At 73.8% G+C, this 56516-nt stretch carries 50 protein-coding genes and 1 riboswitch (1 of these 51 only partly in view); of the genes, 30 read left to right on the top strand and 20 right to left on the bottom strand.

The window, feature by feature from the left end; all coding sequences use genetic code 11:
- Positions 1 to 98, bottom strand: partial view of a hypothetical protein gene (locus tag ACIQUR_RS05060; RefSeq protein WP_403658453.1) — the start only. It extends 703 nt beyond the left edge of the window; the window shows 98 of its 801 coding nt (coding positions 1-98); its start codon is at positions 96 to 98; the stop codon falls past the left edge of the window.
- Positions 99 to 297: 199 nt separating this feature from the next.
- On the opposite strand from ACIQUR_RS05060, the gene ACIQUR_RS05055 reads away from it, so the two are divergent.
- The 4 genes from ACIQUR_RS05055 to ACIQUR_RS05040 all read left to right on the top strand — a co-directional run bounded on the left by ACIQUR_RS05055 (position 298) and on the right by ACIQUR_RS05040 (position 5184).
- Entirely contained in the window at positions 298 to 2850 is a 2553-nt protein-coding gene (locus ACIQUR_RS05055; protein WP_403658451.1) for a hypothetical protein, read from the top strand.
- Between the two features lie 93 nt (positions 2851 to 2943).
- Positions 2944 to 3549, top strand: a complete 606-nt coding sequence (locus ACIQUR_RS05050; protein ID WP_403658449.1) for a hypothetical protein — start codon at positions 2944 to 2946, stop codon at positions 3547 to 3549.
- 23 nt (positions 3550 to 3572) lie between these two features.
- Positions 3573 to 4331 carry a GntR family transcriptional regulator gene (locus tag ACIQUR_RS05045; RefSeq protein ID WP_403658446.1) on the top strand — a complete coding sequence of 253 codons (759 nt, stop codon included), beginning with the start codon at positions 3573 to 3575 and terminating at the stop codon, positions 4329 to 4331.
- 70 nt (positions 4332 to 4401) lie between these two features.
- Positions 4402 to 5184: a hypothetical protein gene (locus ACIQUR_RS05040; RefSeq protein WP_403658443.1), complete on the top strand. Its 783-nt coding sequence runs from the start codon at positions 4402 to 4404 to the stop codon at positions 5182 to 5184.
- A gap of 1 nt (position 5185) precedes the next feature.
- Here the strand turns inward: ACIQUR_RS05040 and ACIQUR_RS05035 are convergent, their stop codons facing one another.
- Complete coding sequence (locus ACIQUR_RS05035) at positions 5186 to 8386, bottom strand: sacsin N-terminal ATP-binding-like domain-containing protein (RefSeq protein ID WP_403658440.1); 3201 nt, start codon at positions 8384 to 8386, stop codon at positions 5186 to 5188.
- A gap of 249 nt (positions 8387 to 8635) precedes the next feature.
- Positions 8636 to 9544, bottom strand: a complete 909-nt coding sequence (locus ACIQUR_RS05030) for a DUF3027 domain-containing protein (RefSeq protein WP_403658437.1) — start codon at positions 9542 to 9544, stop codon at positions 8636 to 8638.
- Positions 9545 to 9900: 356 nt separating this feature from the next.
- On the opposite strand from ACIQUR_RS05030, the gene ACIQUR_RS05025 reads away from it, so the two are divergent.
- The 4 genes from ACIQUR_RS05025 to ACIQUR_RS05010 all read left to right on the top strand — a co-directional run bounded on the left by ACIQUR_RS05025 (position 9901) and on the right by ACIQUR_RS05010 (position 13702).
- Complete coding sequence (locus tag ACIQUR_RS05025; protein ID WP_403658434.1) at positions 9901 to 11256, top strand: MFS transporter; 1356 nt, start codon at positions 9901 to 9903, stop codon at positions 11254 to 11256.
- Positions 11257 to 11555: 299 nt separating this feature from the next.
- Complete coding sequence (locus ACIQUR_RS05020) at positions 11556 to 12053, top strand: DUF2771 domain-containing protein (RefSeq protein ID WP_403658431.1); 498 nt, start codon at positions 11556 to 11558, stop codon at positions 12051 to 12053.
- A 16-nt stretch (positions 12054 to 12069) separates the two neighbouring features.
- Positions 12070 to 12807, top strand: a complete 738-nt coding sequence (locus ACIQUR_RS05015; RefSeq protein WP_403658428.1) for a futalosine hydrolase — start codon at positions 12070 to 12072, stop codon at positions 12805 to 12807.
- Positions 12791 to 13702 carry a 1,4-dihydroxy-6-naphthoate synthase gene (locus ACIQUR_RS05010; RefSeq protein ID WP_403658425.1) on the top strand — a complete coding sequence of 304 codons (912 nt, stop codon included), beginning with the start codon at positions 12791 to 12793 and terminating at the stop codon, positions 13700 to 13702. Before ACIQUR_RS05015 ends, ACIQUR_RS05010 begins: the two co-directional genes overlap by 17 nt.
- A gap of 71 nt (positions 13703 to 13773) precedes the next feature.
- Here ACIQUR_RS05010 and ACIQUR_RS05005 read toward each other — a convergent pair whose 3' ends face one another.
- Positions 13774 to 14157, bottom strand: a complete 384-nt coding sequence (locus ACIQUR_RS05005; RefSeq protein ID WP_399939265.1) for a cold-shock protein — start codon at positions 14155 to 14157, stop codon at positions 13774 to 13776.
- Positions 14158 to 14416: 259 nt separating this feature from the next.
- Here ACIQUR_RS05005 and ACIQUR_RS05000 point away from each other — a divergent pair, with 259 nt between their 5' ends.
- Entirely contained in the window at positions 14417 to 14623 is a 207-nt protein-coding gene (locus ACIQUR_RS05000; protein WP_403659806.1) for a hypothetical protein, read from the top strand.
- A 287-nt stretch (positions 14624 to 14910) separates the two neighbouring features.
- On the opposite strand, the gene ACIQUR_RS04995 is transcribed toward ACIQUR_RS05000, so the two are convergent.
- Together ACIQUR_RS04995 and ACIQUR_RS04990 are read right to left on the bottom strand one after the other, a co-directional pair.
- Positions 14911 to 15564 carry an HAD family hydrolase gene (locus tag ACIQUR_RS04995; RefSeq protein WP_403658421.1) on the bottom strand — a complete coding sequence of 218 codons (654 nt, stop codon included), beginning with the start codon at positions 15562 to 15564 and terminating at the stop codon, positions 14911 to 14913.
- 225 nt (positions 15565 to 15789) lie between these two features.
- Entirely contained in the window at positions 15790 to 16854 is a 1065-nt protein-coding gene (locus tag ACIQUR_RS04990; protein ID WP_403658418.1) for a hypothetical protein, read from the bottom strand.
- 92 nt (positions 16855 to 16946) lie between these two features.
- Between ACIQUR_RS04990 and ACIQUR_RS04985 the strand changes: the two genes are divergently transcribed.
- The 4 genes from ACIQUR_RS04985 (at position 16947) to ACIQUR_RS04970 (ending at position 22691) form a co-directional block, all read left to right on the top strand.
- On the top strand, positions 16947 to 19826 hold the full coding sequence (locus ACIQUR_RS04985; RefSeq protein WP_403658415.1) for a helicase-associated domain-containing protein: 2880 nt from the start codon (positions 16947 to 16949) through the stop codon (positions 19824 to 19826).
- Between the two features lie 84 nt (positions 19827 to 19910).
- The gene (locus ACIQUR_RS04980) at positions 19911 to 20507 is read left to right on the top strand and encodes a DUF4291 domain-containing protein (RefSeq protein WP_403658412.1); all 597 of its coding nucleotides are present in this window, start codon (positions 19911 to 19913) and stop codon (positions 20505 to 20507) included.
- A gap of 9 nt (positions 20508 to 20516) precedes the next feature.
- On the top strand, positions 20517 to 20924 hold the full coding sequence (locus ACIQUR_RS04975) for a DUF3592 domain-containing protein (RefSeq protein WP_403658409.1): 408 nt from the start codon (positions 20517 to 20519) through the stop codon (positions 20922 to 20924).
- 117 nt (positions 20925 to 21041) lie between these two features.
- Positions 21042 to 22691, top strand: a complete 1650-nt coding sequence (locus ACIQUR_RS04970; RefSeq protein ID WP_403658406.1) for a DNA repair helicase XPB — start codon at positions 21042 to 21044, stop codon at positions 22689 to 22691.
- 82 nt (positions 22692 to 22773) lie between these two features.
- Here the strand turns inward: ACIQUR_RS04970 and ACIQUR_RS04965 are convergent, their stop codons facing one another.
- Positions 22774 to 22962, bottom strand: coding sequence for a hypothetical protein (locus tag ACIQUR_RS04965; protein WP_403658403.1), 189 nt, complete (start codon positions 22960 to 22962; stop codon positions 22774 to 22776).
- Positions 22963 to 23807: 845 nt separating this feature from the next.
- On the opposite strand from ACIQUR_RS04965, the gene ACIQUR_RS04960 reads away from it, so the two are divergent.
- Positions 23808 to 25787, top strand: coding sequence for a HelD family protein (locus tag ACIQUR_RS04960; protein WP_403659804.1), 1980 nt, complete (start codon positions 23808 to 23810; stop codon positions 25785 to 25787).
- Positions 25788 to 26199: 412 nt separating this feature from the next.
- Here ACIQUR_RS04960 and ACIQUR_RS04955 read toward each other — a convergent pair whose 3' ends face one another.
- Positions 26200 to 26886, bottom strand: coding sequence for a copper homeostasis protein CutC (locus ACIQUR_RS04955; RefSeq protein WP_403658400.1), 687 nt, complete (start codon positions 26884 to 26886; stop codon positions 26200 to 26202).
- A 143-nt stretch (positions 26887 to 27029) separates the two neighbouring features.
- Between ACIQUR_RS04955 and ACIQUR_RS04950 the strand changes: the two genes are divergently transcribed.
- Complete coding sequence (locus ACIQUR_RS04950; protein WP_403658397.1) at positions 27030 to 27695, top strand: hypothetical protein; 666 nt, start codon at positions 27030 to 27032, stop codon at positions 27693 to 27695.
- A 233-nt stretch (positions 27696 to 27928) separates the two neighbouring features.
- A complete protein-coding gene (locus ACIQUR_RS04945; RefSeq protein ID WP_403659801.1) occupies positions 27929 to 29137 on the top strand; it encodes a Cmx/CmrA family chloramphenicol efflux MFS transporter in 1209 nt (402 codons plus the stop codon).
- A 55-nt stretch (positions 29138 to 29192) separates the two neighbouring features.
- On the opposite strand, the gene ACIQUR_RS04940 is transcribed toward ACIQUR_RS04945, so the two are convergent.
- Both ACIQUR_RS04940 and ACIQUR_RS04935 read right to left on the bottom strand, forming a co-directional pair.
- Entirely contained in the window at positions 29193 to 29462 is a 270-nt protein-coding gene (locus ACIQUR_RS04940) for a DUF4031 domain-containing protein (RefSeq protein WP_399939238.1), read from the bottom strand.
- Positions 29459 to 29830: a hypothetical protein gene (locus ACIQUR_RS04935; protein WP_403658393.1), complete on the bottom strand. Its 372-nt coding sequence runs from the start codon at positions 29828 to 29830 to the stop codon at positions 29459 to 29461. The genes ACIQUR_RS04940 and ACIQUR_RS04935 overlap by 4 nt, the downstream gene beginning before the upstream one ends.
- 123 nt (positions 29831 to 29953) lie before the next feature.
- On the opposite strand from ACIQUR_RS04935, the gene ACIQUR_RS04930 reads away from it, so the two are divergent.
- The 3 genes from ACIQUR_RS04930 to ACIQUR_RS04920 all read left to right on the top strand — a co-directional run bounded on the left by ACIQUR_RS04930 (position 29954) and on the right by ACIQUR_RS04920 (position 33589).
- Complete coding sequence (locus ACIQUR_RS04930) at positions 29954 to 30982, top strand: MurR/RpiR family transcriptional regulator (RefSeq protein WP_403658391.1); 1029 nt, start codon at positions 29954 to 29956, stop codon at positions 30980 to 30982.
- A 52-nt stretch (positions 30983 to 31034) separates the two neighbouring features.
- Complete coding sequence (gene murQ / locus ACIQUR_RS04925) at positions 31035 to 31958, top strand: N-acetylmuramic acid 6-phosphate etherase (protein WP_403658388.1); 924 nt, start codon at positions 31035 to 31037, stop codon at positions 31956 to 31958.
- 113 nt (positions 31959 to 32071) lie between these two features.
- Positions 32072 to 33589, top strand: a complete 1518-nt coding sequence (locus ACIQUR_RS04920) for a PTS transporter subunit EIIC (protein ID WP_403658385.1) — start codon at positions 32072 to 32074, stop codon at positions 33587 to 33589.
- A gap of 20 nt (positions 33590 to 33609) precedes the next feature.
- Here ACIQUR_RS04920 and ACIQUR_RS04915 read toward each other — a convergent pair whose 3' ends face one another.
- Both ACIQUR_RS04915 and ACIQUR_RS04910 read right to left on the bottom strand, forming a co-directional pair.
- Entirely contained in the window at positions 33610 to 34212 is a 603-nt protein-coding gene (locus tag ACIQUR_RS04915) for a Uma2 family endonuclease (RefSeq protein WP_403658382.1), read from the bottom strand.
- Positions 34213 to 34332: 120 nt separating this feature from the next.
- Positions 34333 to 34725, bottom strand: a complete 393-nt coding sequence (locus ACIQUR_RS04910; RefSeq protein WP_403658378.1) for a thioredoxin family protein — start codon at positions 34723 to 34725, stop codon at positions 34333 to 34335.
- A gap of 163 nt (positions 34726 to 34888) precedes the next feature.
- Here ACIQUR_RS04910 and ACIQUR_RS04905 point away from each other — a divergent pair, with 163 nt between their 5' ends.
- Positions 34889 to 38671 carry a protein kinase gene (locus tag ACIQUR_RS04905; protein WP_403658375.1) on the top strand — a complete coding sequence of 1261 codons (3783 nt, stop codon included), beginning with the start codon at positions 34889 to 34891 and terminating at the stop codon, positions 38669 to 38671.
- On the opposite strand, the gene ACIQUR_RS04900 is transcribed toward ACIQUR_RS04905, so the two are convergent.
- The gene (locus ACIQUR_RS04900; RefSeq protein ID WP_403658372.1) at positions 38653 to 38901 is read right to left on the bottom strand and encodes a hypothetical protein; all 249 of its coding nucleotides are present in this window, start codon (positions 38899 to 38901) and stop codon (positions 38653 to 38655) included. The genes ACIQUR_RS04905 and ACIQUR_RS04900 overlap by 19 nt on opposite strands.
- A 129-nt stretch (positions 38902 to 39030) precedes the next feature.
- Between ACIQUR_RS04900 and ACIQUR_RS04895 the strand changes: the two genes are divergently transcribed.
- From ACIQUR_RS04895 to ACIQUR_RS04875, 5 genes are all read left to right on the top strand, one after another.
- Positions 39031 to 39867, top strand: coding sequence for a helix-turn-helix domain-containing protein (locus tag ACIQUR_RS04895; protein WP_403658369.1), 837 nt, complete (start codon positions 39031 to 39033; stop codon positions 39865 to 39867).
- The gene (locus ACIQUR_RS04890; RefSeq protein WP_403658366.1) at positions 39854 to 40126 is read left to right on the top strand and encodes a DUF397 domain-containing protein; all 273 of its coding nucleotides are present in this window, start codon (positions 39854 to 39856) and stop codon (positions 40124 to 40126) included. Before ACIQUR_RS04895 ends, ACIQUR_RS04890 begins: the two co-directional genes overlap by 14 nt.
- Positions 40127 to 40377: 251 nt before the next feature.
- On the top strand, positions 40378 to 41226 hold the full coding sequence (locus ACIQUR_RS04885) for a hypothetical protein (RefSeq protein WP_403658363.1): 849 nt from the start codon (positions 40378 to 40380) through the stop codon (positions 41224 to 41226).
- Between the two features lie 59 nt (positions 41227 to 41285).
- Entirely contained in the window at positions 41286 to 41864 is a 579-nt protein-coding gene (locus ACIQUR_RS04880) for a Uma2 family endonuclease (RefSeq protein ID WP_403658360.1), read from the top strand.
- A gap of 264 nt (positions 41865 to 42128) precedes the next feature.
- On the top strand, positions 42129 to 43682 hold the full coding sequence (locus ACIQUR_RS04875; RefSeq protein WP_403658357.1) for an FG-GAP-like repeat-containing protein: 1554 nt from the start codon (positions 42129 to 42131) through the stop codon (positions 43680 to 43682).
- A gap of 43 nt (positions 43683 to 43725) precedes the next feature.
- Here the strand turns inward: ACIQUR_RS04875 and ACIQUR_RS04870 are convergent, their stop codons facing one another.
- A complete protein-coding gene (locus ACIQUR_RS04870) occupies positions 43726 to 44325 on the bottom strand; it encodes a phosphoribosylanthranilate isomerase (RefSeq protein ID WP_403658354.1) in 600 nt (199 codons plus the stop codon).
- Positions 44326 to 44459: 134 nt separating this feature from the next.
- Between ACIQUR_RS04870 and ACIQUR_RS04865 the strand changes: the two genes are divergently transcribed.
- Positions 44460 to 46142 carry an FG-GAP repeat domain-containing protein gene (locus ACIQUR_RS04865; RefSeq protein ID WP_403658350.1) on the top strand — a complete coding sequence of 561 codons (1683 nt, stop codon included), beginning with the start codon at positions 44460 to 44462 and terminating at the stop codon, positions 46140 to 46142.
- Positions 46143 to 46254: 112 nt separating this feature from the next.
- On the opposite strand, the gene groL is transcribed toward ACIQUR_RS04865, so the two are convergent.
- The 4 genes from groL to thrC form a co-directional block, all read right to left on the bottom strand.
- Positions 46255 to 47874, bottom strand: coding sequence for a chaperonin GroEL (gene groL, locus ACIQUR_RS04860; RefSeq protein ID WP_399939193.1), 1620 nt, complete (start codon positions 47872 to 47874; stop codon positions 46255 to 46257).
- Positions 47875 to 48241: 367 nt separating this feature from the next.
- A complete protein-coding gene (locus tag ACIQUR_RS04855; RefSeq protein WP_399939190.1) occupies positions 48242 to 48448 on the bottom strand; it encodes a cold-shock protein in 207 nt (68 codons plus the stop codon).
- Positions 48449 to 48858: 410 nt separating this feature from the next.
- Entirely contained in the window at positions 48859 to 49137 is a 279-nt protein-coding gene (locus tag ACIQUR_RS04850) for a MoaD/ThiS family protein (protein WP_403658346.1), read from the bottom strand.
- 34 nt (positions 49138 to 49171) lie between these two features.
- Complete coding sequence (gene thrC / locus ACIQUR_RS04845) at positions 49172 to 50473, bottom strand: threonine synthase (RefSeq protein ID WP_403658343.1); 1302 nt, start codon at positions 50471 to 50473, stop codon at positions 49172 to 49174.
- Positions 50467 to 50616: riboswitch (SAM riboswitch) on the bottom strand. (Overlaps the previous gene by 7 nt.)
- A gap of 151 nt (positions 50617 to 50767) precedes the next feature.
- Here thrC and ACIQUR_RS04840 point away from each other — a divergent pair.
- Both ACIQUR_RS04840 and ACIQUR_RS04835 read left to right on the top strand, forming a co-directional pair.
- Positions 50768 to 51763 carry a glucosyl-3-phosphoglycerate synthase gene (locus ACIQUR_RS04840; protein ID WP_403658340.1) on the top strand — a complete coding sequence of 332 codons (996 nt, stop codon included), beginning with the start codon at positions 50768 to 50770 and terminating at the stop codon, positions 51761 to 51763.
- A 9-nt stretch (positions 51764 to 51772) separates the two neighbouring features.
- Positions 51773 to 53176 (top strand): trehalose-6-phosphate synthase, encoded by a 1404-nt coding sequence (locus ACIQUR_RS04835; RefSeq protein ID WP_403658337.1) that lies wholly within the window; start codon positions 51773 to 51775, stop codon positions 53174 to 53176.
- Between the two features lie 121 nt (positions 53177 to 53297).
- On the opposite strand, the gene otsB is transcribed toward ACIQUR_RS04835, so the two are convergent.
- Positions 53298 to 54143 carry a trehalose-phosphatase gene (gene otsB, locus ACIQUR_RS04830; RefSeq protein WP_403658334.1) on the bottom strand — a complete coding sequence of 282 codons (846 nt, stop codon included), beginning with the start codon at positions 54141 to 54143 and terminating at the stop codon, positions 53298 to 53300.
- Between the two features lie 142 nt (positions 54144 to 54285).
- On the opposite strand from otsB, the gene ACIQUR_RS04825 reads away from it, so the two are divergent.
- Together ACIQUR_RS04825 and ACIQUR_RS04820 are read left to right on the top strand one after the other, a co-directional pair.
- Positions 54286 to 54801 (top strand): MarR family winged helix-turn-helix transcriptional regulator, encoded by a 516-nt coding sequence (locus ACIQUR_RS04825; RefSeq protein WP_399939175.1) that lies wholly within the window; start codon positions 54286 to 54288, stop codon positions 54799 to 54801.
- Between the two features lie 9 nt (positions 54802 to 54810).
- Entirely contained in the window at positions 54811 to 55062 is a 252-nt protein-coding gene (locus tag ACIQUR_RS04820) for a DUF3263 domain-containing protein (RefSeq protein WP_399939173.1), read from the top strand.
- 69 nt (positions 55063 to 55131) lie between these two features.
- Here the strand turns inward: ACIQUR_RS04820 and ACIQUR_RS04815 are convergent, their stop codons facing one another.
- A complete protein-coding gene (locus tag ACIQUR_RS04815) occupies positions 55132 to 56349 on the bottom strand; it encodes an ABC transporter substrate-binding protein (RefSeq protein WP_403658329.1) in 1218 nt (405 codons plus the stop codon).
- Between the last annotated feature and the right edge of the window lie 167 nt (positions 56350 to 56516).

The following is a 56516-nucleotide window of genomic DNA, read 5'->3' as shown; positions in this document are numbered from 1 at the left end:
GCGGCAGCCGCGGCACCGGCGGCATCCGCGGCGGGCACGCAGAGGGCGGACAGGGCCAGGGCGGCCGTGGTGGCGACGGCTGCGGCGCGGAAACGCATGATCGGAACTCCCCCGAACGGAACATGACTGACCGGACGGGAGGTACGACCGTGCAAGATCGCGAATGGTTGTGCACGGAGAGGAAAATTCCGGCCACTTCCCTGCCCAACCGGCATGCACCGGTCAGCGAGTGGGGGCCCCGGCGGGGCCCTCGGCGGCCGGATCTACGCTGACCTCCATTCATCCCGAGGGGGGTCCATGCACTTCAAGAACCCGCTGGTCGGCGGGGCCGCCGACCGGCGGCGCGCCGCGACCGGCGTCCTGTCCGCCGCCCTGCTGGCGGCCGGCCTGCTGGTGCCGTCGGCCGGCGCCGTACCGAATCCGGCCACCGCGACCGCGCCGGGCGCCGGAACCGCGGCCGCCGGGGGCGCCACCCTGGCCAACGGCGACCGCGTCGAGCGGGTCCCGGGCCGCGCCGGAGCCTTCCGCGTCACCGGCCGGAACGGCGAGCGGCCCGGCAGCTACGGCTACCTGTCCACGCCCGGCCGCGTGGAGATCCGTCCGGTCGGCGGGAAGGCCCCCCTGGCCACCACGACCCTCGCGACGGACACCACCGCGGTCACCGCACCGGCCTCGTCGGCCCCGGCCCGTGCCGCGTACGCCGCCACCGCAGCCCAGAAGGTCAAGATCGACCTGGTCAACGCGGACCACTGGGGCCCGTCGATCCACGTCTGGAACCGCAGCACCTGGACGTACTACGACGTGGCCGAGGAGCAGTGGGACGACTGGGGGACGGTGTCGCTCCCGCCGGGCGACTACGTGACCGTCGGCCTGTACTCCAACTGGGGCCTGCCGAGCCACTTCCTGGCGAAGACCTTCACGGTCGGCTCCACCGCCCAGACGGTCCTCCTGGACGCCAAGACGTCCAAGGAGACCCGGATCGCGGTGGACGACACCACCGCGGCCCGGTCCAGCGCCGAGATCTCGTACACCCTGCCCAACGGCAGCTCGACCGGCTTCGTCGGCGGCTGGGGCGAGAAGGTGTACGTCAACCCCATCGCCCTCCCCGGCCTGAAGCTCAACCTCCACGAGGTCCTGGAGAAGGCCGGATCGACGGGCAACCTGCCCAGCCCGTACCGCTACGACCTGGTGCACCGGTTCACGGGCGGCGTCCCCGCCACCCCGGTCGCCCAGGTCCTCAAGGCGAACCTGGCCACCACCCAGACCTCCCTGCGCGCGCAAGACGGCAACTCCGTCGGCTGGCTGGACAGTTACGCCGACATGGGCCTGAACATCGGCGGCATGTTCATCGGCAGCCCCGTGGGCGTCCCGTCGAAGATCACCGAGTACGTCACGCCGGGCATCGCCTTCCAGCGCGCCCTGACGTACGGCAGCACCCACCGCCTGGACCTGAAGCCCCGCACCCTGGCCCAGGGCACGCACCCCGTCGAGATCGTCGGCGCCGCGCCCTTCACGCCCCGGGTGCGCTACAACTCCACCTACCAGGGCGGCACGTTCAGGTTCAGCGAGAGCGCACTGCACTCCGACGCCGCCGGGAACCTCGGCAAGGACGACGCCGCGAGCCTCCAGTTCCGGATCCGCACGGGCGGCACCACGCTGGCCACCTCGCCGGTCCAGGACTCCGGCACCTGGCAGGCGGACGTCCCGACCGGCCACCCGACGTACACGGTCCGGGTGTCGGCCACCCGGCACGGCGCCCAGAGCCGGCTCTCCAGCCGCGTCTGGACCGACTGGACGATGACCGGGGCCGCCCTGAACGCCCAGTCCGGCCTGCCGGTCACCGACCCCGCGTACAAGGTCACCGGACTGGACTGGCGCAACCAGGCCGGCACGGACCCGGTGACCGTCAGCGCCACCCTGAAGCCCCGGCGGGCCGGCACCACGGCCACCCTCACGTCCCTGGAGTTCTCCACGGACAACGGCGTGACCTGGACCGCCCCGGCCCTGACCGCCTCCGGCGCCACCGGCAGCGCGAGCTTCACCGTCCCGGCCGACGCCTCCTTCGTCAGCCTGCGGACCACCGGCACCGACAGCTCCGGCGGCACCGTCTCGCAGACCGTGATCCGCGCCTTCGCCGGCCCGGCCGCCGCCACCGGGGAGCGCGTCGGCGACACCCGGATCAGCGACGTGGTGGTCAACGACGGCCACCCGTACGCGCCCGACCTCTCCCCCGACGCCACCGTCAAGGTCCGCTTCACGGTCACCGACCCGGCCGGCGTCGCCGCCGCCGGCGCGTACTTCCACCACGGCACCTACGACCGTCCCGACGGCGTGGTCCCGCAGTACTGGAACGCCGCCTGCACCCCCGCGACGGCCACCACCGCCACCTGCACGGCGCAGGTCGCGGTCCGCCCCGTCGACGAACTCGGCCGCAACAGCCTCGCCGGCCTCTGGTCGGTCACCGCCTGGGCCCACTCGAAGGACGGCTCCGGCCGCGTCCTGGTCACCAAGGCCGGCACGGCCGACCTCCGGCGCACGACCACCATCAGCCCGGACTGGCCGCCGATGAGCCTGCCCAAGGGCAGCACGTACACCCTCAAGCCGCAGCTGCGCGTCCTCAGCTGGATCAGCGGCAAGAACCTGGTGCTGCCGGACGCCACCGTGCGCCTGGAGTGGAAGAAGGCCGGCAGCAGCACCTGGACCACCGTGGCCACCGCCAAGACCGGCACCGACGGCAGGGTGAGCTTCCCCCGCACCGCCACCGAGGACGGCCAGCTGCGGCTGCGCTACGACGGCGCCGCGGGCCTCGCCCTCGCGGACACGGGCGCGTACACCATCGACGTGTACTGATCCCGTACCAGCCCCTTCCCAGGGCCTCGGCCCCACCCGGGCCGAGGCCCTACGCTGTGCCGCGCCGCAACGAGACACAGGGGGCGCGAGACCATGGCGGACAGCAGCAGAAGTCACAGACGGACCAGGGCGGCGGCAGTGCTGGGCGGCGCCGCCCTGCTGCTCGGCGGGGTGGGTGTGCCGCAGGCCGGCGCCGCCCCCACCGCCGGGTACCCGGTGAAGATCCAGCTCACGCACGTGGACCACGTCGCGCCCGAGATACGCGTCTGGGACCGGGCGACCTGGAAGGCGTACGAGGTCACGGTCCCCGAGGGCGAGGACTTCGGCACCGCCGAACTCCCCACCGGCAACTACCTCACCATCGGCAACTACGCCGGATACGACGCCTCCGGCCCGCAGGCCCGCTTCCTGCCCAAGACCTTCAGCGTCGGCACCGCCGCCACCACCGTCACCCTCGACGCGGACCTCGCCCATCCCGCCGCCGTGAACGTGGACGAGCCCACCGCGGCCCGTGTCACCGCCGACGCCTGGTACACGCTGCCCAACGGCGAGGCGGTCTTCTTCGCCAACGGCTCGGGCGCCACGCTCCACGCGGCGCCCGTGACGCTGCCCGGCCTGACCCTCAACCTGCACGACGTGCGCCAGAAGCGGGGCAGCGGCCCCAACCGGCCCAGCCCCACCGACGCCTCGGGCGTCTAGAGAAGCGGAGGAGTGATCAACGCATGGCCAACCAGGGCAACGGCAGCCGGCCGAAGTACCAGCGGATCGCAGATGCGCTGAAGGCGGCGATCCAGGCAGGCGAGTACGGCCCCGGTGACCGGCTTCCGGGAGAGAACGACCTCATGGCCACCTACGAGGTCGCACGGATGACGGCCCGCCAGGCCCTGAGCGTGCTCCAGAACGAGGGGCTCGCCGAGGCCCGCAAAGGAGCCGGCGTGTTCGTCCGAGCGTTCCGGCCGCTGCGACGGCGCGGCCTGCAGCGACTCGCGCAGGACCAGTGGGGCTCCGGCAAGTCGATCTGGTCGGCCGACATCGAGGACCGGACCCTGGTCGTGGACCAGATCGAGGTCGGCGAGGAGTCCGCAGACGACCGGATCGCGGGAGCCCTCGGCCTGGCCTCCGGGTCTGCGGTGTGGGTACGGAGCCGGAGGTTCGTCCTCGACGGCAAGCCGGTCCTGATCGCGACCTCGTACCTGCCGTCCGACATCGTCGCGGGATCGGCGATCACCCAAGAGGAGACGGGCCCGGGCGGCACGTACGCCCGCCTCGCGGACCTGGGCTTCAAGCCGGTCCATTTCCGCGAGGAAATCCGATGCCGGATGCCGTCCGCCGACGAGGCCGATCGCCTCTCGCTCTCCATGGGTACGCCGGTGGTCCTCATCGTGCGCACCGCCTTCGCGGAGGGCGGCCGGGTCGTCGAGATCAACCAGATGGCTCTCGACTCGGCGTCGTACGTCCTCGAGTACGACTTCGACGCCTAGCCGGTCGCGCCCGGCCACTCGTGATCTACGATCCGGATCCTGCACAGGGTGGGGATCACGAGGGGGACCGGTGGCGAAGAGGTACTGGCGGATCTGGGTGCCGGTGGCCGTGCTGGGCATGACGGCGGCCGGGGTGGTTTTCGTGCCGGAGGCCGTGGACGAGGCGCGGGTGGAGCGGCTGCTGGAGGCCCACGCGGGGGACCCTGCGCAGGTGCTGAAGGAAGCGGCGGAACGCGCGCTGGCCGCCGGCGCGGCCGAGGTCGTGGTCAGCGCCGAAAGTCCCTTCTACGGGGACGTCCGCCGAACCGAAACCGGCCGGATGTCGTGGAAGAGCCCGCACGAAGCCCTGGCCCTGCCGAGCATGTCGCGCTGGCGCATCGACAACGACGTGTACTACCACCCCTACGTACCCCCCGGGTTCAACGGCAGCCTCGAGTCCGAGTGGGAGAACGGGGCGGCCTCCCTGGTGTCCGCGCCCGCGCTGCTCAGCGCCCTGCTGGTGAGCGGTGACCCGAAGCGGGTGGGGCCCGAGAGCGTGGGCGGGCGGCCCGCCATGCGCTACTCGGTGGTCGTCGAACCCGAGCCCTTCGGCGCTCTGCTGCGGAAGACCTTCCCCTGTCTGACCTCTCCGAGGCCGGCCCCCGAGCCTCCCAAGGTCCCCGGCAGCCCTGACCGGCGGATCCACCTCGACGCCTGGCTGGACGCCCACGGGCAACTGGTCCGCGTACACCAGCGCCGCCCACGGGAAACCATCGAGTTCCGGGCCTTCGGCGGACCCGCCGTCACCCTTCCGGAAGGAGCGCAACTCGTGGACGAGGGCCCCAACGGACGGAAGGGCTGCAGCACCCGGTAGGTCAGTCGAACCAGCGGTCGCGGGCCAGTTCCTCCGTGCGGGACGGGTCCTCCAGGAGGGCCGCGACCTCGAAGCGGCGGGGCCACTGGCCGGCCGCCCAGGCCAGGCCCGCCGCCACGCCCTCCAGGGTGGCCGCGTGCAGGACGCCGTCCGGGGTGCGCCGCCAGTCCAGCTCGGTGCCGCCCGCGACCAGCTCCTCGTGCTCGACGTACGACTCCGGGGTCGCCGGCCCCAGCAGCACCCGCACCGACTCCGGCACCCGGCGCTCCTCGCCGTCGGTCGCCACCAGCGCGGGCAGGATCTCCGACAGGCGCCGCACCTGGAGCAGGTCGGCCAGGTCGGCGGCGGCCGACGGGGACACCGGCAGCAGCGGGAGGTCACCGGCCAGCGGCAGCAGGTCCGGCGCGTCCGCGACCACCGCGTCGGCGGCGTCCACCACCCGCACCTCGCCGTCGACCACGGCCCGCAGCTCGTCCGGCAGCGTCACCTGTTCGGGGTCCAGGTCGGCCAGCGCCCCGTACAGGGCATGGAGCTGACGGGCCGTCACCGTACGGTTCGGGTCGGCCAGCCGGCCCAGCAGCTCGGCGGCACCGCCGGGCTCGTCGAGCAGGGCGGCCACGGAGGTGCGTACCCCCAGGGCGCGCAGCACCTGCTCGTCCTCGAAGCCGGTGGCGTCGGCGGAGGTGTAGAGCCCCTCCAGCAGCGGGTCGCCCCCGGCGGCCCGCAGACCGGCCGGGCGGCGGCCGTCGAGCACCGGGTGGTCCCGCAGCCACCAGGCGGTGTACGGGCGCACGGTCTGCGTGGTGCCGTCGGGCAGCAGCACCCGCACCGGCTGGGTCAGCGCGTCGCGCAGCGGCGGCTGCGCGAGCAGGGCCAGCGCCTGCGGCCAGGCGTCGTCGTCGACCAGGTCCAGGTCGCGCACCGCCACGATCTCCGTGGCCACCGGCGGCACCGGCGTGTCCGGCAGCTGGTCGAGCAGGTCCTCGCACCACACGTCGACGGCGTCCAGCAGCCCGGCGTCGTCCGGCTCGGGGAAGTCACCCTCGCGGGGCTCCAGTTCGTCCGGGTCCAGCACCACGTCGGTGGCCCGCACCAGCTGGAAGTTGGCCAGCACCCCGCAGGCCGTGAGGGGCTGCTCGCCCCACCGCTCGGCCAGCTCCGCGTCGACCAGCGCGAGCTCGCCCTCCCGCATCACGCGGGCGAACGGCGAGCCGGGCAGCACCAGTTCCGCGGCCGGGGCCGGCTCGCCGTCCTCGTCCGGCAGCGCGAGGGCGCCCAGCCACGGCTCGTCGCCCGGTTCGAGCCCGGCGTCGCGGACCAGCCCGAGCACCACCTCGGCCAGCTCCTCCGCGTCCAGCGCGTCCTCGTCCCAGATCTCGTCCGCGTCCAGGGAGGCGGCCACCGCGGCCCGCACCTGCGGGGTGGTCAGCACCGCGCGGGGCGTGGCGGGCAGCGCGCCCAGCTTCTCCAGCAGCGGGTGGGCGGCCTCGGGGTGGGCCACCTTCAGGCCCAGCCGCGTCAGGTTCGCGGGGGTGTCCGGGCCGGGCAGCAGCACGTGCCGGGGGCCGATGGTGGTGCGGACGCCGGGCGCGCCGTCGGGCAGCTCCGCGCCCAGACCGTCGACGCCCGGGTCGCCCGTGGCCACGGCGAGCTCGCCGAGGCCGTCCAGCGGGTCCTGCCGCGCCTCGTCGGGACCGGTGGCCAGCGGTACGGGCAGGCCGGAGAGCCGGTCCGGGTCCACGCCGGCCAGCGTGTCGTACAGCCGGTACCACCAGGACGGCGCGCGCTCCACGCCCGCGATGCGCTCGATGGCGTCACCGAGCGGCAGCCGGCCCACGCCGAGCGTACGCAGCTCCGTACGGCGTTCCAGGCCGGCGGGCAGCAGCGTCGGCAGCACCTCGGCGAGCACGCGCACGGTGTCGGCGCCCGCGCCCTCGACCACCTCGGCCTCGAAGGGCCGCAGCGCGGTCAGCTCCTCGGAGGGCACGGCGGGGGCCAGGAACGCGGTGCGGGGCAGCCGCCGGATCACCGCGGCGCGCAGGGCTCCGTCCAGCTCGCCCTTGCCGAGCGGGCCGGGCACCAGGTCGACGAGGCCGGTGCTCACCGGGTGCCAGGCTGCCAGGAGTTCGGCGTACGCGTCGGCCGCGCGCTCGACGAGGAAGTCGGTCAGCGGACCGGGCGCGGGGTGGCGGCGGGCGGTGTCGAGCGGGAGGGAGGCGATGAGCAGCGCGGGGATGCCGAGCGGCTCGTCGGTGGGGGTGGGGGCGTGCACGACGGGCGCGGTGGAGGGGCGCACGGGCGCGCCCTCGGCGTCCACGGGCACGGCCCAGGAGACGGTCCAGTGGGGCCGCAGCCGCTCCTCGACGGGCCGGTCGGCGAGCAGCGCCGGCTCGACGGGGCCGGAGTGGCGGACGGTGCGCCAGCGGGTGGAGCCGCCCTCGCTGTCGTCGATGACGGTGTACTCGCCCACCTCTCGGCGGCGCAGGGTGCGGGTGCCCGCGGGGGTCTCGACGACCACGTCCTGGAGGCCGGGCAGGGTGAGCAGCAGCGCGTCGTCGATGCCGGCCAGCAGGCGGTCCACGAGGTCCTCGGCGACGCCGTCGCGCAACGGGAGGACCACGACCGTGTCGTAGCCCTCGGGGGCGGTGCCCTCGGCGGGCAGCGGGAGGCGCAGCAGCGGTACGTGGCCGTCGCGGCGGCGGAGTTCGTCGCCGAGGCCGGGGCTGCCCTGGGCGGCCTGGTGGGCGAGTTCGCGGGCCTCGGCCAGGGACCAGCGGACGCCGCCGTGCCGGCCGAGGACGGCCGGCTCGTCGCTGACGGCGAGGACGGCGGCGAAGCCGACGCCGAAGCGTCCGACGCTGTCGCCGGTGCCGCGCTTGGCGGAGGCGCGCAGGGTGCTGAGGGATTCGACGCCGGTGGCGTCGAGGGGCGCGCCGGTGTTGGCGACGGCGAGCACGCCGGAGCGCAGGGTGAGCCGGAGCCGGCCGGGTACGCCGGCCCGCGCGGCGGCGTCGGCGGCGTTCTGGGCGAGTTCGACGACCAGCCGGTCGCGGTAGCCGCCGAGTGCGAGGTCCTCCTCGGCGTTGGCGTCCTCCCGGAACCGGGCGGGGCTCGCACCCCAGGCGTCGAGTACCCCGCGCCGCAGCCGCGCGGTCCCGAAGGGGTCCACGCCGCCCTGAGCCGCCGTCGCTCGTCCGCTCACGCCGCTGCCTCCTGCTTCCCGCCCGTTGCCGTTCCAGGGCCAGAAGGTACCGCGCCGCGCACCGGCCGCGTCCCGGCGCCCTGGGGGAACCCCGCAGGTTCAGGCTGCTGGTCCCCGTACGGGGCACCGCGGCCCGCAGGTTCGGGCCGCTGGGTCCGCGTACGGGGCACCGCGCGCCCGCGGGCACCCCGGGCCGGGGGTGGCCGGCGGCGTCCGATGGGCGGTGCCGGCACGGCCGGTGAGGGTCCGTTACGAGTGGCCCAGGTCCTGTTCCGGCAGCTCGGCGACCGGCACGGAGCCGCTCCCGGCGTCCGGGCGCAGCGGGAACTCGTCCACCGCCATCGAGTCGAGGACCGGCGGCGCGGGCCGCGGCGGCTTCGGCATGACGGCGGCCTCGGAGTGCCCGCCGCAGCCGTACGAGAGGGAGACCAGGCGGCCGTCGGCGGGCCCGAACTCGTTGGCGCACACGCCGAAGGCCTGGCCCAGCGAGCCGCCGATCTTCATCAGGAACCCGCAGGACACGCAGGAGGCGGGGGCCGCCTGCGCCATCGGGGTCTTGGCGCCGAAGGCCTCGTCCCAGCGGTCGGCCGCGGTGTGCAGCCCGTACCGCGAGAGCACGCGGGCCCGGCGCATGCCCAGCTCCTCGGCGACCGAGGTGATCGAGCCGCGCTCCGGCACCGTCACGCGGTCGGTGAAGGCCACGTCCTCGGCGTCGGCGAGGTCCCTGACCTCCTCGGAGACCACGGAGTTCGGCGGGGGCGCGTCCTCGCCGGAGTAGCCGGGCTCCAGGCGCAGGTCGTCCGCCTCGGTGGGCAGCAGGTCGCCGGGGCCCATGTCGCCCGGGCGCAGCCGCTCGCTCCACGGCACCCACTCGGGCGCGAGCAGCGCGTCGGGGCCGGGGAGGAGCACCGTTTCGTCGAGGGTGACGACCTTGGCACGGGACGCGCGGGCCACCGTCACGGCCCAGCGCCAGCCGCGGTAGCCCGCGTCCGTGCACGCGAAGAAGTGCGTGACGACGCGGTCGCCCTCCGCGACCACCGAGACGTGCTCACCCACCGAGCCGGGGGCGGCGGCTTCCTCCGCCGCCGCTCGGGCGAGTTCTACCGCCTCGGCGCACAGGCGGTCGGGGGTACGGCTTCGCGTCGTCGCAGCACTCACTGTCTCGTTCTCTCCTACGCCGTCTCACGAGTGCGCCGTTCGTCCGTGACAACCGCCGGTCCTGATCCGTACGGGGCGCGGGCGGAGCGGACCAGAGGGCCGCGTCGACGTCCGCGCCCGATCGGCCTCGGGCGCACCTACTGCGAACCATTCTGCGGGATCGCGGAGAGGCGCGCGGCCAAGAGCGACCGCCGGTGGCGCGCTACGCACGCTACCTCCTTCCCAGCCCTGGGCCCACCTGCACGTCCGATTCGCGGACAGCGAAGCGAACCCGTGACGCCGCCGGAACACCGCCGGAACGCGCCGGGGACTCCGTCACCGGGCTTCACGGAGGTGCCGTGGGGCACTATGGCCGGGTGGCAGCCGCACGGTCCTCCGACGACGGCTCGGGCCGGGCCCGCAGGGCCGGACGGGCGGTCGGGCGTGCCCTCCACCTGCCCGCGCGGGGCATCCGGCGGGCCACGCACGCGCACGGCGCGGGCGAATCGGGCCTGGGCAAGCTGATCGAACTGCACGCCGTGAACGGCGCCGGGGACATGATGATCACGGTGGCGCTGGCGTCCACCGTGTTCTTCTCGGTCCCCACGGACGAGGCACGCGGCCGCGTGGCCCTGTACCTGCTGATCACCATGGCGCCCTTCACCCTGCTGGCGCCGGTGATCGGGCCCCTGCTGGACCGGCTGCCGCACGGCCGCCGGGCGGCCATGGCGGGCGCGATGTTCGCCCGCGCCGTGCTGGCGGTGATCATGTCGGGGGCCGTGGTGACCGGCGGCCTGCGGCTCTATCCGGCGGCGCTGGGCGTGCTGGTGGCGTCCAAGGCGTACGGCGTGGTGCGCAGCGCGGTGGTGCCGCGGCTGCTGCCCAAGGGGTTCTCGCTGGTCAAGGCGAACTCCCGGGTGACGCTGGCCGGGCTGCTGGCCACCGGCGCGGCGGCGCCCGTCGGCGCGCTGCTGCACCTGGTGGGGCCCGAGTGGCCGCTGTACGGGGCGTGCGCGGTCTTCCTCGGCGGCACGTTCTTCGCCTTCCGGCTGCCGCACCAGGTGGACTCGGCCAAGGGTGAGCGCCGGGCCCGGCTCTCGACGCACGAGGCCCGCCGGGAGCGGACCAGGCGGCCGGGGCTGCGGACGGTGAGCAGGCCGGTGCTGTGCGGGCTGTGGGCCAACGCGGCGATGCGTGCGCTGTCCGGGTTCCTGATCTTCTTCCTGGCCTTCCTGCTGCGGGAGCACCCGCTGTCGGGGCAGAGCGCGGCGGTGTCGCTGGGCATCGTGGGCGTGTCGGCCGGGGTGGGCAACGCGTGCGGCACGGCGGCGGGGGCGTGGCTGCGGGCCCGTGCGCCGGAGGCGATCGTGGCCGCGGTGCTGACCCTGACGCTGGCCGCGGCGATCGTGGCCGCGCTGTTCTTCTCCGGGCTGCTGATGGCCGTACTGGGCGCCACGGCCGGCTTCTGCCAGGCGCTCGCCAAGCTGTCGCTGGACGCGATGATCCAGCGGGACGTGCCGGAGGAGGTGCGCACCTCGGCCTTCGCCCGCTCGGAAACGCTGCTCCAGATGGCCTGGGTGGTCGGCGGCGCCATCGGCATCTCCCTCCCGCTGAACGGCGTCCTGGGCATGTCCGTCGCCGCCACGCTGGTCGCCGCGGGCACGGTCATGGCGTACCGGGGCGCCCTCTCGACGCCGCGCCACGGCGCCCCACCCCGGTCACGGGTGGCGTGAGGCGGGCGGGGGCAGCGGCTGGGCCGGCGTCGAGGAGGTCCACGACCAGGCCCGCCCGCCAACCCCACGAGACGCCGCGCCCCCGACCCGGCGACCACACCCGGCACCGCGCCGCGGCGGCAGGCCGGCACCACCGCGGCCAGCGGCCCGGAACCGCAGCCGCACCCGGCCATCGCGCCGCACGGCAACCCGTATCGCGCCGCACGGCACCCGGGACCGGCGCGGCAGTCGTGCGACGCGTGGGCGGGTTGGCCACCCCCGCCACCAAGGGAAACGGCGTGAGCGATAGCCTTCGGCTCATGACCGCACCGCTTATCTCGGGTAAGGGCCGCCGCAGCGTCGCGGCTCTCGCAGCCGTGTCCGCCGGACTCCTCGTCCTCTCCGCCTGCGACAAGCCGACGCCGCTCGCGACCGTGACGGTCGGCAGCTCGTCCGTCTCGTCCGAGGCCAAGTGCACCAAGGCCAAGGACGCGCAGGAGCTCACCACGGAGAAGGTGCAGGAGTGCCTCTCCAGCATCAAGTCCGGCAAGACCATCGAGTACGGCCGCGGCGACACGCTGCGCCTGGGCGTCGAGCCCGAGGTCGTCGAGGGCGGCAAGCAGTGGCAGGCGGTGCTGGACGGCCAGCCGATCACCGAGCCGTCCGACAACACCTACCGTTCCTTCCCCGGCGCCGACGTCTTCGCGACCGGCGGCCAGGGCGAGGCCCCCGAGTCCAAGAAGCTCGCCTTCATCCAGCTCAGCAAGGACCAGAAGCCCCTCGCCGTCTGGTCCTTCACCCTCAAGCTGAAGAAGTAACCCCGGCAGCGACAGGGTGCGCGCGCTCATCGTGACCGCGGTGGCGGCGGAGGCCGACTCCGTCGCCGCCGGTCTGACCCCTCATCCGGACCCGGCGGACCACGACGCGCGCAGCCGCTCCCTGCCCGGGGGCCGCTCGGTCACCCGTTACGACGTACCCGGCCTCGCCTTCGACGTGCTGGCCGGGGGCGTCGGTCCGGCCGCCGTGGCGGCGGCCACCGGCGCGGCCCTGGCCGCGGCGGAGCACCCGTACTCCCTCGTCGTCTCGGCCGGCATCGGCGGCGGCTTCCAGCCCGCCGCGCCCGTCGGCTCCCTCGTCGTCGCCGACGCGATCGTCGCCGCCGACCTCGGCGCCCAGACCCCGGACGGCTTCCTGACCGTCGAGGAGCTGGGCTTCGGCCGTGCCGCCCACCTGCCGCCGGCCGACCTCACCGCCCGGGTCGCGGAGGCCACCGGGGCACTCCTCGCGCCCGTCCTCACCGTCTCCACCGTCACCGGTACGGCCGCCCGCGCCGCCGAACTGGCCGCCCGCCACCCGCTGGCCGGGGCCGAGGCCATGGAGGGCTTCGGCGTCGCCGAGGCCGCCGCGGCGCACGGCGTCCCGGTCCTGGAGATCCGTGCCGTGTCCAACCCGGTGGGCCCGCGTGACCGGGCCGCCTGGCGGATCGGCGACGCGCTCGCGGCCCTCACGGAGGGCGTCCACCGTCTCGTACCCGTACTCCAGACCTGGAGGCACGATGCCCGGAACGACTGAACCGGCAACGGAACCGGCGACGGCGAAGCCCTCCGTGGCCGGACCGGCGGCGGGACCGCTGCGGATCGCGTACTCGCCCTGCCCGAACGACACCTTCGTCTTCGACGCCTGGGCGCACGGCCGGATCCCCGGCGCCCCCGGCCTCGACGTCACCTTCGCCGACATCGACCTGACCAACGGGATGGCCGAGCGCGGGGAGTTCGACGTGCTCAAGGTCTCGTACGCGGTGCTGCCCTGGGTGCTGGACGAGTACGCGCTGCTGCCCTGCGGGGGCGCGCTCGGCCGGGGCTGCGGGCCGCTGGTGCTGACGCGGGAGCCGGGCCTGGACCTCGGCGGGCGGACCATCGCGGTGCCGAGCGAGCGGTCGACGGCGTACCTGCTCTTCCGGCTGTGGGCGGCGGACGTGCTGCCGGAGCCGGTGGGGCGGGTGGTGGTGATGCCGTTCCACGAGATCATGCCGGCCGTGCGCGACGGCCGGGTGGACGCGGGACTGGTGATCCACGAGGCGCGGTTCACGTACCAGGAGTACGGGCTGCACTGCCTCGCGGACATGGGCGAGCACTGGGAGTCGACGACCGGGCTGCCGATCCCGCTGGGCGCGATCGTCGCGCGGCGGTCGCTGGGCGAGGAGACGCTGCGGGCGCTGGCCGAGGCGGCCCGTACGTCCGTGCGGATGGCCTGGGACGACCCGGAGGCCTCGCGGCCGTACGTACGGGCGCACGCGCAGGAGCTCGCGCCGGGGGTGGCGGACCAGCACATCGGCCTGTACGTCAACGAGTTCACCGCAAACCTGGGCGAATCGGGCTATGCGGCCGTGCGGGGGCTGCTGACGCGGGCGGCCGCCGAGGGGCTCGTACCGGCGCTGCGGCCGGACGCGCTGGCGTTCCCGGCCTGACGAACGTCTGTGCCCCGCCACCCCTTCGGGTGGCGGGGCACAGACGTTTGACCGTGTCCGCGGACCGTGCGTCAGACGTCCAGCTGGTCGGCGACGGCCCGCAGCAGGCCGGCGATCTTCGTGCCGTGCACCTTGTCGGGGTAGCGGCCCCGCTCCAGCATCGGCGTGATGTTCTCCAGCAGCGTCGTCAGGTCCTGCACGATCGAGGCGAGCTCGTCGGGCTTGCGGCGCTGGGCGGCCGCGACGGAGGGCGCCGGCTCCAGAACCGTCACCGAAAGTGCCTGGTCACCGCGCTGACCGGCGACGACGCCGAACTCGACGCGCTGGCCGGGCTTGAGTGAGTCGACCCCGGCAGGGAGCACGGACGAGTGGACGAAGACGTCTCCGCCGTCGTCCCGGGAGAGAAAGCCGAAGCCCTTCTCGCTGTTGAACCACTTGACCTTGCCGGTAGGCACGTCTGTCCTCTTGTCCTTGTGCTCGTCGGGTCCTGTGAGCCGCGAAAAACGGCTCTGGATAGCAGTACAGCGGGTCGTCGCGACCCGCCATCCACCAGGCTAATGGTCCCGGGGCGGCTGACAAGACGTCCCCCGGTGCTTCCTTCGGCCTGGGAACTACCCTGGTCGGGTGACTGGTACTCCTCTTCCCGGCCATTCCGCCGAAGCTCACGCCGCCGGCCCGCGGGACCCCCGCGACGAGTCCCGGCCCGGCGACGGGCTGGTGCGCGCGGGCGGCATCGTCTTCATCGTCGGCGCGGTGGCCACGCTCGTGACGATGGCGCCGCTGTTCCTCGGCACCGACCCCTTCCCGCCGGTCGCGTACGCGGTCTGCATGCTGATGGGCGTCGGCTTCGCGGTGGCGGGAGCGGGCGTCCTCCGCTCGGCCGCCGCACAACGCCGCGAAGCGACGCGCAACACACCCTGAGGGCCGGTGGCCGGCCCGTCACTCCGCCCGGCCGCCGCCGCACCACGCCGCCGGGCGGCACGCAGCACGCCCTGAGGGCCCCTGGGCCCCGGGTCCGAACCGGCCGGCCGGCCGGTCGCACGGCTGCACCCCCGACACCGCCCGCCCGGCGCGGCCGCACTCCGCGCACCCGTCAACAGCCGCGCGCAACCACCCGGCGCGTGCCCGGCACCAGACCCGGGCACCAGGCCCCCGCCGTCAGCGCCCCGACAGCAGGGCCCCGACAGCAGGGCCCCGGCCACCACGGCTCACGGCACCAGCGGGGCGAACTCGGCGGCAGCCGCGTACTCCGCCAGCCAGGCCGGCAGCTCCGTGAGGTCGGACAGGATGACGTCGGCGCCGGCGGCCCGCAGTTCGTCGGCACCGCAGGGCCCGGTGGGCACGCACACCGACAGCGCGCCGGCCTCGCGCGCACCGCGCACGTCACCGACGTGGTCCCCGACGTACACGGTGGCGCCGTACTCGCGCAGCGCCTCCGCCTTGGCCTCGGCCCACAGCCAGCCGATCACCGCGTCCATCTCGATGCCGACGTGGTCGAGGTGCATGCGGGCGTTGGGCTGGTACTTGCCCGTCACGACGATCGCCCGGCCGCCGAGCTCGCGGACGGCGGCGACGGCCGCGAGCGCGCCCGGCATGGCGGGGGTGGCTGCGATGGCGTGGGTCGGGTAGATCGCGCGGTACCGGTCGGCCGCGGCCTCCAGGCGGTCCGCCGGGAACCAGTTGGCCAGCTCCTCCTCCAGCGGCGGTCCCAGCCGCGTGACCGCGGCGTCGGCGTCGATGTAGGTGCCCGTCTCGCTGGACAGCGCCAGGTAGGTGGCGTGGATGCCGGGGCGCGAGTCGATGAGCGTCATGTCGAGGTCGAAGCCGACGGTGAACGGGCGGGCGGGACCGGTCTGGTTCATGCGGCCATTCTGCCGACCCCGCCGCCCGAACGGGGTAACACGACCTGATCCCGCCCCGACCACGAGGTGAACCCCCACAGACCCCGGCCCACCAGGCCCCCGGACCAGCACCCGAGCCCCGCGAATCCCCGGCTGCCCCGCACCCGCAACGCAACCGGCAGGCCGGAACGCCGGGGGCCGCGGGCCGGCACGGCGTCCGGCAGGAGATCTGCGCCCCCACGGAGGTCAGGGGCGGCGCGACCGCCAGACCAGATACGCCGCCGAAGCGACGGCGGCGGCCCGGACGACCCACCAGCGGAGGTCGGTGAAGGCCTCGGTCACCCCGTCGGGCCCCAGCGGCGCACCCCACCGCTCCGTGCTGCGGCCCCAGATCCAGACCACCGCGGTCGCCAGCACCAGCCCCGGCAGCCCCAGCACCACCCACTTCCGCTCCGTGAGCGTCATGGTCCGCGACCCGTACGCCAGCAGCCAGCCCACCGCGAGCACCATCCAGTACCCGCTCACCGCCCCCGCCACCAGCACGGCCGCGGCCAGCAGCAGGAAGGCGTGCGGCTTGACCCGGGCCGGAGCGGCGGCCGCGGCCGGCACCGGTTCCGGCGCCGCCTCCGGCTGCGCACCGGCGGCGGCCGCCTTCGCCTCGCGCCGCTCGCGGAGGGCGCGTACGACCGTCCGCACCCGCCCCACCGGCTTCCGCGGCACCGCCGGGCCGGCCTCCGGTTCGGCGGCCGGCTCCGCGTCCTCGTCCGTCACCGGCCGCTTCAGCAGCTCCGGGATCTCGATGCCCCCGGAGAAGCCCTCGACCTGGGTGCCCGGCCCGAAGGGCGCCGGCTCGACCCGCCACCAGTCGGGCTCGCCGTCGGAGTCGCCGAGCTCGTCGAGGCCGGCCAGGTGCGGCGGGGCCGGAGCGGTGGCGGAACGGGGCGGCGGCACGTCGGCCTCCCGGGCCGCTTCCCTGGCCGCCCTGCCGAACCGCAGCGTCCCCCGCGGCGCCCGAGGCTCCCGCTGGGCCGGCACCGCGGGCGCCGGGTCCGGCTCCGGCGGCGCGGGCGGCACCGCCGGGCCGCCGTCCGCGACCGAGTCCAGGACCTCCTCCGGGCTCCCCAGCCGGTCGAGGATCCGCCGCACCGAGGCCGGGGTCTCCGGTTCGTACCGGGCGCGCTGGCGGTCGATCTCGTTCCGCAGCGTCGAGACCAGGCGCATCCGGTCGCCGGACGGCAGCTGCCGGCGCTGGGCCAGGTCGCCGACCCGGCTCAGGTAGTCGTAGACCAGCTGGTCGCTCTCGATCCCCACGCGCGTCCCCTCCCGCCCCTCTCGCCTGAAGCGAAGGTAGCGCGTGGGCCGGACACTCGGCGGGATCTCGCGCAGGGGCTAACGTTGGCCGGATGGACCAGGAGGCGAACGTGTCCGACACCCCGCACAGCCCGCAGCCCACCGCCGGCCCGGCGGCCGGCGCCGAGCCCGGCTCCGCGACCGGACCCTCCACCGCGTCGCAGACGGCCCCGGACACCGCCCCCGAACCCGCCCCGGCCGACGCCTCCGGCCACGACGCCACCGCCTCCGCGTCCGGTACCGGTGGCCCTGCGGGCGCCGACAGCGGCACGGGAAACGCCCCCGCCACCCCCGACGCCGCGGGCCCCGACCCCACGGGCCCCGCCGAGGCCACCGGCCTCACCGTCACCGCCCCCACCCCCGCCGCCCCTCGTTCCCTCGCCGAAGCCCTCCGGGCCCAGGACGACGCGGCGCTCGGTGCGCTGTTGCGGGCCCGGCCCGACCTGCTGAGCCCCGTGCCGAACGACCTCACGCAGCTCGCCACCCGCGCCGGCACCCGCGCCTCCGTCGTACGGGCCCTGGAACGCCTCGACCGCTTCGCCCTCCAGACCGCCGAGGCCCTCGCGGTGGCGCCGGACCCGTGCCCGTACGAGGTGCTGGAGCGCCTGATGACAGGCGACGGCGCGGAGCCGTACGAGCCCTCCGGCGCGGACGCCCCCGCCGTCACCCCCGCCGACGTACGGGCAGCCCTGCCCCACGCCGTGGCCCGGCTGCGCGCGCAGGCCCTCCTCTGGGGCGACGACACCCGGCTCCGCCTGGTCCGCACCGCCCGCGAGCTCCTCGCCCCCGCCGCCTCCCGTCCCTCCCCCACCGGCCTCGGCCCGACCGTCGCCGAGGCCACCGCCGGCATGTCGCCGGGCCGGGTCCAGGAGATCGTGGCCGCCGCCGGGCTGCCGGCCACCCACGACCCGGTGTCCGCGGTGACCGCCCTCACCGGCCTGTTCACCGACCGGCGGCGGATGGCCGCCCTGCTCGACGGCGCCCCCGCCGAGGCGCACCAGGTGCTGGCCCGGCTGGTCTGGGGACCGCCCTACGGCGAGGTCACCCCCAACCCGGCCCCGCCCGTGCGCTGGCTGCGCGACCGCGGGCTGCTGCTGCCGACCTCGGCGCGGACCGTCGTGCTGCCCCGCGAGGTGGCGCTGCACCTGCGTGACGGCCGGGCGCACCGGACGCCCGACCCGGTGGCGCCGCCCGTGGAGGCGGCGAAGACGCACCGTCCACAGCTTGTGGACGGAAACGCGGCCGGCCAGGCACTGGCCGCCGTCGCCACCGTCGAGGAGCTGCTCACCTCCTGGGAGCACGGCGGCCCGCTGGTGCTGCGCGCCGGCGGTCTGGCCGTACGCGACCTGAAGCGCACCGCGGCCACCCTCGACGTGCCCGAGACCACGGCCGCCTTCTGGATCGAACTCGCCTACGCGGCCGGGCTGCTGGCCAGCGACGGCGAGGCCGACGAGCGGTACGCGCCCACGCCCGCGTACGACGAGTGGCTGGACCTCCCGGCCCACGACCGGTGGGCGGCCCTGGCGGTGGCGTGGCTGCCCGCCACCCGCGTGCCGGGCCTGGTCGGGGAACAGGACGGCAAGGGGCGGACCCTGTCCGCGATGGGCCCGGAGCTGGACCGTTCCGCCGCGCCCGAGGTGCGCCGCCGGGTGCTCGAACTCCTCGGCGCGCTCCCCGAGGGCGGCGCCCCGGATCCGGAGACGCTGCTGGCCCGGCTGGACTGGGAGCGGCCGGTGCGCGGCGGTACGAGCGACCTGCGGGCCCGGCTGGCCCGGTGGGCGCTGGCCGAGGCGGAGCTGCTGGGCGTCACGGGCCGGGGCGCCCTGGCGACGCAGGCGCGCCCACTGCTCGCGGCGCCGCCCGCGCACGGCTTCGGACACGGCCACGGTCACCCGCACGGGCCCGCGGGCCAGGACACGGGCACGCGTACGGGCGCGGGCACGGCAGCGCAGCCGGGCACCGACTCCGCCCTGGAGGGGAAGGCGCTCCGGCAGGCCGTCGGCGCACTGCTCGCCCCGCTGCTGCCGGCGCCCGTGGACCACGTACTGCTCCAGGCCGACCTGACCGCGGTGGCCCCCGGGCCGCTGGAACGTCACCTCGCCGACACGCTGTCCGTACTGGCGGACGTCGAGTCGAAGGGCGGCGCGACGGTCTACCGCTTCACGCCCGCCTCCGTGCGCCGCGCGCTGGACGCCGGGCGGGCCGCCTCCGACCTGCACGCCTTCCTCGCCGAGCACAGCCGCACGCCGGTGCCGCAGCCGCTGGCCTACCTGATCGACGACGTGGCGCGCCGCCACGGACACCTGCGGGTGGGCGCGGCCTCCTCGTACGTCCGCTGCGACGACGACGCGATGCTGGGCGAGATCCTGGCGGACAAGCGCTCCCAGGGACTCGGGCTGCGGCGGCTGGCGCCGACCGTGCTGGCCTCGCAGGCCGACCCGACCACCCTGCTGGAGGGACTGCGCGCGATGGGTTTCGCGCCGGCCGCCGAATCCGCCACCGGCGACGTGCTGGTGGCCCGGGCCGACGCCCACCGCACCCCGCCGCGCACCGCCCCGGTACCGGTGCCGGAGGGCCCGCCGGTGCCGGACGCGACGCTCCTGGGCGCGGCGGTACGGGCCATCCGCGCCGGCGACCTGGCGGCGACGGCGGTCCGCAAGGAACCGGCACCGGCCGCCGCGGCGGCCCCGGGCGAACTCCCCCGCACCAGCGCCGCGGAGACCCTGGCCACCGTCCAGGCCGCCGCGCTCACCGGCACCGCGGTCTGGATCGGCTACGTCAACGCCGACGGCGCCGCCTCGCAGCGCGTGATCGCCCCCGTCCGCGTCGAGGGCGGCTTCGTCACCGGCTACGACCACACCGCCGACGAGGTCCGCACGTACCCCCTCCACCGCATCACGGGCGTGGCCGAACTGGCGGAAGACCACATCTGACCGGCCGCACCACCCGGCGCCCCGGCGGTGCCGCCCGCGGAAAACCGGTGGCCGGGGGGAGGCCGGTCGGCGCAGGGTGGCTCCATGCAGCGACAGCAGGACCGGCAGATCCGCGCCCTCTACGGCGAGCGGACCGTGACGGTGTATCAGGCGTACGGGCCGCACATCGGGAAGCCCGCGGTGCGGAACGGGCGGCTTCCCGGCGCCTGGAAGCGCGACCGGATGACGTGGATCAAGCCCAGCTTCCTGTGGATGATGTACCGCTGCGGCTGGGGCACCAAGGCCGACCAGGAGATAGTGCTGGCCGTCGAGATCGCCCGCGAGGGCTTCGACCGGGCGCTGCGCGGTGCCTGCCTCTCGCACCACGAGCCCGCCGTGCACCCCGACCGCGAGGCGTGGCGGCGGCAGTTGCGGGAGACCGAGGCGCGGGTGCAGTGGGACCCCGAGCGGGACCTGCGGCTGAATCCTCTCCCCCACCGCTCCCTCCAGCTGGGCCTCTCGGGCAGCCTGTCCCGCGCGTACGCCGACGAGTGGACGGTCTCCATCCGCGACGTCACCCCGCTGGCCCGGCAGGTCCACGCCCTCGTGCGCGCCGGCGACGACACCGCGGCCCGGGCCCTCCTCCCCGAGGAACGCCCCTACCCCGCCCCTGAAGGCGGCCTGTCCCACATCAACGGTTAGGGGACCGGCATGGCGGGCGCGATCTGGCTGCTCCTGGTGTTCACCCCCTTCCTCGGCGGCGTCGCCTGGCTGGGGCTCGCGAAGGCGTGGAGCGCGTGGCGCCTGGAGAGCGGAGGCAGGCCCGCGGAGGCGGAGGTGCTCTCCGTGACGACGCGGAAGGACGGCGCCGGGGACGTGCGCCACCACCCGGTCGTCGCCTTCACCGCCGAGGACGGCCGCAGGGTGGAGCGGGAGGCCGCGTACGGCACGCTCCAGCCGCGCTTCGCCGACGGCGACTTCACGGTGGTCGTGCACGATCCGCGCAGGCCGGAGCGCTTCCGGCTCGAAGGCGACCCCGACCCGTCCGGCGCCGGCTGGTCCCTGCTGAGCCTCCTCTGCCTCGCCACGATCGCCTTCCTCTGGACCGAACTCCTCTGACGCCCCCTGCGGCCCCGGTTCCCGTCGCGCCGCCGCTTGGTGGTGCCGTACGGCACACTGGAGGTTTGGCCCCGCGCTGCCGCTGCCGGGCCGCCACTCCACCGTGAAGGGAACAGCGTGAACGGGCCCCTCATCGTCCAGAGCGACAAGACGCTCCTCCTCGAGGTCGACCACGAGCTCGCCGACGCGTGCCGCCGCGCCATCGCGCCGTTCGCCGAGCTGGAGCGCGCTCCGGAGCACATCCACACCTACCGGGTGACGCCGCTGGGGCTGTGGAACGCCCGCGCCGCCGGGCACGACGCCGAGCAGGTGGTGGACGCGCTCGTCGAGTTCTCCCGCTACCCGGTGCCGCACGCACTGCTCGTCGACGTCGCCGAGACCATGGCCCGGTACGGCCGGCTGACCCTGTCCAAGCACCCGACGCACGGACTGGTGCTGACCAGCACGGACCGGCCGGTGCTGGAGGAGATCCTGCGGTCCAAGCGGATCACTCCGCTGGTGGGCCAGCGGATCGACCCCGACACCGTCGCCGTCCACCCCTCCGAGCGCGGGCAGATCAAGCAGACCCTGCTGAAGCTGGGCTGGCCGGCCGAGGACCTGGCCGGTTACGTCGACGGCGAGGCGCACCCCATCGACCTCCGCGAGGACGGCTGGTCGCTCCGCCCGTACCAGCGGCAGGCCGTGGACGGCTTCTGGCACGGCGGTTCCGGGGTCGTGGTGCTGCCCTGCGGCGCCGGCAAGACCCTGGTCGGCGCGGGCGCCATGGCCGAGGCCAAGGCCACCACGCTGATCCTGGTGACCAACACCGTCTCCGCCCGCCAGTGGAAGCACGAGCTGGTCAAGCGCACCTCGCTGACCGAGGACGAGATCGGCGAGTACAGCGGTACGCGCAAGGAGATCCGGCCCGTCACGATCGCGACCTACCAGGTGCTGACGACCAAGCGGAAGGGCGTCTACCCGCACCTGGAGCTCTTCGACTCGCGCGACTGGGGCCTGATCGTCTACGACGAGGTGCACCTGCTGCCCGCGCCGGTCTTCAAGTTCACCGCCGACTTGCAGGCACGCCGGCGGCTGGGCCTGACGGCCACGCTGGTCCGCGAGGACGGACGGGAGTCCGACGTCTTCTCCCTGATCGGGCCCAAGCGGTTCGACGCGCCGTGGAAGGAGATCGAGGCGCAGGGCTACATCGCCCCGGCCGACTGTGTCGAGGTGCGGGTCAACCTGACCGAGAGCGAGCGGCTGGCGTACGCGACGGCCGAGACGGAGGAGAAGTACCGCTTCTGTGCGACCACCGCCACGAAGCGGAAGGTGACCGAGGCGCTGGTGGCCCGGCACCGCGGCGAGCAGACGCTGGTCATCGGGCAGTACATCGACCAGTTGGACGAGCTGGGCGAGCACCTGGACGCGCCCGTGATCAAGGGCGAGACCTCGAACGCCCAGCGGGAGAAGCTGTTCGACGCCTTCCGCCAGGGGGAGATCAACGTCCTGGTGGTGTCGAAGGTGGCGAACTTCTCGATCGACCTGCCGGAGGCGACGGTCGCCATCCAGGTGTCGGGAACGTTCGGTTCGCGTCAGGAGGAGGCCCAGCGGCTGGGCCGGGTGCTGCGGCCGAAGGCGGACGGCCACGAGGCGCGCTTCTACTCGGTGGTGGCGCGGGACACGATCGACCAGGACTTCGCGGCGCACCGGCAGCGCTTCCTGGCCGAGCAGGGCTACGCCTACCGGATCATGGACGCCGACCAGCTGCTGGCCGGCGAGCCCGAGTAGGGCGTGACGCGGGAGCCTGTGCTTGTGCGGGCTCCCTGGTACGGCAAGGCGTCCGGGTCCCCCGAGGACCCCGGGCGCTCGGTCAGCGACGTATAACTCCTGCGTCCTCGGCGTACTCGCCGAGGAGGACCACGCTGACGGCGGTCGCCGCGAAGACCCGCGCGGCGCGGAAGATGCCGCCGCCGCGGAGGCGGGCGGAGGCGTCGGAGGAGGTGGCGGCCGCGCTGCTGTGGCGGCCGCCCTGGACCGGGTTGAAGGTTGCGGTGCTCATGGATCCATGGTCCTTTTTCCGCCCGCCCCGCACATCGCTCTACGGAGCCATCCTCTGAGCCCCTCGCGTCATACTCCCGGGGCATCCCCTCCCCCCAGAGATCTACCGAAGGTCCCATCCGACCCCGTAGGGACGGCCGTAGTAAGCAGGCGGGGAGGAACCCGAGGGAGTGGGCCGGGGGAGGAGAGCGGGCCGGGTGCAGGGCCGGGAGCCGGGCGCGGAATGCGGGCCGGGCGCGGAGTGCGGGCCGGGGGAGGAGAGCCGGGAGCCGGGCGCGGAGTGCGGGCAGGGCGCGGAGTGCGGGCCGGGCGCGGAGTGCGGGCCGGGCGCGGAGTGCGGGCCGGGGCCGGAGAACAGGCCGGGCGCGGAGAGCGCGGGGCAGCGGGCCGCGGTTCCGAGGGCGGGCCGGGGCCCCGGACGGAGCAGCCGGGACGGGGCCCCGCACCGCTCCGGAATCCGTTCGCGCCCCGGTCGGCCGCGGACTACAATCGCCGGTCTTGCCGCCTCCCGCCGCGCCACGGGGAGTGCCGCCGACCGGACGGAAACCGGCCGGCCACGCTTCACTGAACCTTGAGGAATCCATAGCTGGAGGCAGTTCCGTGCCCGCGCACGCCCCCGATCCCGCGACCCCGCCCGCCGACGCGCACCCGCTCGGCCTCCCCCACGACGCCCAGGACGGCCCGGACCGGCCGGGTAGCCCGGACGCATCGGACGTCCCGGACGCCTCTGATGCGCCGGACGCCTCTGACACCGAGGGCGTCCCGGGCGCCCACGACGCCCACGCCGACGACCCCCTCGCCCGCGAGCGCGCCCACCTGGCCGCATCCCGCTCCGCGCTCCGCGCGATGCGCGAGGACGTCGAGTCCCTCGACATCCGCGACGTCACCGCGAACTGGGTCAACGCCCTGATCCTGACCGCGCAGATCGAGGACCGCATCAAGGCCCTCGCCGACCTCGCCGACACCCCGCTCTTCTTCGGCCGCCTCGACTACCTCCACGCCCCCGGCGCGGACCTGGCGGAGGGCGCCGGCGGCGAGCGCTTCTACATCGGCCGCCGCCACGTCCACGACGCCGAGGGCGACCCGATGGTGATCGACTGGCGCGCCCCCGTCTCGCAGCCCTTCTACCGGGCGTCGAAGAAGGACCCTCAGGACATCGCGCTGCGCCGCCGGTTCGGCTACACCGGCGGCGACCTCACCGCGTACGAGGACGAGCACCTCTCCGACCCCGCGGAGTCCGCGGCCGTCAGCAAGCTGCTCCAGCAGGAGATCGAGCGCCCCCGCGTGGGCCCCATGCGCGACATCGTCGCCACGATCCAGCCGGAACAGGACGAAATTGTCCGATCCGGACTTTCCGGCAGCGTCTGCGTCCAGGGCGGCCCCGGCACCGGGAAGACCGCCGTCGGCCTGCACCGGGTCGCGTACCTGCTGTACGCACACCGCGAGCGGCTGGCCCGCACCGGCACCCTGGTGATCGGGCCGAACCGTTCCTTCCTCCACTACATCGAGCAGGTCCTGCCGGCCCTGGGCGAGCTGGAGGTCAAGCAGGCCACCGTCGACGACCTGGTGGCCCGCCCCGGTGTCGAGGTGCGCGGTACGGACTCCGCGGAGGCCGCGGTGGTCAAGGGCGACGCCCGCATGGCGGAGGTGCTGCGGCGCGCCGTGCGCGCGCACGTCACGCTGCCGGAGGAAGCGCTGATGGTGGTGCGGGGTTCGCGCCGGTGGCGCGTGCCGTCGTACGAACTCCAGGAGATCGTGGAGGAGTTGCGCGCCCGGGACATCCGGTACGGGGCGGCCCGCGACGCCCTGCCGCAGCGCATCGCGCACGCCGTGCTGGTGCGCATGGAGCAGGCGGGCGAGGCGCCCGACGACCGGGTGCAGGACGCGGTGGCCCGCAACGCGGCCGTGAAGGCGGCGGTGAAGGAGATCTGGCCGGCGGTGGACCCGGCGAAGCTGGTGCTGCGGCTGCTGTCCGACCCCGAGTACCTGGCCGAGCACGCGGAGGGGCTGCTGTCGGAGGAGGAGCGGAAGCGGATCCTGTGGGCGAAGCCGTTCCGCAGCGTGCGCTCGGCGAAGTGGTCGGCGGCCGACGCGGTGCTGATCGACGAGGCCGCGGACCTGGTCGAGCGGACGCCGTCCCTCGGGCACGTCGTGCTCGACGAGGCGCAGGACCTGTCCCCGATGCAGTACCGGGCCGTGGGCCGGCGCTGCACGACCGGGTCCGCGACGGTCCTCGGCGACCTGGCGCAGGGCACCACGCCGTGGGCCACGCGCAGCTGGGACGAGGCGCTGGCCCACCTGGGCAAGCCGGGGGCGGTGCTGGAGGAGCTGACGGCGGGCTTCCGCGTGCCGCGGGAGGTGATCGCGTACGCGTCGCGGCTGCTGCCGTCGATCTCGCCGGGGCTGGCGCCGGTGTCGTCGGTCCGTGAGACGCCGGGCTCCCTCGCGGTGACGGAGGTGGCGCCGGACGAGCTGACGGCGGCCGTGGTCGAGGCCTGCCGGGCCTCCCTCGCGCACGAGGGCTCGATCGGGCTGATCGCCGCCGACGCGCGGATCCCGGTGCTGGCGGAGGCGCTGGCCGGGGCGGGCATGCCGTACCTGTCCCCCGGCGAGGAGACGACGGCCGAGTCCCGGCTCACGCTGGTGCCGGCCTCGCTGGCGAAGGGTCTGGAGTACGACTACGTGGTGCTGGACGAGCCGCAGGCCGTGGTGGACGGGGAGGCGGACGAGCGGACCGGCTTGCGCCGGCTGTACGTGTGCCTGACGCGCGCGGTGTCCGGCCTGACGGCCTTGCACGGGGCGCCGCTGCCGGCTGCGCTGCGCTGAGCGGGGGGGGGGGACGGGTCCCGTGCCGGTCCCGTGCCGGGTGCGGCTCCCCGTACCGGGTGCGGGTCCCGTGCCGGTCCCGTGCCGGGCGCGGCTCCCCGTACCGGGTGCGGGTCCCGTGCCGGGTGCGGGTCGCTGGCCGGTGCCGTGCCGGATGCGGGCGGCTGACGGGGGCCGGTGCCGTGCCCTGCGGGGCTGTCCCCTACCCGCCCTTCCACCGTTCCCCGGAGCTCCGCCCCGGACCCCGTAGGTCCAGGCCCGGGGCCGGACCCCGGCTGCCGGCCCCTGAGGGCCGGAGCCGGTGGGCCAGAACCCGACCGCCGGACCATGTGGGCCGGCGGTCGCCCGGGCGCCGGAACGCGTGGGCCGGGGGCCGAATGCCGGGGCGCCAGGGGGGCGGTGGGCGGGGGCGTTACGAGAGGGCCTCGCGCCAGTTGGCCACCGCGGTCGGCGAGACCGGGGACGACCAGCCGTCCGGGCGGGCCGCGCCGCCGATGTGGAAGGCGTCCACGCCGGCCTCGCGCAGGGCCGGGAGGTGGTCCAGCCGCAGCCCGCCGCCGACCAGGATCTGCGCCTCGTACCCCGGCTCACCGCGGCGCGCGGCCTCCGCCAGCAGCACCGGCAGGCCCGCGTCGACGCCCTCGGCCGCGCCGGCCGTCAGGTACGTGTCGAGGCCCGGCAGCCCCGCCAGCTCCTTGCGGAGCTGGTCGCGGTCCGCGCAGCGGTCGATCGCCCGGTGGAAGGTCCACCGGCAGCCCTCCAGCTCCGCGGCCAGCCGCTCCACGGTGACCAGGTCGGGGGTGCCGTCGGGGTTCAGGAAGCCCAGTACGAACTCCTCCGCGCCCTCGGCCCGCAGCGCCCGCGCCGAGGCCACCAGGGCGTCCACGTCACCCGCGGCGAACCCGTCGGCGGCCCTCAGCATCACGCGCAGCGGGATGTCCACGGCGGCCCGGATCGCCGCGAACGTCTCCCGTGGCGGAGTCAGGCCGTCGGCCGCCATGTCGGTGACGAGCTCCAGACGGTCCGCTCCACCTGCCTGGGCCGCGACCGCGTCCTCGGCGTTGAGGGCGATCACCTCCAGGACCGCACGGTTGCTCATAAGGCCTCATTCCTTCGGGATGCTGCTGCTATGGGGAAGTTTGCCGAACAGGTCTAGTCCAATATCAGGGTACGCACCTCCGGGCGCGGTCCACCAGCACCTTCACACTCCCGGCACCGGCCGCCGCCCACCACAATGAGCGCATGCCGACCGATACCGCGCAGCTCGAGGCCCGCTGGCACGCCACCGTCGAGGCCGCCCGGGGCTCCACCCCTCCGGGTGCCCCGGACCCCGCCCCCTACGCCACCCGGCTGCTCGCCGCCTGGGCGGAGCCGCAGCGGCGGTACCACACCACCGAGCACCTGGCGGCGGTGCTGGACCGGATCGACGTACTGGCGGAGCACGCCGAGGACCCGGCCGCCGTACGCCTCGCGGCCTGGTTCCACGACGCCGTCTACCGCCCGGACCGGTCCGAGAACGAGGAGCGCAGCGCCGCCCTCGCCGAGCGCGCCCTGCCCGAACTGGGACTCGCGCCGGAGCTGACCGCCGAGGTGGCCCGCCTGGTACGGCTCACCGTCACCCACGACCCCGCTCCCGGCGACCGCGACGGCGAGGTGCTCTGCGACGCGGACCTGGCCGTGCTGGCGGGCACCCCGGAGGACTACGCCGCCTACGCGGCCGCCGTACGGGAGGAGTACGGCTTCGTCCCCGACGACGCCTTCCGCGAGGGCCGGGCCGCGGTGCTGCGGCAGCTCCTCGCCCTCCCCCGGCTCTTCCGCACCCCGTACGGCACGGAGCACTGGGAGGCCACGGCCCGCAGGAACCTGGCCACGGAGCTGCGGCTGCTGACGGGCCACAGCGGGGAGTAGGAGAGGGGAGTAGGAGAGCTGGGGGGCGAGGGGCCCCCGCCCGGCCCGGCGGTCCGCCGGTGCGGGTGCCCGGGGCCCGTCGGCGCGGGCCCGCAGGTCCGCGGTGCGGGTGCCCGGGGCCCGTCGGCGCGGGCCCGCAGGTCCCCGCGCCGGCGGTTTCCGGTCCGGCGGGAATGCGCCGGCGTTCCGGGCGGTTGATCCATTTCATGCCCGCAGCCGCAGTACGTCCCCGTATGCCCGTGGCCGTCTACATCCTCGGCCTGTCCGTCTTCGCACTCGGCACGAGCGAGTTCATGCTCTCCGGCCTGCTGCCGCCCATCGCGGAGGACATGGGCGTGTCGATCCCGCAGGCGGGCCTGCTCATATCCGCCTTCGCCATCGGCATGGTGATCGGCGCCCCGCTGCTCGCGGTCGCCACCCTGCGGCTGCCCCGGCGCACCACCCTGATCTCCCTGATCACCCTCTTCGGCCTCGGCCAGGTCGGGGGCGCGCTGGCCCCCACGTACGAGCTGCTCTTCGCCTCCCGCGTGGTCTCCGCGCTCGCCTGCGCCGGCTTCTGGGCGGTCGGAGCGGCCGTGGCCATCGCGATGGTCCCGGTCGACTCCCGCGCCCGCGCCATGGCCGTGATGATCGGCGGCCTCTCCATCGCCAACGTCCTCGGCGTCCCCGCGGGCGCCTTCCTCGGCGAGCACTTCGGCTGGCGCTCGGCCTTCTGGGCCGTGGCCGCCGCCTCCGCGATCGCCCTGGCCGGCATCCTGGCGCTGGTCCCCCGCATCCCGCTGCCCGAGCGGCGCCCGTCGCTCGCGCGGGAGCTGCGGATCTACCGCGACCGGCAGGTCTGGCTCTCGGTGGCCGTCACCGCGCTCGCCGCGGGCGGCGTGTTCTGCGCCTTCAGCTACCTCGCACCCCTGCTCACCGACGTGGCCGGACTGGACTCCGGCACCGTGCCGACCGTACTGGCGCTCTTCGGCATCGGCGCCCTGGTGGGCACGACCATCGGCGGACGAGTGGCCGACGCGCACCTCTTCGGGGTGCTGCTGACCGGCATCACCGCCTCCACCGTCTTCCTGGTGGCACTGGCGCTCTTCGCGTCGTCGCCGGCCGCGGCGGTCACGCTGTCGTTCCTGATCGGCGTGTCCGCGTTCTACACCGCGCCCGCGCTGAACGCCCGGATGTTCAACGTCGCCGGCGCCGCCCCCACCCTGGCCGGAGCCACGACCACCGCCGCCTTCAACCTCGGCAACACCGGGGGCCCCTGGCTCGGCGGCACGGTGATCGACGGCGGCCTCGGCTTCTCGTCCACCGCGTGGGCGGGCGCCGCGATGACGGTGGTGGCGCTGGCCCTGGCCGCGCTGTCCCTGCGCCTGTCCTCCCGTACCCGGGTGGTCACGGGCTCCGCGGGCAGCCCCGCCGCCGCGCAGGCCGACGTACTGACCCACTGACGCCGCGCGGCGTAACGGGCGACCCCGTACGCGCACACGCCCCGGCCGAGGCCCCCTACGCCCGCGCCCGCCCCTTCGGCCGCCGCAGACCGGCCTCGGTGATCCGGCGGACCAGTTCCTTGCTCCCGATCTCCACCGCGCCCGCCGCCACCGCGTCGGCGTACCGCTCCGACGGCACGTCGTAGTGGTCGCCGTCGAAGGCCCGCGCCGGACACCCGATGGACGCCGCGAAGGCGTGCAGCTCCTCGTGGGACACGTCGCTGACCATGTGCGACCACATCCGCCCGTGGCCCGGCCAGGTCGGCGGGTCGATGTAGACCGTCACCGGCCGAACACCCCGCCCAGCCGCCCCACCGACGCCACCGTCACACCGGCCTTCCCGCACACCCAGTGCGGGTCGGGACCGAGCTCGGGCTCCACGTCGAGCGCGTGCGGATCGCCCGCGGAACACACCGGGCAGAGCGGCCAGCGCCCGTACTTCTCCAGGAGCGCGTCCTGGACGTCCTGGGCTATCAGGCCCGGCAGGTAGTCGATCCCCTCCGGCCACTGCTCCACCCACCAGCGGCGGTGCGAGACGGAGTCCTCGACCAGGGAGACGACGTCCGCCTCGGCGACCTCCAGGGCGACGAGATCGGCGAGGACGAGGGCGCGGGCAGCGTGCAGCGCCTGTTCCAGGGGGGTCGCGTGAGCCATGCGGCCATTGTGAACCCAACGGACGCAAGTGGCGAAGGCCCTCTTTCCGGCGGAGGAGGTCGTCGAAAGGCGGTGCCTTATGGCGGATTGACGCCCGGAACGCGCTGAAAATACCTTTCAAGGGTGAGCCGGAAGCCGAAGGAAACTTTCAGCGAGGCCCCGACCCCCGCCGCCCTGCGCGCCCGGATCAGCATCCTCGCCGCCTCCATGACCCCCTCGATGCGGGCCGTGGCGGACGCGGTCGCCACCGATCCGGCCGGCTGCGCTCAGCTCACCGTCACCGCCCTCGCGGCGCGTACGGAGACCAGCGAGGCCACCGTCGTCCGCACCGCCCGGCTGCTCGGCTATCCCGGCTACCGCGACCTGCGCCTCGCGCTCGCGGGGCTCGCCGCGCAGCAGGCGGGCGGCGCCGCGCCGGCCGTCACGGCCGACATCGCCGTGGACGACTCCCTTGACGACGTGGTCGCCAAGCTCGCCCACAAGGAGCGGCAGATCCTCGCCGACACCGCCGCCGGCCTCGACACCGCCCAGCTCGGGGGCGCGGTCACCGCGCTGGCGGAGGCCCGCCGGGTCGACCTCTACGGCGTGGGCGCCTCCGCGCTGGTCGCCCAGGACCTCGCCCAGAAGCTGCTGCGCATCGGACTGGTCGCCCACGCGCACGCCGACCCGCACCTCGCGATCACCAACGCCGTACAGCTCCGTCCGGGTGACGCGGCCGTCGCGATCACGCACTCCGGCTCGACCGGGGACGTGATCGAGCCGCTGCGGCACGCCTTCGAGCGGGGCGCGACGACGGTCGCGATCACCGGCCGCCCCGACGGCCCGGTCGCGCGGTACGCCGACCTGGTGCTGGCCACCCCGTCCTCGCGGCAGAGCGGCTTCCGGCCAGCGGCCATGTCCAGCAGGACCAGCCAGCTGCTGGTGGTGGACTGCCTGTTCGTGGGGGTGGCGCAGCGTACGTACGAGACGGCGGCGCCGGCTCTCGCGGCCTCGTACGAGGCCCTGGCGCCCCGGCACCGGGCGCCGGGCCCGGCGCGCACGACCTCCGGGGCGGCCCGTACGACGGCCGAGACCGCACGCGCCGACGGCCAGTCCACCGGCCCCGCCCGGACCGCCGCCCGCCCGAGGAGCCGCCCCGCGCCCGAGGACTGACGACCGCCCGACCCGCCTCCCTCCCCACGCCCCCTCCCCCCAGGAGTCCCCCATGACCGCGTCCGCGGAGCTCCGCGCCCAGCTCGAAACGCTCACCACCGAGGCCTTCCGCCCCGAACTCGCCGAGATCGACCGCCGGTCCACCCTCGACATCGCCCGCACCATGAACGCCGAGGACGCCACCGTCCCGGCCGCCGTCGCCGCCCGGCTGCCGCAGATCGCGGCCGCCATCGACGCGACCGCCGAGCGGATGGCCCGGGGCGGGCGGCTCGTCTACGCGGGCGCGGGCACCGCCGGGCGGATGGGGGTGCTCGACGCCAGCGAGTGCCCGCCCACCTTCAACACCGACCCGGCGCAGGTGGTCGGCCTGATCGCGGGCGGGCCGACGGCCATGGTCACGGCCGTGGAGGGGGCCGAGGACTCCAAGGAGCTGGCCGCCGCGGACCTCGCGGCCCTGGACCTCTCCGAGCGGGACACCGTGGTCGGCATCTCCGCGTCCGGGCGCACCCCTTACGCGATCGGCGCCGTCGAGTATGCCCGTACCCGCGGGGCGCTCACGATCGGCCTGTCGTGCAATGCGGACAGCGCGCTCGCGGCGGCCGCCGAGCACGGCATCGAGGTGGTGACCGGCCCCGAACTCCTCACCGGCTCCACCCGCCTGAAGGCCGGCACGGCGCAGAAGCTGGTCCTGAACATGCTGTCCACGGTCACGATGATCCGGCTGGGCAAGACGTACGGGAACCTGATGGTCGACGTACGCGCCACGAACGAGAAGCTGCGGGCCCGCTCCCGGCGCATCGTCGCGCTCGCCACCGGCGCCCCGGACGAGGAGATCGAGGCCGCCCTGACCGCCACGGGCGGCGAGGTCAAGCACGCGATCCTGACCATCCTCGGCGGCGTGGACGCGCCCACCGCCGCCCGGCTGCTCGACGCGTCCGGCGGCCACCTGCGCGAGGCACTCGCGGCGTCCCGCTGACGGACCGCGCCTCCCCCGTACGCCCACCCGCCCCGGCACCGGCGCCGAGGCACCACTCCACCGGCCCCCCTTCGACCACTGCCCGGCACCCCCACAGCAAGGCACCCCACCCCATGGACAAGAACCGCGCCACCGCCGCCGCGATCCTCCCCCTCGTCGGCGGCCCCGCCAACGTCACCTCCGTCGCCCACTGCATGACCCGGCTCAGGCTGGGCCTGCGCGACCGCGCACTCGTCGACCACGAGGCCCTCAAGGCGCTGCCGGCCGTGCTGGGCGTCGTCGAGGACCTGGGGGCCCCTCCCAGCGGTAGCTGGGGGATGTACCAGATCGTGCTGGGGCCCGGGACGGTCGCCCGCGTCACGCCCGAGTTCGAGGCGCTGGTGCGGGAAGCGGCCGCGGCAGCCCCGGATCCGGCCCCCACCCCGGCCGCGGAGGAACTGGCCACCCGGGGCGCCGAGCTGAAGGCGGCCCAGAAGGCCCGCAACGCGACCCCGTTCAAGCTCTTCCTGCGCCGGATCGCGAACATCTTCGTGCCGCTGATCCCCGCCCTCATCGGCTGCGGCATCATCGCCGGGCTCAACGGCCTGCTGACCAACCTCGGCTGGGCCCCCGCGATCGTGCCCGCCCTGGCCGCCATCGCCTCCGGCTTCATGTCGCTGATCGCGGTGTTCGTCGGCTACAACACGGCCAAGGAGTTCGGCGGTACGGCCATCCTGGGCGGCGCGGTCGCCGCGATCATCGTCTTCCCCGGCGTCGCGAAGATCACCGCGTTCGGCCTGCACCTCTCGCCCGGCCAGGGCGGCGTACTGGGCGCGCTGGCCGCGGCCCTGCTGGCGGTGTACGTCGAGAAGTGGTGCCGGCGCCGGATGCCCGAGTCCCTCGACGTACTCCTCACCCCCACCCTCACCGTCCTGGTCTCCGGCCTGGTCACGATCTTCGGCCTGATGTTCGTCGCGGGCGAGGTCTCGCAGGCCATCGGCACCTTCGCCAACCGGCTGCTGGCCTCGGGCGGCGCACTCGCCGGCCTGGTCCTCGGCGGCCTCTTCCTCCCGCTGGTGATGCTGGGCCTGCACCAGGCGCTGATCCCGATCCACACGACCCTGATCGAGCAGCAGGGCCACACCGTCCTGCTCCCCATCCTGGCCATGGCGGGCGCGGGCCAGGTCGGCGCCGCGATGGCGGTGTACCTCCGGCTCCCGCACAACGCCTCGATCCGCGCCACCATCAAGTCGGCCCTGCCCGCGGGCTTCCTGGGGGTCGGCGAGCCGCTGATCTACGGCGTCTCGCTCCCGCTGGGCCGCCCCTTCGTCACGGCCTGCGTGGGCGGCGCGGCGGGCGGCGCCTTCGTGGGCCTGCTGAACCAGCTCGGCCACTCCTTCGGCTCCACCGCCATCGGCCCCTCGGGCTGGGCCCTCTTCCCGCTGCTGGACGGCTCGGGCCCCCTGGTCACCACCCTCGCGATCTACGCGGCCGGCCTGCTGACCGGCTACGCGGTGGGCTTCCTGGCCACGTACTTCTTCGGCTTCACAGACGAGATGCTGACCGACCTGAACACGGCCCCGGAGCCGACGGCCTCCGCCCCGGGAACACCCCCGGGCACAACCCCGGAAAGGACCCCGACCCCGGTCTGACGCGGGGACGCGGCCGGGGCTCAGTGGGGGAAGGCAGCGGTGTCGATGCTCAGCCCGAACGGCTCGGGCAGCACCAGCGGCTTGCCGAAGGCGATCCGCTCGATGTGCGTGTACGCACCGTTCTCCGGCTCGGCGAAGAGCGTGGCCGTCGGGCCGTGCTCGTCGAAGCGGTCGACGAGGAGGTAGAGGGGGACCGGCGCGTGTGCGTAGGCCCAGAGCTTCTTGGTCCGGTCGTCCTGGGCGTTCCCCTTGGAAGTCACCTCGGCGACCAGCAGAGCCTCCGCCGCGTCAACGGGGTCCGTCTTCGCCGGGTCCGACTCGTCGACCAGCGCCGAAGGCATGACCACCAGGTCCGGCACGTAGACCTTGTCCAGCGGAACGACCTGGATGCCCAGGGTCTGATAGATCTCCCACTCTTCGGGCAGCACCCGGTACAGGGCGCGCTGGATCTTCGCCACGATGGCGTTGTGGTGTGCGTGAGGCGGTGGGACCAACCTGATCTGCCCCTCGTCGATCTCGGCGCGCCAACCGTCGGGCACGTCCAGCTCCCGCCAGGTCTGCAACAGGTAGTCCCACCAGCGGCCGGCTCCTGTCTGGCCGCCGTCGACCATCGCAGCGGTCATCGGGGGTCCCTCCTCCTGTGGCCTGGTGCGGCGAGCGTAGATCGAGGTCGGGGCGGCCGCGGCCGCCCCGACCAGCGTCCCACGATCGTGTGAGCGGCGCGACGAGCCCAGTGCGCGGCGTCAGGCCGTGGGCGGGACGTGGCGGGAGACCAGGGCGCGGAGGTCCTCCTCCGTCAGGGGGGCCGTGGCCGTCTCCACGACCTCGCCCGCGCGCAGCAGGACCAGGGTGGGCGCGCCCGTGACGCCGTAGCGCTTCGTCGTCGCCGGGCAGCGGACGAGGTCCGTGCGGACCACCGTGAGGCGTCCTGCGCACTCCGCGGCCAGGGCCTTCACCGCCGGGTCGAGCTCCTTGCAGCCCGCCGACCACACGCCCCAGAAGTACGCCAGCACCGGCCCGTCGACGTGCGCCAGCACGAAGTCGAACTGCGCGTCCTCCAGGGCCTGGTGCACCCCGACCGCCATCTGCTCCTCGCTCTCCCCGAGGGCGTTCCCGTACGCCCGGACGCAGGCCATTCTCCCGGCCCGGGGGATCCGACGACGCACGACGGGGCCGCAGAGGGCACGGGCCCGCCGCCGCGCTCCCTCGCGAAGCACCCGACTGCCCGTCACATCGACTTCCCCACAGCTCACTTGATCGCCTGCCCGGATACCATCCACCGGTACCTGAGGGGGAATCATGAGCCAGACCACCACCGGAGAAGGCGCCGCCAAGGCAACCGGCACGCCGCTGCTGCCGGACGATCCGCAGCGGGTCGGCGGCTACTGGCTCGCCTCGCGGCTGGGCGCGGGCGGGCAGGGCGTGGTGTACGAGGCGTACGACGCCGACGGGGTCCGGGTGGCCCTGAAGGTGCTGCACCGCGAGGCGGACCCGTTCGTCCGCGAGCGCTTCGCCAAGGAGGCCGAGGCCGCCCGCCGGGTGGCCCCCTTCTGCACCGCCCGCATCCTCGACGCCGCGGTCGACGGCGACAGCCCGTACCTGGTCAGCGAGTACGTGGCCGGGCCGACCCTGGCCGGGCGGGTACGGGCCCACGGCCCCCTCTCCGAGGACGCCGCCCTGCGCCTGGCCACCGGCGCCGCCACCGCGCTGGCCGCCATCCACCACGCCGGCGTCATCCACCGCGACCTCAAGCCGGGCAACGTTCTGCTGGGCCCCGACGGCCCCCGCATCATCGACTTCGGCATCGCCCGCGCCCCCGACATGTCGCTGACGGCCACCGGCGCGATCATGGGCACCCTCGGCTACATGGCGCCCGAGGTGCTCACCGGGCAGCGCGCCACCACCGCCGCCGACGTCTTCGCCTGGGCCGCGGTCGTGCTGTACGCGGCCACCGGCGCCGAGCCGTTCCGCGGCGACAACTGGGCCGAGGTCACCCACCGCACCGCCTCCGTGGACCCCGACCTCTCGGGCGTACCGGCCCGGCTGCGCCCGCTGATCGCCGCCGCCCTCGCCAAGGACCCGGCCCTGCGCCCCGGCGCCCCCGACCTGCTGGCCGGCCTGATCGCGGCGGCCACGGGCGAGGCGGGTGCGGCAGGCCCGGTGAGCCAGGCGGGTCCCACAGGCCCGGCCGGTCCGGCGACCCAGACCCCGACCGCCCCCGCCGACCCCCGTCTGGCCGACCCGCGCGTGCCCCTCCCCCTCCCCCGGCAGCAGACCGCCGACCCCCGCCTCGACCTGCTCAGGGCCGGCGCCCGGCAGGCCGATGAGGCCCCCCACCAGCCCACCCAGGCGGTCCCCCCGCTCGGCGACCGGGCCGAAGCCGCCTACGCCGCACTCGCGCCCGACGCCCAGCTCGCCGCACACGAACTGCTACTCCGCCTGGTGGTCCCGGGCACGGCCCCCGACGGCTCCCAGGACACCGTCCGGACCGTGACCCCCGCCGAACTCTTCGCCGGGCGCCCGGAGTCCGAGCAGCGCGCCACCGCCCGCGCCGCCGAGGCCCTCACCGCGGCCGGCGCCCTGGTCACCGAGGCCGACGGCTCGGTACGCCCGGTCAGCACCGCCCTGCTCCCGGCCTGGCGCAGGCTGCGCACCTGGACCGACGCCGACCGCACCGGCATCGCGCACCGCCAGCGCGTCACCTGGGCGGTGCACCGCTGGGACGCACACGGCCGGCGCACCGAGGACCTCCTCACCGGCACCGAACTGCGCACCCTCCTCGACTGGCTCCCCACCGCCGCCCCGCACCTGCGCCCGAGCCCGCCGGAGCTGGCGTTCCTTGAGGCCTCCCGTTCCGCCGCGACCCGCGCCGTACGCCGCCGTCGGCAGCTCCTGTCCGGCCTGGCCGCGGTCACCGTGATCGCCCTGCTGGCCGGCGGCGTGGCGTACCTCCAGAACCGCGAGGCGGACCTCCGCGCCGCCCAGGCCACGGCCCGCTCGGTGGCCCAGGCCGCGGACTCCCTGCGGGGCACCGAGCCGGACACCGCGATGCTGCTCGGCTTGGCGGCGTACCGCATCTCCCCGGTCCCGGAGGCGCGGGCGGCGCTGTACGCGGCGGCCGCCCAGCGGGAGCGGTCGGCCGTCCCGCTGCCGGACGTCAACGACGGCGACACCGCGGGCCGGATCCTGACCCCGGACGGCCGGCGGGTCTTCGCGTACAGCCCGCTCGGGATGTCCATGTGGAACGTGGCCGAGGGCGCTGCGCGGGCCGCCAAGCCCGAGTTGACGTTCCCCGTCAAGGCCGCCGATCTCGGCACCGACGCGCCCGTCATGAGCCCCGACGGCTCGCTGGTGGCCATCCAGCGCAAGGACAGCACCCTGCTGCTGGTCTCCACCCGCGACGGCAAGCCCCTCGCCGCGCCCATGAAGCTCTCGGACGACCTGGTGCCCTACGCGCTGACCAACAAGGGCCAGGTGACGGTCTACTCCAGCCAGTACGACCGGGCCTACCAGGTCCTGGACCGGACGGGCAGGGAACTCACCACCCTCGCCTCCGGCGAGACGGTGTCCCCCGACGGCGCCCGCACCGCGACGTGTTTCGATGACATGCCGGTCCGCGTCTACGAATTCGGCACCGCCCGGACCGTCGTAGCCCCCGCCGGCGGCGACACCGGCGACGACTGCGAGGACATCCGGTTCAGTCCGGACGGCCGTCACCTGCTCGTGCGCACCAGTGGTACGGACACCGTCGTCTACGACCTCGGCACCGGACGCGAGGTGGGCCGCCAGGGCTCCGAGGACTCCGACCTGTACTTCAGCTCGGGAGGCCGCTACCTCGTGGGCACGACCGCGAAGGACGGCCGGCATCCGGGCATGCTGGAGGTCTGGGACCGCACGGACGCCACGAAGCCCCTGGTCAGGATCCCCACCGCGGCACGGGAGAACACCGCTGGCGACGACGTCGGCAGCATCGCGCTCGACGAGGGTGCCAAGGTCCTGCGGTACGAGTCCCGCGGCACGAACCAGGTCCAGTCCATCGACGTCAGCGCCGTACTGGCCGCCGCCTCGGACGGCACCGACCTGCAGGGCCTGGCGGTCTCCCCCGACGGCCGTACGGCCGTACTCGGGCCGAACGACCTCCTGAAGGACCACCCCCTCCACCTGCTCGACCTGCGCACCGGCAAGCGGACCGCCGCCCAGGTCACCCAGCACAGCCTCCGCGTGCAGCAGTCCCATCCGAAGAGCGCGCTCAGCACCGGCGGCCGGTACCTCGCCTACACGGACGAGACGACGACGCGGCGCGAGATCGTCGTACGGGACACCACGACCGGCAAGGAGACCGTGCGGGTGCCCGTCACGCCGGGCAACGCCATCTCGCACCTGGCCATCGCCCCCGACGGCGGTCACCTCGCGCTGACGACGGTCGCCCCGGGGACGCCCACCGGCGAGGGGTACACCACGGAGGTCTGGAACCTCGGCAAGCGCAAGAAGATCCACACCTTCAAGGGCACCGAGGGCCTCGGGGTCTTCAGCCCCGACAGCCGCCGCCTGCTCACCACCGCCGGCGAGGAGCTGGACCTGGAGACCGGCGGCACCCGGAGGGCGCCCTTCGGCGGTACGCCCACCGAATCCGTCGTCTTCGCCCCCGACGGCACTTCCGTGGCGGTCCTGAAGGAGTCGGGCTGGGTCGAGATCTGGGACGGGGCCGCGAAGGAGCGCCGCGCCCTGCTCCCGAGCGGCCTGGTGCGCGGCGGGGACCGCTTCGGGCAGCCGGTGTCCTGGCTCTCGTACTCCCCCGACGGCAAGGAACTCGCCCTGGTAGTCAACGGCGACTCCGTCCAGCTGTGGGACGTCGGCTCCCGCCTCGCCCTCGGCAAGCCGCTGAACGTGACCGGCCGGCAGATCGACGCCATGTCCTTCGACGGCGACGCCCTGCGCGCCGTCAGCGGCGCGCAGGTGCACACCTTCGACCTCGACCCGGGCAGCCTGGCCGAGCAGATCTGCAAGAAGGTCGGCCGGGACATCACCGAGGCCGAGTGGCAGACCTACATCCCGGACGCCCCCTACCGCGGCCTCTGCTGAGCCGCCCGGTTCAGCTCCCGCACCCGCCCGCGCAGCCGCTCGCCCTTCAGTACGGCGGCCAGCTCACGGGCGGTGGCGGGGTTGCACCGGCCCAGGTCGATCAGCGGGCGCGGGTAGTTCCCGGCGCTGGACACGGGGTCGAGCCGGACCGACGGCAGGGTGATCCCGACGCCCTCCAGCCCCTCCTTGAGCTCGGCGAGCGCCTCTTCCGCCACCTGTACGAGATCCATGTCCACGCGCTTTCCCTCCACGCTGAGTACGGGCTTTGCACACACAGCGTGGCGGTGCGTGGCTAGCCTGGACAGTGCGGCGCGGCCAACAACCGCGTCTGCTGGACCGAGCGTTGGGAGACCCCCGTCATGGCCGGACCTCGCGAACTCGACCCCTCCTCGTCACCGAGGGCCATGCTGGGCGCGGAGCTGCGGTTCCGCCGGAAGCAGGCCGACCTCACCCAGGAGGAACTGGGTGCCCCGCTGTTCGTCAGCGGCTCGTTCATCGGCCAGCTGGAGGCCGGCACCCGCCGGATGCAGCCGGACCAGGCCCGCGAGATCGACCGCGTGCTGAGGACGGACGGCTACTTCGAGCGGAACTGCGCGGCCGCGACGAAGTCGAAGTACCCGGACCACTTCGCGGAGGCGGCGGAGGCCGAGGCTCGGGCCGAGCAGATCAAGGAGTACGCGCCGCATTTGATTCCGGGCATCCTGCAAACGGAGCCGTACGCGCGTGCGATCTTTCGCGCACTCCAGCCCACCGCCACGGAGCCCACCATCGACGGCTTGGTGTCGGCCAGGCTGGACCGCGGCAAGCTCCTCGACGATCCAACAAAGCCGATGTTGTGGGCTGTGCTCGACGAGGCGGTTCTCCGGCGCGTGGTCGGCAGCCCCCAGGCCATGGCTGCCGCACTCCAGCACGTCGTGCAGCTGGCGCGACGCCACCGCATCATCGTCCAGGTGCTGCCCTTCTCGGCAGGAGCCCACATCGCGCAGGGCGGAGGCATCAAGATGATGTCCTTCAGCGACGGGCCGCCCCTCGCCTACGTCGAAGGGCTTGGCACAGGTCAGCTGCTGGATGATCCGGCCGCCGTTTCTCGCTACCAGCTGTCCTACGATCTTGTCGCGGCCACTGCTCTGGCACCAGCAGCATCCCTGGCCCTGGTCGAGTCGATGGCAGAGGATTACGCGCATGGCGAGCACTGAGTACGACCTGAGCGTGGCCGAGTGGTTCAAGTCCAGCTACAGCGGCGGGGACGGCGGCGACTGCATTGAGGTCGCCCGCTGGCAGAAGTCCACGTACAGCGACGGCAGTGGCGGAAACTGCATCGAGATCGCCCCGCACTGCGACCTCGTCCCCGTCCGGGACTCCAAGAACCCCGACGGCCCGAAGCTCGTGTTCCCCGCCCCCGCGTGGACCGCGTTCCTCGCCGGGGTCCAGCGCGGCGATTTCCCCAGCACCTGAGCGCCCCGAGGCTCAAGCCCCCACGCCCGGGCCCCTTCTTGAAGGAATGGGAGGTGGGTTTAACCCACCCACCCCCCCTCCCCGTCAGCGCCCAACTGGCCGCCAGAGCAGCCAGGATGACTAATCGTGAGCGACTTGCGACGGAAGGTCGCGAGGGTCTAGCTTGCGGCGAGACGGCAAAAAGACGACCCCCGCCGGTGCGCCAACACCGGACGAGGGCCTAAGCATCGAGATCGGACTCAACGATCCCCATGTCTGACATCAAGTTTACGACCGCGCCGCACCCCCTCGCCAAGCCCGGCTACGGAAAAATCACCGCACCGGACCAACTGGCCCGCACGCGGAACGACTTCTCCGACCTCCCGATCCGCGAGGCGGCCGTCGCGTCGTACATCGACCGGCTGCCCGACGGGGCGGACATCAGCGTGAAGACCCTCGCCGCTGTCCTGCCGCTCTGGGGCCAGTGCGCACTCCGCACCGCCCTGAACCGCCTGGTCGACGCCGGCCACCTCTGCCGCCAGCGCGAGCGCATCGGCAGCAGCTGGGTCACCCGCACCTACTTCTCCCGCACCGCGCGGGACGGGGCCTGGTGGGCGAGGTTCACCCGTAAGGACGCCCCCGCCCCCACCGCACCGCCGCCACCCGAACCCGCGCCCGAACCCCCACCACCGGCCGCCCCGAGCCGGGACAGCGCCTTCGGCATCCTGGCCGGGCTCGGCCGGCACGATCCGAGGCTCACCCTCTCCAAGGCCGACTGCTCCACCCTCGCCCCGCTCGTCGCAGCGTGGCTGGCCAAGGGCGCGACCGCCGCTCAGATCACGCTGACCCTCACCGCCGGACTCCCCCGCGACGTGCACCACCCGGCCGCCTTCGTCCGCAAGCGCCTCGAAGCCAAACTCCCGCCCGACCCCGTGGAACGCCCCCCGGCCCCGGTCCGCGCCGAGTGCGCCGACTGCCGGGCCCCAGGCCCGCCGTCGGCCTTCCGCGACGGCCTCTGCGCCCCCTGCCGCAACCAGCCCCCGGCGCCACCCCGCGGACTCCTGCCGCCCGACCGGGTCCGCGCCCACGCCACCCGCATCCGCGAAGGGAGACGCACTTGACCGTCGAAGCGGTCCGCCTCCGCACCCACGGGGCACCATGGAGCCGAGGAGGCGAACCCATGACCCCCAGCTTTGCCGACCACCCCCAGATGACCGTCGACGAGTTCGAGGAGCTGGCCCACAAGGCCCCCGAGACGGTCGCCCTCGAATTCATCCAGGGAAAGCTAGAGGTCAAGCCCGTGCCGGACGGCGACCACGGGGCCATCATCATGTGGCTCCTGCGCCTGTGCATGCAGCAGCGCCCCGAACTGGCCCTCTATCCCGAGCAGGGCCTCGTCACCCAGGAGTACCGGAATGGCCGGGCCCGACCTGACGGGGTTCTGGCCCCGTTCGACCATTTCGTCGGGCAGGGCGAATGGGCCGGTTCCGACGGCGTGCTGATGACCGTCGAGGTGACGTCCCACGACCCGGACACCGACCGCCGCGACCGCAGGGAGAAGCGCGACGGCTACGCGGCAGCGGGCATCCCCGTGTACCTGCTCATCGATCGCGATGAGCAGGAGGTCGTCGTGTACGCAGACCCCTCTCGGGGCAAGTACGCCCAGCGCGCGACCTACCCGTACGGCTCGCAGGTCAAGCTGCCCGACCCCGTCGGCATCACGCTCGACACCGACAAGCTCAAGGACTACACCCGCTGAGCCGGCTCAACACAACGCTCTGACCTGCGGTTTGGCCGCGCGGCCCTGGTGGCCACCACGGCGAGCACCGGTGACCTGTACCTCTACAGCAGCATGAGCAACAGCCTGAAGTCCGGCGTGAAGATCGGCCAGGGCTGGGGCGGCATGAGCCACCTGATCTGACCCGGCCACCCGACACGCGAAAGGGCCCGCCCCCTCCCCCAGGGCGGGCCCTCGTCGCGTTCCCGCCCGACTCGCCGACCGCCCCTGCCTATGATCACGCCCATGAAGTTGATCACTCGTCTGGCCGCTTGTGCGGCCACCGCCGCCATAGCCGCCGGATCCCTCGCCGGACCGGCCCAAGGGGCCGCGGCCCGTACCCACGGAGACATGAACGGCGACGGCAAGACCGACATCACCGTCTCCGGCGGCTTCGGGGCGCCCGGTCACCAGCTCCAGATCATCCCCGGTGGCACGGTGGGCCGCCTCGGCAGCGCACTGCCCGCGGCCGTCATCAGCCAGGACACCCCGGGCGTACCCGGCAAGGCGGGGGAGTACGACGGCTGGGGCGAGGTCCTGGCGTACGGAGACTTCAACCGCGACGGCCGCGCGGACGTGGCCGTGGGCGCCCCCAGGGACACGGTCGACGGCGCGTCCTGGGCGGGGTCCGTCACCGTCCTGTACGGCAGGTCCGGCACCCCCTACTTCTCCCAGGGACAGCGCTTCACCCAGAGCACCCCGGGCGTACCCGGAGAAGCCGAGCCGTCCGACGCTTTCGGGGAGGCCCTGGCAGCAGGTGACTTCAACGGCGACGGTTACACCGACCTGGCGATCGGCGCACCGGGCGAGCAGTTCGGCACGCACTACGACGCCGGCTCCGTCACGGTCCTCAAAGGCGGCGCGAACGGTCTGACCGGCGTCGGAGCCAAGAGCTTCAGCCAGAACACCGCCGGCGTACCCGGCTCGGTGGGCACCCGGAACCGCTTCGGCCTCCGGCTGATCGCGGCCAACGTCGCCGGCGACACCAAGAAGGAACTGATCGTCGTCTCCCCCGGGGACCCCGGCTCCGGCGAGGTACAGCCCTGCACGGAGAACGGCCAGGTCTGGCACTACACCACCCAGGGCAGCCTCACCGTCCTGCGCGGCACGAGCGGCGGTCCCGCCACCAGCGGACTGCAGTACCTGGACCCGGCGAAGCTCGGCATCCACGGCTTCAGCGGCTACTACGCCGGCGGTTCAACCGGCACCCCGGGCGTCGCGGCCAAGTTCTACGGCGGGCCGTACGAGGACCTCGCGTTCGCCACGCCCAACGCCCGCAACGGCATCTGCGGCGAAGGCGCGGTGGCCGTGCTGCGGGGCGGCCCCAACGGCCTCGGCACCAAGCCCGCCGTCCTGACGGCCGCGAAGGCGGGCAAACCGCGCCTCCCCGGCAAGGATTGGGGCTTCAACCTCGCCGCGGGCGACGTCGACGGTGACGGCCGGGCCGACCTGTACGCCCCGTGCAACTGGTGCGAGGAGGACAGGCTGGGCTACACGGCGATCCTGTTCGGCACGCCCACCGGCCTGGGCGCGGGCGGCCGCCGGTGGGTCTGGGTCAACCCGTACGAGCGCGAACGCACCCGGAACGCGGCGATGCTCGACGTGGACGGCGACCGCAGGAGCGAACTGCTGCTCTCGTACCCGGACGTGGCTCCGGCCGGCGGGAAGCCGGGCGTGGCCAGGGTCCTGAAGTTCGCCCCGAGCGGCACGGGCGTCCGCATCGCCGCCCAGCAGCGCCTGACCCGGTCCACCGTGGGATCCGGCGCTTCCTACGGTCCCCAGGGGCCGTTCGCCCAGTGACGCACGCCGGCCCGGGGCGACGCAGGCCGGCCCCGGGCCGGCGTCAGCCTCGGGCGGCCTTGATGAATGCCGTGATCAGGGCCGGGTCCTTCACGCCGCGGGAGCTCTCCACGCCGCTCGAGACGTCCACGCCCCACGCGCCGGTGGTCTCCACGGCCTCCCGGACGTTGCCCGGGTGCAGGCCGCCGGCCAGCAGCCAGCGGCCCTCGGGGGCGGTGAAGTCCGCCGCGCCCCAGTTCCACGGCTTGCCCGAGCCCGGGTCCGGCGCGTCCAGCAGCAGCAGGTCCTCGCCGTACTCGCCGCAGCGCCGCACGTCGGTCTTCGAGGTGGCCCGCAGCAGGGTCCGGCCCTCCGCGCGCAGCGCCTCGAAGAACTCCGGCCCCTCCTCGCCGTGCAGCTGTACGGCCCGCAGCCCGCTCTCCTCGGTGAAGCGGCGCACCTCGTCCACGGACTGGCCGCGGAAGACGCCGACGGTCAGGACGTGCGGCGGCACCAGCGCGGCCAGTCGGCGGGCGGTGGCGGCGTCGAGCTGCCGGGGGCTGGCGGCGGAGACGAAGCCCACGGCGTCGGCGCCGTCCCGGACGGCGGTCTCGACGTCCCGCTCGGTCCGCAGGCCACAGATCTTCACGAAGAGGTCGCTCATGATGCGTCCAGTGAACCAGAGCGGGTCCACGGCCGACCTACGAGAGCGGGAAAGGTTGTACCGGCGAGCTCTTACACCTCAAGATCCCCGTGGTTAGGGTGCGGACGCCAGACGTACGTTCCCAGGGGAGCCAGTTGTCCACTCACACCCGCCGCGACCGCAGCCGCCGGCTGCGCCGTCTCGCGGCCTGCGCCGCCTTCGTCCTCTCGGCGAGCGGGCTCGCCACCGCCCTGCCCGCCGCGGTCCCCGGCGAGGCCGGCGGTGCGACCGCCCACGCGGCCACCACCCTCAAGCCCCGCACCGACGTGGACGGCGACGGGCAGAACGACCTGCTGTTCCGGTACCCGTCGGGCGAGGGGACCATGTGGTCCACGAAGTACGTCCGGGCCCAGAACTACACGTACTACGGCTACCCGGCCTCCCAGCCCAAGGACATCATCGGCCTCGGCAACGTCCGCGGTGACAGCCGGCCCGAGGTGCTCCAGCTGACCGCCGACGGCCGCCTCTCGCTGCACACCGCGACGGTGTCCGGCACCCTCGCGCCCACCTGGACCGGCACCGGCTGGCAGATCTACGACCGCGTGGTCGCCGCCGACGACCTGAACCGCGACGGCCGCCCCGACCTGATCGCCCGCACCCCGTCCGGGGACCTGTACCTGTACAAGAGCAACGGCAGCTCCACGGGCAACCCGTTCTCCACCCGCACGAAGGTCGGCTACGGCTGGTCCGGCTACGACCAGCTCGTCGGCGCCGGAGACCTGGACCGCGACGGCGTCGGCGACGTCCTGGCCCGCGACCGCTCCGGCTACCTCTGGTACTACAAGGGCAGCGGCAGCTCGACCGCGCCCTTCAAGTCGCGCGTCAAGGTCGGCAGCGGCTGGAACAGCTTCACCAAGATCATCGCGCAGGGCGACCAGAACCACGACGGCAAGGCCGACTTGATGACGCTCAAGTCGACCGGCGACGTCTACTACTACCTGTCCAACGGCAACGGCTCGTTCCAGCCCCGCAGCACGTGGGGCGACGGCTGGTGGTGGATGGCCCGGGCCGTGAACGAGGGCAGCAACCCCGTCCCCGGCAAGCACGGCGTCGTGGGCGTGAACGCCGCCGGCGAGCTGTACTTCCACGACAACCGGTCGGACGGCCTGTACCCGTCGTACGAGACCTACGGCGCCTTGCCCGCGGGCAGGAAGCTGGTCATGGCCGCCGGGATCGACGGCTCGAACCAGGCCGCCGTACTCGCCTTCGGCGGCGGACAGCTGACGAACGTCAAGAAGAACGCCCTGGTCAGCGGCGACTACTCCACCACGAACCTCGTCGCCGGCCCGGGCGATCTGACCGGCGACGGCCGGGGCGACCTGGTCACCCGCGACACCGCGGGCGTCCTCTGGCTGCGCGCCGGCAGCGGCAACGGCACCGGGTTCGCCGCACCGGTCCGCATCGGCAGCGGCTGGGGCACGTACAAGGCGCTGGTCGGCAGCGGGGACGTCAACGGCGACAGCCGCACCGACCTGATCGCCCAGGCCACGGACGGAAACCTCTACATCTACCGGGGCACGGGCAGCGCCACGGCACCCTTCACGTCCCGCCAGCTGATCGGCTCCGGCTGGAACACCTACAACGCCATCGCCGCCTCGGGCGACCAGAACGGCGACGGCCGCGCCGACATCGTCGGCCGTGACAGCAGCGGAAAGATGTACGTCTACCTCGGCACCGGCGGCTCCGGTACGGCGACCTTCGCCGCCCGCAAGGCCATCGCGTCCTACGGCCCGAACGGCGCGGGCGGCAGCTGGAACGTCTACCCGCAGATCGGCTGACAGCCTCACTGCACCAACGCCAGAGGGCGGCACCCCCGATGGGGTGCCGCCCTCTGCGTACAGCTCTTCGGATCCGGGGACCCGCAGGACCTGCCGATCAGCCAGGGGCCGATCAGAAGTCCATGTCACCGCCCGGCATGCCGCCCGGAGCGGCCGCGGCCTTCTCCGGCTTGTCGGCGATGACGGCCTCGGTGGTCAGGAACAGGGCCGCGATGGAGGCCGCGTTCTGCAGAGCGGAACGGGTCACCTTGGCCGGGTCGATGATGCCCTCGGCGATCATGTCGACGTACTCGCCGGTCGCGGCGTTCAGGCCGTGGCCGACGGGGAGGTTGCGCACCTTCTCCACGACGACGCCGCCCTCGAGACCACCGTTGACGGCGATCTGCTTCAGCGGGGCCTCCAGGGCCAGCTTGACGGCGTTGGCACCGGTGGCCTCGTCGCCGTCCAGCTCCAGCTTCTCGAAGACCGCGGAGGCCTGGAGCAGGGCCACGCCACCACCGGCGACGATGCCCTCCTCGACGGCCGCCTTCGCGTTGCGAACGGCGTCCTCGATGCGGTGCTTGCGCTCCTTCAGCTCGACCTCGGTCGCGGCACCGGCCTTGATGACCGCCACGCCGCCGGCGAGCTTCGCGAGGCGCTCCTGGAGCTTCTCGCGGTCGTAGTCCGAGTCGGAGTTCTCGATCTCGGCGCGGATCTGGTTGACGCGACCGGCAACCTGGTCGCTGTCACCGGCACCGTCGACGATCGTGGTCTCGTCCTTGGTGATGACGACCTTGCGGGCGCGGCCGAGCAGGTCCAGGCCGGCGTTCTCCAGCTTGAGGCCGACCTCCTCGGAGATGACCGTGCCACCGGTGAGGATGGCGATGTCGCCCAGCATGGCCTTGCGGCGGTCGCCGAAGCCCGGGGCCTTGACGGCGACGGACTTGAAGGTGCCGCGGATCTTGTTGACGACCAGGGTCGACAGGGCCTCGCCGTCGACGTCCTCGGCGATGATCAGCAGCGGCTTGCCGGACTGCATGACCTTCTCCAGCAGCGGAAGGAGGTCCTTCACGTTGCTGACCTTGGAGTTGACGATCAGGATGTACGGGTCGTCCAGGGACGCCTCCATACGCTCCATGTCGGTGGCGAAGTACGCCGAGATGTAGCCCTTGTCGAAGCGCATGCCCTCGGTGAGCTCCAGCTCCAGACCGAAGGTCTGGGACTCCTCGACCGTGATGACGCCTTCCTTGCCGACCTTGTCCATGGCCTCGGCGATGAGCTCGCCGATCTGGGTGTCGGCGGCGGAGATGGAGGCGGTCGAAGCGATCTGCTCCTTGGTCTCGACCTCCTTGGCCTGGTCGAGCAGGGCGCCGGAGACGGCCTCGACGGCCTTCTCGATGCCGCGCTTCAGGGCCATCGGGTTGGCGCCGGCGGCCACGTTGCGCAGGCCCTCGCGGACGAGCGCCTGGGCGAGCACGGTCGCGGTGGTGGTGCCGTCGCCCGCGACGTCGTCCGTCTTCTTGGCGACTTCCTTGACCAGCTCGGCGCCGATCTTCTCGTACGGGTCCTCGAGCTCGATCTCCTTGGCGATGGACACACCATCGTTGGTGATCGTGGGCGCGCCCCACTTCTTCTCGAGGACGACGTTGCGGCCCTTGGGGCCAAGGGTGACCTTGACGGCGTCGGCGAGCTGGTTCATGCCGCGCTCGAGACCGCGCCGGGCCTCCTCGTCGAACGCGATGATCTTGGCCATGTGAAGTGGTCCTCCCGGACTGGGGTGGAATGCTCCGGACCGCGCCAGCGCCCGCGACGGACGGCCTGCGTGCCCTGCGGGTCCTTGCCCCGGGGGCTCGCGGGCCTCACCGACCCAGTCCTCGTCTTTATCACTCTCACCCGGAGAGTGCTAACGCCAATGATTAGCACTCGACCCCCCCGAGTGCAAGCGAGTCAGGCGAGGTCGCCCACCGGATGAGACGGACGATCAGCGGACGATCAGCGGACGATCAAGGGGGACGCGGGGCGCGCGGAGGGGCGCGCGGGCACGCACGAGGGGCCCGCACCCTCCCCGGGTTGCGGGCCCCTCGTACGTGTATGCGTCGTTGGCCGATCGCGCCGCGGCTTTAGCTGGTGGCGAGCTTGACCATGTCCGCCTGCGGACCCTTCTGGCCCTGCGAGATCTCGAACTCGACTCGCTGACCTTCCTCGAGGGTGCGGTAGCCGTCCATCTGGATCGCGCTGTAGTGGACGAAGACGTCCGCACCACCGTCGACCGCGATGAAGCCGTAGCCCTTCTCCGCGTTGAACCACTTGACGGTGCCCTGAGCCATGCCTAACTCCCCTATTACTGGCCCTTGCGCGGGGCCGCACTTCGCGGACCCGGGTCAGACCTTGCGCCGTAACGCGCCGACCGCGGCTGAATGTATCTGCACCAGTGCTGTCTGCAACAGGTCATTCCGACGAGAATTCAGGACACGTCGGAATCCAGAGAAGGCACGAAAATTCGGATTACAGCAGGGCAAGTCGGGCCGGATGAAACGCGCCAACAGCGCATATCGCACACGTACATTGACCCGATGTCGACCATGCCGCTGCTCGCTCATATGCGCGCGGCATGAACAGCGAGGGGGGCTACCCCAACCCTACCGCGCGCAACCAACCAGAATCGCCCCCTCCGCTTTTGCGGAAGGGGCGATTCGATGAACTATTCGGGTTCCGGAAAAGGCTCCGGAAACGGGACTCAGCAGCCGCCCGCGACCGCCGGAATGATGGAGATGCCGGCGCCCTCGGGGGTCGCCGTCTCCAGGCCGCCCTCGAAGCGCACGTCGTCGTCGTTCACGTACACGTTCACGAAGCGGCGCAGCTTGCCCTGGTCGTCCAGCACGCGGGCGGCGATGCCGGGGTGGTTCCGCTCCAGGGACTCGATGACCTCGGCGAGGGTGGTGCCCTCGGCGGGGACCTCGGCCTGGCCGCCGGTGTAGGTGCGGAGGATGGTGGGGATGCGGACGTTGACGCTCATGGGGCTGTGCCTTCCGGGGAGCAGCGGCGGGGGATCAGGAGGCGAGGCCGGCGGCGCGGAACGCGTCCAGGCTCGGGCGGATGGTGGCGGTCTGGCCGGTGCCGGAGATCGCCTCCAGGGTCTTGAGGCCGTCACCGGTGTTGAGGACGACCGTGGTGAGGGACGGGTCCAGCCGGCCCTCCTCGATCAGCTTCTTGGTGACGCCGACGGTCACGCCGCCCGCCGTCTCGGCGAAGATGCCCTCGGTCCGGGCGAGCAGCTTGATGGCGTCCACGACCTGCTCGTCGTTGACGTCCTCGACGTAGCCGCCGGTGCGGCGGGCGATGTCGAGCACGTACGGGCCGTCGGCCGGGTTGCCGATGGCCAGCGACTTGGCGATGGTGTTCGGCTTCTGGGGGCGGACCACGTCGTGGCCGGCCTTGAAGGCGGCGGAGACCGGGGAGCAGCCCTCGGCCTGGGCGCCGAAGATCTTGTACGGCTTGTCCTCGACCAGGCCGAGCCTGATCAGCTCCTGGAGACCCTTGTCGATCTTCGTGAGCTGCGAGCCGGAGGCGATCGGGATGACGATCTGGTCGGGCAGCTGCCAGCCGAGCTGCTCGCAGATCTCGTACGCCAGGGTCTTGGAGCCCTCGCCGTAGTACGGGCGGAGGTTGACGTTCACGAAGCCCCAGCCCTCGCCCAGCGGGTCGCCGATGAGCTCGGAGCAGAAGCGGTTGACGTCGTCGTAGTTGCCCTCGATGCCGACCAGGTCGCCGCCGTACACCGCGGCCATGACGACCTTGCCCTGCTCCAGGTCGTGCGGGATGAACACGCAGGAGCGGAAGCCGGCGCGGGCGGCGGCGGCGCCGACGGCGCCGGCCAGGTTGCCGGTGGAGGAGCAGGAGAGCGTGGTGAAGCCGAAGGCGCGGGCGGCCTCGACGGCGATCGCGACGACGCGGTCCTTGAAGGAGTGCGTCGGGTTGCCGGAGTCGTCCTTGACGTAGAGCTTGCCGGTGACGCCCAGCTCCCTGGCCAGGTTCTCGGCGTCGACGAGCTTGGTGAAGCCGGGGTTCAGGTTCGGCTTGTCGGCCACGTCCGCGGGGACGGGCAGCAGCGGGGCGTAGCGCCAGATGCTGTTCGGGCCGGCCTCGATCCGCTTGCGGAGGGTCTCCGGGTCGCCGGCGGGCAGGTCGTACGCCACCTCAAGGGGCCCGAAACACTCCGCACAGGCGAAGATGGGGCCGAGGTCGAAGCGGGTTCCGCACTCGCGACAGGAGAGTCCGGCGGCGGGACCGAGGTCGACCTGGGTGGGGGTAGCGTGCTGTGAAGCCATGATGGCGAGGCCCTTTCTCCTCATCTTCCCCATGGCGGACGTCGCCATGAGACGGAATTGGCACCTTCCCTAGCCAGGAGCCTCGCTGCGCGACGATGCGCACGAGACCGGCTGGAGGGTTGCCGGGGCTTCAACGGGCCGTGTCCCTCTGCCCCTCTGGATGAGCGGTATTCGATTGTCAGCGCGGCATCCGACCCCCGACATGCGTTGGTCATCCGCGTTGTTCAAGACTGTAACCGAAGGGCCGGGAGGTGGAAGGTTCCGTCCGAACGGCGAGATAGAGATCACTGGGAACGACCACTGACGAGGGGATCCGGGGTGCTGGAAGAGGTGGAGCGCTGGCTGGCCAGCCGGTCCTGGTCGGCTGCCGACCGCCCGCTCGACCAGCTGGCCGCCGCCAAACGGGCGCGGGGCAGCCGGGTCAGCGTGGTGCTGCCGGCGCTCGACGAGGAGGCCACGGTCGGGGAGATCGTGGAGGTCGTCCGGCGCGAGCTGATGGACCCGGTTTCCGGTACGCCGCTGGTGGACGAGCTGGTGGTGGTCGACTCGGGCTCGACCGACCGGACCGCCGAGGTGGCCGCCAAGGCCGGCGCGCGGGTGGTGCACCGGGACGAGATCCTGCCGCGGATCCCGGCGCTGCCGGGCAAGGGCGAGGTGCTGTGGCGGTCGCTGCTGGTGACCTCGGGGGACATCGTCTGCTTCGTGGACGCGGACCTGCGGGACTTCGACGCCGCCTTCGTCTCGGGGATCGTCGGACCGCTGCTGACCGATCCCGAGGTGCAGTTCGTCAAGGCGATGTACGACCGGCCGCTGGTCGGCGCGGACGGGGTGCCGGACGCGGGCCCGGGCGGCGGGGCCGGTCAGGGCGGCCGGGTGACGGAGCTGGTGGCCCGCCCGCTGCTGAACCTGCACTGGCCGCGGCTGGCGGGGTTCGTCCAGCCGCTGGGCGGCGAGTACGCCGTACGCAGGTCGCTGCTGGAGCGGCTGCCGTTCCCCGTGGGGTACGGGGTGGAGCTGGGGCTGCTGGTGGACGCCCTGCACACGGTGGGCCTGGACGCGCTGGCGCAGGTGGACGTCGGGGTGCGGATCCACCGGCACCAGGACGGGCTGGCGCTCGGGCGGATGGCGGCCGCGATCTACCGGACCGCGCAGCTGCGGCTCTCGCGCGGGCACCTGGTCCGGCCGGAGCTGACGCAGTTCGTCCGCGGCGAGGGCGGGTTCGAGCCGCGGACGTACGCCGTGGACACGGAGGAGCGACCGCCGATGCGGGAGATCGAGGAGTACACACGTTTGAGCGGCCGCGAGGCGGGCTAGGTTCGCCGCATGGCTACCCAGGACGGTCTTCAGGATCCGCGGCCGGGTCCGCAGGTGCTCGTCGCGGCCAACCGCGGCCCCCTCTCCTACGCCCTCGCCGCCGACGGCACGCTCAGTGCCCGGCGCGGCGGGGGTGGTCTGGTCTCCGGCCTCTCGTCCGCCCTGTCCCGGCGCCCCGGCTCGCTCTGGGTCTGCGCCGCGCTGGGCGAGGGGGACCGGGAGGCGGTGCGGCGCGGGGTGTCCGAGGCGGGCGTGCGGATGCTCGCGGTCGACGAGGGGGTCTACCAGGACGCGTACAACGGCATCGCGAACTCGGTGCTGTGGTTCGTCCACCACATGCTGTACGACATCCCGGTCGAGCCGGTCTTCGACGCGGAGTTCCGCCGGCAGTGGGACGCGTACGTGACCTACAACCGCGCCTTCGCCGAGGCCCTGGCCGCGGAGGCGGGCCCGGGGGCGGCGGTGCTGGTCCAGGACTACCAGCTGGCGCTGGTGCCGGGGCAGCTGCGCGCGCTCCGGCCCGACCTGCGGATCGGCCACTTCACGCACACCCCGTGGGCGCCGCCCGAGTACCTGCGGATCCTGCCGGACGACATCCGGGAGGAGCTGCTGCGCGGGATGCTGGGCGCGGACCGGGTGGGCTTCCACACCGAGCGGTGGGCCGCGGACTTCGCCCGCTGTGCGGCGGAGCTGGGCGAGACGCCGGCGGTGTCGGTGCACCCGCTGGGCGTGGACGCCGAGGACCTGCGGACGCTGGCGCACCGGCCGGTGGTCGAGGAGCGGCTGGCCGAGCTGCGGGAGGTCGTGGGCGACCCGGCGCGGAAGACGGTCGTGCGGGTGGACCGGACGGAGCTGAGCAAGAACATCGTGCGGGGTCTGCTGGCCTACCGCGAGCTGCTGCGGGGGTGGCCCGAGTGGCGGGGCCGGGTGGTGCACCTGGCCTTCGCGTACCCGTCGCGGCAGGACCTGGCCTCGTACCGCTCGTACACGGAGAGCGTGGGGCGGCTGGCGGAGGAGATCGAGGCGGAGTTCGGCACCCCGGACTGGCGGCCGGTGGTGACGTACGTGAAGGACGACTTCCCCCGCTCGCTGGCGGCGTACCGGCTGGCGGACGTGGCGCTGGTGAACCCGGTGCGGGACGGCATGAACCTGGTCGCCAAGGAGATCCCGGTGGTCTCGGACCGGGGCTGCGCGCTGGTGCTCTCGCGGGAGGCGGGGGCGTACGACGAGCTGGGCGAGGACGCGCTGGTGGTGAACCCGTACGACGTGTCGGCGACGGCGCGGGCGCTGCACGAGGCGCTGTCGATGGGGGATGCGGAGCGTACGGAGCGTACGAAGCGGCTGGCTGCCGCCGGCTGCGCGAACCCGCCGGCCCGCTGGTTCGAGTCCCAGCTCACGGAGCTCCAGGCCTAGTCCCTGTCTTTCGCCCCACGGGCGCGGGGCCCGGGTCCCGTGCCGGTGGGGGTCCCGTGCCGGGTGCGGGTCCCGTGCCGGGTGCGGGACCGGCGCGGGACCCGTTCGGGCCGCGGGCCCGTCAGGACAGGGCGGCGGCCAGGTCGGACAGGAAGGCGACGACCGCCGGAGGGCCGTCGAGGACGAGGTCCGCCCGCTCCGCCAGCTCGGCAACCTCCGCGCTCCCGCTGCACACCAGCAGCCCCGGCAGCCCGTTCTGGCGCAGCTTCTCCACCGCGGAGAAGGCGGCGAGGTCCCCCAGGTCGTCCCCCGCGTACAGCACGGCACCGGCGCCGGTCTCCGCGAGGTACTCGGCCAGGGCGACGCCCTTGTCCATGCCCGGCGGGCGGAGTTCGAGGACGGCGCGGCCGGGCTCGACGATCAGTCCGTGCCGCTGGGCCAGCTCGGCGAGCGGCTCCCGCAGCGCCTCGAAGGCGGCCTGCGGGTCGGCGGCACGGCGCGTGTGGACCGCGACGGCCCGCCCCTTCTCCTCGATCCAGGTGCCCTGCCAGGCGCCGATCGCGTCGAGGAACCCGGGCAGCTCGGCCCGGACGGCCGCGACCCCGGGGTGGGGGGCGGGCGCGTGGACGGTGCCGGATATCGCGTCCCAGCGCTCGGCGCCGTAGTGGCCGAGCACGGTCAGCCGCTCCAGCCCGGGTACGCCGGCGAAGCCGCCGTACCGCACGGCGACGCCCGCCGGGCGGCCGGTGATCACGGCGACGGAGCCGACGCGGGGCGCGAGGGCCGCCAGCGCGGGGACCGCGCCGGGGTGGGCGCGCGCCTGGTCGGGGTCAGGGACGATCTCGGCGAGAGTGCCGTCGAAGTCGAGGGCGACGACCGACCGCTCCGGTGTGCGGAGCAGCGCGTCGAGCGCTTCGCGGCCTGCGGGAGTGGTGGGCGTGGGCATGCGATGCGAATGGCTCCCCATGGCCCCGACCCTACCGGCGCCCGGCCCCCGGCGCGGGGTGCTTCCGTCCAACCCCCGGGAATCCGGGCCGCGGGCATCCGCGCGGGGGCCAGGCCCGGGCCGGGGTTTATCTCAGCGCTAAGGTAACGGCTACAGTGCGGGCATGACCGACCACGTAGACCGCGTCATCGCGCAGTGGGCCGAGCAGGCCCCCGACGCCGACGCCTCCCCCATGGGCGTCATCGGCCGGATCAAGCGCCTCTCCCACATCATCGACGCCGAGCTGCGCTCCACCTACGCCGCGCACGACCTCGACGCCTCCGCCTTCGACCTGCTGGCCACCCTCCGCAGGAGCCCCGCCCCGCACCAGCTGACCCCCGCCGAGCTGATGCGGGCCTCGATGGTGACCTCCGGCGCCATCACCCAGCGGCTGGACCGCCTGGAGGCGCGGGGGCTGATCGCCCGTACCCGCCGGGAGGCGGACGGGCGGAGCTTCCACGTCTCGCTCACCCCGGCGGGTCTCGACCTGGTCGACCGGGCACTGGTGGACAACTTCGCGACCCAGGACCGGCTGCTCAACGGCCTGGACCCGGAGCAGCGGGAACGGCTCGCGGGCGACCTGCGGACGCTGCTGGAGACGCTCGGGGACACCGGCAGGGCTGTCGGCGTGCGCCGATAGTGTGGAGGTATGACGGAACACGAGCACGCAGGGGGCGCGCTCTCGGAGCGCGAGGCCGCCGTGCTCGCGTACGAGGGGCGCAGCTGGCCGGGGCCCGGCGCCAAGGAGCGCGCGATACGCGAGGGCCTGGGCATCTCCCCGGTCCGGTACTACCAGCTGCTCAACGCCCTGCTGGACGACCCGCGGGCGCTGGCGCACGCGCCGGGCACGGTCAACCGGCTGCGCCGGATCCGGGAGGCCCGGCGCACCGCACGGCGGTAGGCGGGGTCCTCCCGGCGGGCGGGGCCGTCCGGCACGTCGGGTACCGGGACCTCCCGGCGGGCGCCGGCGTCAGCGCTGCTGGTCCGCCGCGCGGGCGGCGGCGGCGATGTCCTCCAGCGTCCGGTCGGGGCTCTGGCCCTCGTCCATGGACTTGCCGATCTTCTGCTTGATGTCCTCGCTCACCGCGGGCCAGGACTTCTTGCCGGCCGGGTAGAGCCGGGAGTTGGGCAGGGCGCCGAGGAAGGTCTTGAGCCCCGCGTCGGCGCCGGTCGCGCCCTCCATGGCCCGGGAACCGCTGGTGGTCACCGGCAGCAGGCCGTAGGTGGAGGTGAACCGGGTGACGTTCTCCGCCTCGAAGAGGTAGTCGAGGAAGGCGCCCGCCTCCTTGGGCCGGCCGTTCTTGAAGGCCATCACCCAGTCGGCCACGCCCATCGTCGGCTCCTCCTCGCCGCGGGGCGTCGGCAGGGGCACCATGCCGAACTTCACGCCCTTGGCGGTGGCCTGCTTCATCAGCGCCGGGTGGCCGTTGAGCATGCCCACCTCGCCGTTGGAGAAGGCGTCGAAGGCGGCCTGGCGGTTGAGCTGCGAGGGCTTGACCGGGCCGGTCAGCCCCGCCTCGACCAGGTGCTCCTTGACCCAGTTCAGGGTCTTGACGTTCTCCGCCGAGTCGATGGCGTACGCCTCGTCGTTGTCGGTGTAGCCACCGCCGCCCGCCAGCAGCCACTGCATGGTCTCGGCCTGCGCCTCCTCGCGGCCCAGCGGCAGCGCGAAGGGGGTCTTGGCCTCGCCCTTGAGCTTCTTGGCGGCCGCCTCCAGCTCCGCCCACGTCCGGGGCGGCGCGGCGATGCCGGCCTTCTCGAAGAGGTCCTTGTTGTAGAAGAGCAGCCGGGTGCTGGAGACGAAGGGGATGCCGTACTGCACGCGCTTGACCTTGCCGGCGTCCGCGAGCGGGGCCAGGAAGTCGGCCTCGGTGGAGACGGCGAGCAGTTCGTCGGCGGTGTAGAGCTTGTCGTCCGCGGCGTAGTCGGCGTACGCGCCGATCTGCGCGACGTCGGGGGCCTCGCCCTTCTTCACCATCTCCGCGACCTTCGCGTCGACCTCCTCCCAGGAGTAGACGCTGACGTCGACCTTGATCCCGGGGTGCTTCGCGGTGAAGGCGGCGGCCAGCTCCTTCCAGTAGGCGGTGGAGCTGTTCGCGGAACTGTCCCCGTAGTCGGCCGCGACGACCTTGAGGGTCACGTCGTTGTCAGAGGAGAGGCCTCCGCAGCCGGCCAGCGTCACGGTCATGCACACAGCGGCGCCAAGGGCGGCCAGGCGGTTACGGGCCTTCACAGCGGTATCCCCACATCGTCGTTCCACTTGTCCCCGTAAGGTCTACACCACTCTCACGCCACCTTTACAGGGAGGGGAGGGTCCGAGTCCTCATTTGTATGGCGAGTCAACAATCCCTCTCA

This window comes from Streptomyces sp. NPDC101132, from assembly GCF_044759225.1.
In the GTDB taxonomy this organism is placed as follows: domain Bacteria; phylum Actinomycetota; class Actinomycetes; order Streptomycetales; family Streptomycetaceae; genus Streptomyces.
Note: the sequence above shows the minus strand (reverse complement) of the source record. Positions and strands in the feature narration are given on the sequence as shown.

Bases quoted from the DNA above. Each gene is read 5' to 3' on its own strand.
- ACIQUR_RS04960 (WP_403659804.1), top strand. From the start codon at position 23,808: ATGCGCGAGGACGTCGAGTCCCTCGACATCCGCGACGTCACCGCGAAC.
- ACIQUR_RS04815 (WP_403658329.1), bottom strand. From the start codon at position 56,349: ATGACCGTGACGCTGGCCGGCTGCGGAGGCCTCTCCTCTGACAACGAC.
- ACIQUR_RS04985 (WP_403658415.1), top strand. From the start codon at position 16,947: ATGGACCAGGAGGCGAACGTGTCCGACACCCCGCACAGCCCGCAGCCC.
- ACIQUR_RS04965 (WP_403658403.1), bottom strand. From the start codon at position 22,962: ATGAGCACCGCAACCTTCAACCCGGTCCAGGGCGGCCGCCACAGCAGC.
- ACIQUR_RS04895 (WP_403658369.1), top strand. From the start codon at position 39,031: ATGGCCGGACCTCGCGAACTCGACCCCTCCTCGTCACCGAGGGCCATG.
- ACIQUR_RS04875 (WP_403658357.1), top strand. From the start codon at position 42,129: ATGAAGTTGATCACTCGTCTGGCCGCTTGTGCGGCCACCGCCGCCATA.
- ACIQUR_RS05045 (WP_403658446.1), top strand. From the start codon at position 3,573: ATGGCCAACCAGGGCAACGGCAGCCGGCCGAAGTACCAGCGGATCGCA.
- ACIQUR_RS04915 (WP_403658382.1), bottom strand. From the start codon at position 34,212: ATGACCGCTGCGATGGTCGACGGCGGCCAGACAGGAGCCGGCCGCTGG.
- ACIQUR_RS04850 (WP_403658346.1), bottom strand. From the start codon at position 49,137: ATGAGCGTCAACGTCCGCATCCCCACCATCCTCCGCACCTACACCGGC.
- ACIQUR_RS04890 (WP_403658366.1), top strand. From the start codon at position 39,854: ATGGCGAGCACTGAGTACGACCTGAGCGTGGCCGAGTGGTTCAAGTCC.
- ACIQUR_RS04910 (WP_403658378.1), bottom strand. From the start codon at position 34,725: ATGGCCTGCGTCCGGGCGTACGGGAACGCCCTCGGGGAGAGCGAGGAG.
- ACIQUR_RS05010 (WP_403658425.1), top strand. From the start codon at position 12,791: ATGCCCGGAACGACTGAACCGGCAACGGAACCGGCGACGGCGAAGCCC.
- murQ (WP_403658388.1), top strand. From the start codon at position 31,035: ATGACCGCGTCCGCGGAGCTCCGCGCCCAGCTCGAAACGCTCACCACC.
- ACIQUR_RS04975 (WP_403658409.1), top strand. From the start codon at position 20,517: ATGGCGGGCGCGATCTGGCTGCTCCTGGTGTTCACCCCCTTCCTCGGC.
- ACIQUR_RS04880 (WP_403658360.1), top strand. From the start codon at position 41,286: ATGACCCCCAGCTTTGCCGACCACCCCCAGATGACCGTCGACGAGTTC.
- ACIQUR_RS04870 (WP_403658354.1), bottom strand. From the start codon at position 44,325: ATGAGCGACCTCTTCGTGAAGATCTGTGGCCTGCGGACCGAGCGGGAC.
- ACIQUR_RS04885 (WP_403658363.1), top strand. From the start codon at position 40,378: ATGTCTGACATCAAGTTTACGACCGCGCCGCACCCCCTCGCCAAGCCC.
- ACIQUR_RS04995 (WP_403658421.1), bottom strand. From the start codon at position 15,564: ATGAACCAGACCGGTCCCGCCCGCCCGTTCACCGTCGGCTTCGACCTC.
- ACIQUR_RS04955 (WP_403658400.1), bottom strand. From the start codon at position 26,886: ATGAGCAACCGTGCGGTCCTGGAGGTGATCGCCCTCAACGCCGAGGAC.
- ACIQUR_RS04950 (WP_403658397.1), top strand. From the start codon at position 27,030: ATGCCGACCGATACCGCGCAGCTCGAGGCCCGCTGGCACGCCACCGTC.
- ACIQUR_RS05055 (WP_403658451.1), top strand. From the start codon at position 298: ATGCACTTCAAGAACCCGCTGGTCGGCGGGGCCGCCGACCGGCGGCGC.
- otsB (WP_403658334.1), bottom strand. From the start codon at position 54,143: ATGGGGAGCCATTCGCATCGCATGCCCACGCCCACCACTCCCGCAGGC.
- ACIQUR_RS04825 (WP_399939175.1), top strand. From the start codon at position 54,286: ATGACCGACCACGTAGACCGCGTCATCGCGCAGTGGGCCGAGCAGGCC.
- ACIQUR_RS04980 (WP_403658412.1), top strand. From the start codon at position 19,911: ATGCAGCGACAGCAGGACCGGCAGATCCGCGCCCTCTACGGCGAGCGG.
- ACIQUR_RS04920 (WP_403658385.1), top strand. From the start codon at position 32,072: ATGGACAAGAACCGCGCCACCGCCGCCGCGATCCTCCCCCTCGTCGGC.
- ACIQUR_RS05020 (WP_403658431.1), top strand. From the start codon at position 11,556: ATGACCGCACCGCTTATCTCGGGTAAGGGCCGCCGCAGCGTCGCGGCT.
- ACIQUR_RS04905 (WP_403658375.1), top strand. From the start codon at position 34,889: ATGAGCCAGACCACCACCGGAGAAGGCGCCGCCAAGGCAACCGGCACG.
- ACIQUR_RS04900 (WP_403658372.1), bottom strand. From the start codon at position 38,901: ATGGATCTCGTACAGGTGGCGGAAGAGGCGCTCGCCGAGCTCAAGGAG.
- ACIQUR_RS05050 (WP_403658449.1), top strand. From the start codon at position 2,944: ATGGCGGACAGCAGCAGAAGTCACAGACGGACCAGGGCGGCGGCAGTG.
- ACIQUR_RS04935 (WP_403658393.1), bottom strand. From the start codon at position 29,830: ATGGCTCACGCGACCCCCCTGGAACAGGCGCTGCACGCTGCCCGCGCC.
- groL (WP_399939193.1), bottom strand. From the start codon at position 47,874: ATGGCCAAGATCATCGCGTTCGACGAGGAGGCCCGGCGCGGTCTCGAG.
- ACIQUR_RS04835 (WP_403658337.1), top strand. From the start codon at position 51,773: ATGGCTACCCAGGACGGTCTTCAGGATCCGCGGCCGGGTCCGCAGGTG.
- ACIQUR_RS04855 (WP_399939190.1), bottom strand. From the start codon at position 48,448: ATGGCTCAGGGCACCGTCAAGTGGTTCAACGCGGAGAAGGGCTACGGC.
- thrC (WP_403658343.1), bottom strand. From the start codon at position 50,473: ATGAGGAGAAAGGGCCTCGCCATCATGGCTTCACAGCACGCTACCCCC.
- ACIQUR_RS04820 (WP_399939173.1), top strand. From the start codon at position 54,811: ATGACGGAACACGAGCACGCAGGGGGCGCGCTCTCGGAGCGCGAGGCC.
- ACIQUR_RS04945 (WP_403659801.1), top strand. From the start codon at position 27,929: ATGCCCGTGGCCGTCTACATCCTCGGCCTGTCCGTCTTCGCACTCGGC.